Consider the following 55178-nt stretch of genomic DNA (forward strand, 5'->3'; position numbering starts at 1 on the left):
TGCCGAACACAGCAGTTAAGCTCTTCAGCGCCGATGGTAGTTGGGTTCGCCCTGCGAGAGTAGGACGCTGCCAGGCAAGATAAAAGCTCCTGAAAGGTTATTCAATAACCTTTCAGGAGCTTTTTTTGTATGTCTTGCTTTATACCCTTGGCAATTGGGGAATATAAATACTTCATACTATTATGTCGATATTCATATACTGCAAGAGAGAGAAAGAAGGGAAGCATAGATGGAGCATTACTTTAATGATCAATTTCTAACCGTAATGATGAAAATTATAATAGCAGTATTCCTTTCGGGGGCTATCGGGATGGAACGGGGAATGGGCAATCACCATGCGGGTTTGCGCACACATATTCTTGTAGGTGTCGGGTCCTGCCTGATGATGATTCTGTCCCTATATGGCTTTACAGACTTCAGTGAGGAACATGATTATGTCCAATTCGACCCCGCACGTATACCTTCGTATGTGATCAGCGGTATCGGATTCCTCGGAGCAGGAACAATACTGGTTAATGGTACGACTGTACGAGGACTTACGACAGCTGCCTCTGTCTGGACAGTAGCAGGACTTGGACTTGTTATAGGAGCAGGAATGTATATGGAAGCAGTATTCACTACTATCATCATCCTGCTGATTCTAATTTTCCTGAATAATTTTGAGAAGCTGTTTTTATCAAGTAAAAAGCAAAAAGCTTACTGTTTGGATATCGAACTAGATAGAGATGAAAGTGTAGGTCCTATCATGGAAATCCTCGAACGTCATCATATGGCATTAACTAACATGGAGATGAGAAAACATCATCATGACAGCAGAATGCTGCATATTGAGCTGGCAACGCGCCATGCTATTAATGAAATGGAACTCTTTGAGGAAATAACTAACCTGACAAATATCCGATCAGTGAGCACAGTAAAAAGTTAAAACCCTTTTAAGGGTTTTTTTCTGTTATTAGAGGCTATGCTAGGGGAGAAGAGCTTTGCATTCCTCCTGCAAAATGTATATAATAAAGTCAAAGATAGTCAAAGTCAAAGGGAAGGGAGGCGACTTGTGTGAGCAATATATCGGACATCATTGAAGCTTACCTAAAGCAGATTCTTCAATCGACGGATACGCAGGAAGTGGAAATAAAGAGAAGTGAAGTAGCTAATCGTTTTCAGTGCGTGCCATCACAAATAAACTATGTAATAAAGACGAGATTCACTGTTGAGAAAGGGTATCTAGTCGAGAGTAAGCGTGGCGGCGGCGGTTATATTCGTATCATTCGGGTAAAGCACCATACAGAAGCAAGTTTGATAGATGATGTAATCGAGATGGTGCAGCCGCGTGTATCACAGCAGACTGCCAATAGTATTATTGAACGGCTTGCTGAAGAGAAGATACTGACTGAAAGGGAAGCGAAAATCATGCTTAGAGCAACCAGCCGGGAAACACTAGCCTTTCCTCTTCCGCTTCGTGATGAAGTCAGGTCCCGTATTTTAGTTTCAATGCTGACTGCTATCAAGTATTAGTCAGATAAGGAGGGCATCAGGATGGAATGTCAAGAATGTCATATAAGACCAGCAACCTTGCATTTAACAAATGTCGTCAACGGACAGAAGACAGAAATGCATGTTTGCGAGCAATGTGCAAAAGAGAATGGATATGTCTCCTACGGCCAAGAAGGGTATTCCCTGCATAACTTATTATCTGGTCTATTCCATATGAACCCATCGACTGTTCAAGGACATAAACACTTCTCACAAGTTCCATCAGCGCTTGCTTGCCCCAAGTGCGGACTGACATATAATGAGTTCACCAGATTGGGGAAATTCGGCTGTGCTTCCTGCTATGAAACTTTTGAAGACAATCTGAATCCAATCTTCCGCCGTGTACACAGTGGTAATACAAAACACGAAGGGAAGATACCGAAGCGGATGGGAAGCGGTATAGAGAAAAAACGGAAGATCGCAGCATACCGGGAATCCATGCAGCACTACATCCAGGAGGAAGAATTTGAGAAAGCAGCAGAGCTCCGCGATAAAATACGCTCGCTGGAGCAGCAGACAGATGGACAGGAAGAGGGTGAAAGCTAATGTCACTTGAAAAGTTCATGAGTGATGCTATCAGCCCTTGGATGAAAGAAAATGGACCAGACTGTGATATTGTCATGAGCAGCCGAATCCGGCTGGCCAGAAACTTTGAAAATCGCACCTTTCCACTGATAGCTAAAGCAGAGGATTTGGATGATGTACTGAATTTCTTCCAGGAAAGTTATCAAGATACTGATTTTAATGATCGAGGGAAGATGCAATTCTTACGTATAGCTGATTTATCTCCGATTGAGAAGAAGGTATTCGTCGAAAAACACTTGATAAGTCCGCATTTGGCAGAACATGCGGAGGAGGCAGGAGTTTTGCTATCCGAAAGCGAACAAGTCTCTATCATGGTAAATGAAGAAGATCACCTGCGCATCCAGCTGTACCTGCCTGGCTTCCAGCTGAAAAAGGCACTTTCAGAAGCTTTTGAGGTGGACGATTGGCTTGAGCAGAAGATAACTTATGCATTCGATGAGGAAAGAGGATATCTTACTACTTGCCCGACAAATGTAGGAACTGGACTGCGGGCCTCGGTAATGATGCATCTCCCTGCATTGACCATGACACATCAAATGAATCGGCTGACACCTGCAATCAACCAGCTCGGACTTGTCGTACGCGGCATCTACGGCGAAGGAACAGAGGCGCAAGGCAATATTTATCAGATTTCCAACCAAATCACTTTAGGGAAATCAGAACAGGATATTGTAGAGGATCTGGAGAGTGTAGTGAGCCAGTTGATCGAGCAGGAGAGGCAGGCTCGCCAGACTTTGACAGAGGAGCTGAGCATCCAGCTGGAGGATCGGATCTTCCGGTCTTACGGTACATTGCGGTACAGCCGTATTATTGAATCAAAGGAAGCAGCAACCTGTTTATCGGATGTTAGATTAGGCATTGATATTGGGTATATAAAAGATATGCCTCAATCCATACTTAATGAATTAATGGTATTGATACAGCCAGGCTTCCTGCAGCATTACGCAAAACGGAGCTTATCTGGCAGAGAACGAGATGTATTACGTGCTTCCCTCATCAGAGAGCGGATGCATTTAGAAAATAACTGACTGACCAAGGAGGAATTCCTATGATGTTTGGACGCTTTACAGAAAGAGCACAAAAGGTCCTTGCACTTGCACAAGAAGAAGCAGTGCGCCTGGGACATAATAATATCGGTACAGAACATATCCTATTGGGTCTGGTGAGCGAAGGAGAAGGCATAGCCGCTAAAGCTCTGACAACACTAGGATTGGAAACAGAACGTATTCAGGAAGAGGTCGAGCAGCTGATTGGGCGCGGCCAGAAAATCACGGGCACACCTTATTACACACCTCGTGCGAAGAAAGTAATTGAACTTTCCTTGGACGAAGCAAGAAAACTTGGTCATTCCTATGTGGGTACAGAGCATATCCTTCTTGGTTTGATTCGTGAGGGTGAAGGGGTTGCAGCACGTGTGCTGAATAATCTCGGTGTAAGCTTGAATAAGGCTCGTCAGCAAGTGCTGCAGCTTTTGGGAAGCAATGAGTCTTCTGCTGGGAAACAGCGCGGCAGCCAGTCTGCTAGAGCGAATACGCCCACACTGGACAGTTTGGCAAGGGATCTTACGGCTATCGCTAAAGAAGGCAATATCGACCCGGTCATCGGCCGTGAGAAAGAGATCGAGCGTGTCATTCAAGTGCTCAGCCGCCGGACTAAGAACAACCCTGTCTTGATCGGGGAGCCAGGTGTCGGTAAAACGGCAGTAGCGGAAGGACTTGCGCAGCAAATCATCAATAACGAAATACCAGAAATCCTTCGGGATAAGCGTGTCATGACGCTTGATATGGGTACTGTCGTAGCGGGTACGAAATATCGCGGGGAATTCGAGGATCGTTTGAAGAAAGTAATGGAAGAGATTCGCCAAGCAGGCAATATCATCCTCTTCATCGATGAGCTGCATACACTTATCGGCGCAGGAGGAGCAGAAGGAGCGATTGATGCTTCCAATATTCTGAAGCCATCCCTTGCACGTGGTGAACTGCAGTGTATCGGTGCTACCACTTTGGACGAATACCGTAAATACATCGAAAAAGATGCAGCATTGGAGCGTCGTTTCCAGCCAATCCAAGTGGATGAACCATCTGTTGAAGAATCCGTTCAGATCCTTACTGGTCTGCGTGACAGATATGAAGCCCATCACCGTGTTACGATTACAGATGAAGCTATCCGTGCAGCAGCAGAGTTCTCTGATCGCTATATCACAGATCGCTTCCTTCCGGATAAAGCAATCGACTTGATCGACGAAGCTGCTTCCAAAGTGCGCTTGCGCTCTTACACAGCTCCGCCAAACTTGAAAGAGCTTGAGCAGAAGCTAGAGGAAGTACGCAAAGAGAAAGACGCAGCTGTGCAAAGCCAGGAATTCGAAAAAGCGGCTTCCTTGCGCGATACAGAACAGCGATTGCGTGATCAGTTGGATCAGACAAAGGATCAGTGGAAAGAAAAGCAAGGTCAGGAAAGCAGTGAAGTCACTGTAGAAGATATTGCTTCTGTTGTTTCCATCTGGACGGGTGTACCTGTTGCCAAGCTGACCAAGGATGAGTCGGAGCGTTTGCTTAATATGGAGCAGACACTGCATGGACGTGTCATCGGACAAGAGGAAGCTGTTGTGGCTATCTCCAAAGCAATTCGCCGAGCACGTGCTGGCCTTAAAGATCCGAAACGCCCTATTGGTTCATTCATCTTCCTTGGGCCTACTGGTGTCGGTAAAACAGAATTAGCACGAGCATTGGCTGATTCTATGTTTGGTGATGAAGATGCAATGATCCGTATCGACATGTCGGAATACATGGAACGCCATTCCACAGCACGTCTTGTCGGTTCTCCTCCAGGATATGTAGGGTATGAAGAGGGCGGACAGCTTACAGAGAAAGTCCGTCGGAAACCATATTCCGTTGTGTTGCTTGACGAGGTGGAAAAAGCGCACCCAGAAGTATTCAACATCTTGCTTCAAGTATTGGAAGATGGCCGTTTGACGGATTCCAAAGGTCGCTTGGTCGATTTCCGCAACACGATTCTGATCATGACTTCCAATGTCGGTGCCAGTGAGCTGAAACGCAGCAAGTCACTTGGGTTCACAATGGATAGCGAAGATCAGAACTTCAAGGATATGAAAGCGAAAGTAACAGAAGAGCTGAAAAAAGCCTTCCGTCCGGAGTTCTTGAACCGTATTGATGAAACGATCGTATTCCATCCGCTTGAGAAGAAACATATGAAGGATATCGTGACGTTGATGGCAGATCAGCTTAAGAAACGTCTTGCGCAGCAGGATATTGAATTCACGCTGACAGATGCTGTTATCGAGAAGATTGCTAATGATGGCTTCGATGCGGAATATGGCGCTCGTCCATTGCGCCGTGCGATCCAGAAGAATATCGAAGATCTATTATCAGAGGAACTCCTGCGCGAGAATATCAGCAAAGGACAACAAGTGAATATTGATGTAGATAAAGATGGTAAGTATGTCGTTACAGGCAAATAATGAATAGGGAGGTGTTTTTCGCCTCCCTTTTTGCTTTGATTTGTGTAATTTTTTCTATAATAATAATTTTGTTTGATATATTTCTGTAACTTTTATGCCGTAATTATCGTATAAAATGATGAAGAAGGATTTGATAGGTTTGGCAAAAAGAAAGACAAAGTATGTATGTCAGGAATGTGGATATGAATCTGCAAAATGGATGGGCAAATGCCCAAGCTGCAATAACTGGAATACCTTTACGGAAGAAGTTGTTACACCAGCTAGCAGCGGAGCCTTCCGCCATTCAAATACAACAACCACAGCTGCTAAGCCTCAGTCGATTACAGCCATTCACTCTGAAAAGGAACCGAGAGTAACAACAGATCTCCCGGAGTTCAACAGGGTGCTCGGCGGCGGAATCGTAGCAGGATCACTTGTGCTTATCGGGGGAGACCCTGGTATCGGTAAATCCACATTGCTTTTGCAAGTCAGTGCACAGCTGGCAGAAAAGGAATTGCCGGTCCTATATATATCAGGTGAGGAATCTGCCCGTCAGACGAAACTCAGAGCAGATCGCCTCGGTGTAAAGGCAGATCAGCTCTATGTATTATCGGAGACTAATCTGCAGGACATCACACGGCATATTGAAGAAGTGAAGCCGGCGTTTGTGGTAGTCGATTCCATCCAGACCGTGTATCGGGAAGAAGTCACCAGTGCACCGGGAAGTGTTACGCAGGTACGGGAATGTACAAGTGAGTTAATGCGGGTAGCCAAGACGAATGGCATTCCGATTTTCCTCGTTGGTCACGTAACGAAAGAAGGCGCCATCGCTGGTCCTAGAATGCTCGAACATATGGTGGATGCGGTTCTTTATTTCGAAGGGGAACGTCATCATACATTCCGGATCCTGCGCAGTGTAAAGAACCGGTTTGGAAGTACGAATGAAATGGGTATTTTCGAGATGAAGGAAGAAGGATTAAGGGAAGTGACGAACCCGTCTGAAATCTTCTTAGAGGAAAGATCGCAGGGTGCAGCAGGATCAACAGTTGTTGCATCGATGGAAGGGACACGTCCTGTTCTTGTCGAGATCCAGGCACTTATCTCCCCGACCAGCTTCGGAAACCCTCGCCGTATGGCTACCGGTACAGATCATAACCGGGTGCCGCTTTTAATGGCGGTTTTGGAAAAACGAGTCGGGCTTATGCTTCAGAATCAGGATGCATACGTGAAGATTGCCGGCGGTATGCGATTGGATGAACCTGCTATCGATCTTGCGGTAGCTGCGAGCATCGCATCCAGTTTTAAGGACAAGCCGACAAAGCCAGACGACGTCTTAATCGGGGAAGTGGGTCTGACTGGTGAAGTGAGACGTGTATCCCGGATTGAACAGCGTGTCCAAGAAGCGGCCAAGCTTGGCTTCAAGCGGGCTATCGTACCGAAGAAGAATCTGGATGGCTGGACGGTTCCGGCAAGTATTAAAGTAGTCGGAGTGAACTCGGTAAGTGAAGCACTTCATATTGTCTTGGGAGAGGATTAACCTCTCCTGAATTGGTAATATTTTTTGACAACTTCTCTGAAACTATGCTACTATGTAATGTTTCCTAAATTGACTGGGAATCTAAAACGTGCTACGGTTAAACTGCAATTATTTATTTTTACGTCTAATATATTTTATTTCAGGTAATACTTTCTGTTAGGAGGTGACAGTAATGTTAAAGCGAATCGTGCAATTATTTATTATCGTTGCAGGCGGTATGGTCGGGTTTCTCTATATTCCTAGATTGATGGATCTAGTTAACCTGACCAACATTGGTTGGCTTGATTCCCCAATCGTCGGATTGATTGGCGGAGCTATTCTATTATTCTTATTACTGTTTTGGGTGGTCGATTATATTGTCGGCTTCATCCATTGGGTGGAGGACTCACTAGTCAAGACACCTGCTGCTGATTTATTCTTTGGCAGCATCGGGCTCATTATCGGATTGGTCGTAGCTTACTTGATTACGATTCCGATCCGAGGTATCGGTTTTGTGCTTGTTTCGGAGGTATTGCCGCTGTTTGTCACAATTTTCCTTGGCTACATCGGATTCCAGGTTGGTTTCAAGCGCCGTGATGAATTCCTGAATATGATGACGTTGGCGAAAAAGGATAAGAAGAAGACAGCAGATGAGCAAGAAGCTGGAGAAGAGAATGTCCAGGCTGTTCAGCCTAAATCAAAATTGCTTGATACGAGTGTTATCATCGATGGACGTATCGCGGATATTTGCGAAACGAATTTCTTGGAGGGTACGATTGTCATCCCGCAATTCGTATTGAATGAACTTCAGCATATTGCTGATTCTTCCGATGCGTTGAAGCGGAACCGCGGCCGTCGCGGTCTTGATGTCCTGAATCGCATCCAAAAAGAAATGCCAAGTGTCAAAGTGGAATTCTACGAAGGTGATTTCGAGGATATTCCGGAAGTGGATTCCAAGCTTGTCAAATTGGCAAAGGTAATTGATGGTATAGTCGTTACAAATGATTTCAATTTGAATAAGGTATGTGAGTTCCAAAACGTACCGGTGCTGAATATCAATGACTTGGCGAATGCCGTGAAACCCGTTGTCATTCCAGGCGAGGAATTGACCGTCCAGGTGATCAAGGACGGGAAAGAACATAATCAAGGTGTGGCTTACTTGGATGACGGTACGATGATCGTCGTCGAGGAAGGCAAGAATTATATCGGTAAGACAATCGAGGTGCTTATCACGAGTGTATTGCAGACATCTGCAGGCCGAATGATCTTCGCTAAGCCGAAATTACTTGAAAAAGCATTGTAAAAAAGTATAACATGATAGAAGTAAACAAAAGTGATAACATGGGATGTTATCGCTTTTGTTTGGATTCGACTTAAAATAAGGCGGTAAATATAGATGTATTATCAAGCTATCGTGTTAGCTGCCGGGCAAGGTAAACGAATGCAGGCTGGCCAAAACAAACAATTCCTTACAATTGGGCAAAAGCCGCTCATTGTACATACGCTGAATGTTTTCGATCAGGATCCCTGGTGTGCATCGATTACACTTGTTGTGAGCAATTCAGATCGTGAATTGATGCAGCAGCTATTGTCAGCACAGAAATGGACAACCCCAATAAACCTGACAGAAGGCGGAAGCGAGCGGCAGGAGAGTGTCCTGATGGGTCTGGAAGCATTGCCTGATAAGTCCGGTATCGTTTTTATACACGATGGTGCGCGGCCATTTGTCACAGTCGAGAGACTTCATGCCTTGGCTGAGGCTTGTCAGGAGCATCGGGGAGCGATACTTGCGGTGCCTGTCACAGATACAATCAAGCTTCGCCGTGGTAATCGTCTGGAAACGATGGACCGAGGGCTCCTGTGGGCTGCTCAGACACCGCAGGCTTTTGATTACCAGCTTATCTACGATGCCCATGTAACAGCCAAAGTTGACGGGGTGCTGGGAACAGATGATGCCTCATTAGTGGAACGCCTCGATCAGGATGTGTTCATCGTAGAAGGCAGCTATGATAATATGAAGCTCACGACACCAGAGGACTTATACAAAGCGGAAGCATTTTTAAATGGTAAATAAAGCGAGGGTCACATTATGTTTCGAATTGGACAAGGATTTGATGTACATGCATTTGCAGAGAATAGACCGTGTATCATCGGCGGGATTACAATCCCTTACGAACTTGGATTGCTAGGCCACTCGGATGCGGATGTACTATTACATACGATTGCGGATGCGTGTCTTGGCGCATTGGCGCTGGGCGACATCGGCAAGCATTTCCCCGATACTGATCCTGCTTTCAAGGATGCGGATTCGGAAGTATTGCTGCGTCATGTATGGCAGCTTGTAAAAGAAAAAGGCTATACACTAGGGAACTTGGATTGCACAGTTATTGCACAAGCACCTAAAATGGCACCATATATCGATCAGATTCGTGAAAATGTAGCGGGTATGCTCGATGCAGAACCGGGTCAGATCAATGTGAAAGCAACAACGACAGAACAGCTTGGCTTTACTGGCCGTAAAGAAGGAATCGCTGCACAAGCAGTCGTCCTTTTGCAGCAAGCCTAACATAATCGAAAGGGAGTTATTCATATGTCAAAACCTGTACGTGTGCGCTATGCGCCGAGTCCGACTGGACATTTGCATATTGGAAACGCACGAACTGCACTATTCAACTACTTATATGCCCGTCACCATGACGGCAAATTCATCGTCCGCACAGAGGATACGGATCAGAAGCGGAATGTGGAGGGCGGCGAGGAAAGCCAGTTCAGCTATTTGAAATGGCTTGGTATCAAGTGGGACGAAGGCGCCGATATCGGCGGCGAATACGGACCATACCGTCAATTGGAGCGTCTGGATATCTATAAGAAATATGTAGATGAATTGCTGGATCGCGGTCTTGCTTACAAATGCTACGTGACAGAAGAAGAGTTGGAAAAAGAGCGAGAAGAACAAAAAGCGAATGGACAAGTTCCTAAGTATTCGGGTGTGCACCGTGATCTGACACCGGAACAGCAAGAGAAGTTCGAAGCGGAAGGCAGACAGCCAAGTATCCGTTTCCGAGTTCCGGAAAATAAAACATATAAATTCAACGATATTGTTCGTGATGAAATCAGTTTCGAGTCCAGTGATTTCGGCGACTGGGTTATCGTGAAAAAGAACGGTATCCCAACATATAACTTTGCTGTGGCTATCGATGACCATTTGATGGAGATCTCTCATATCCTTCGCGGAGAAGAGCATATCTCTAATACACCGAAGCAGCTTATGATTTACGAAGCATTCGGTTGGGAACCGCCAGAGTTCGGACATATGACATTGATTCTTAACGAAAACCGCAAGAAGCTGTCCAAACGCGATGAGCATATCCTGCAGTTCATCGAGCAATATAAGAACTTAGGTTATCTGCCTGAAGCGATGTTCAACTTCATCAGTTTGCTTGGCTGGTCACCAGTCGGAGAAGAAGAGATCTTCTCCAAAGATGAAATCATCAAGATTTTCGATCCGAATCGTCTATCCACTTCTGCTGCAATCTTTGATCCGCAGAAGCTGAAATGGATGAACAACCAATATATCAAGTCGGAAGATGCGGGGCGTATCGAGAAGTTGACATTGCCTCATTTGATCCAGGCTGGCAAACTTCCTGAAAACATGGAAGATTCCCGTCGTGATTGGGCAGCAGAGCTTATCGCTCTTTACAAAGACCAGTTGAACTATGGTGCGGAGATTGTCGAGTTGACGGAGTTATTCTTCCAGGAAGAAATCGCTTATGATGAAGAAGCAATGGCAGTACTTCAGGATGAGCAAGTACCGGAAGTATTGAAGGCATTCTCCGAACAGCTTTCAGCATTGGAAGCATTCGAACCGGATACAATCAAAGGTGCAATCAAATCGACACAAAAACAGACGGGTCAAAAAGGCAAGAAGCTCTTCATGCCGATCCGTGTTGCTACAACAGGCGCAACACACGGTCCGGAGCTGCCAAACTCCATCCATTTGCTTGGCGAGACAGTTGTCCAAAACCGTCTTCGTGCAGCAATCGAACAGCTGACAAAGTAAAATATTCACTTTTTTGCTGAAATATAATATAGTAGTACTACACATTCGAACGTTGAAGAGGAGAAGTATGCATCTGCCTTTCCATCCAGAGAGAGCCGTATTCGCTGCGAGCGGCTTTGGAGAGCTTTTGCTGAAATGCGCCTCGGAGTCTTTTGCCGAAATGATAGTAGGTAAAAGCGGTTCTCGCCGTTATCTGAGTGAAGCTGGGGAACGCCATAGGCTTTCCCAAATAGAGTGGAACCGCGCAAAAAGCGTCTCTGTCATTGTACAGGGGCGCTTTTTTTCGTGAAACGGTAGAAGCGGAAAGGAAGGGGAAAATGGGATTTTTCAAGATGCTGAAAGAGGATGTTATGGTAGTCTTCGACCAGGATCCAGCTGCTCGTTCTTATCTGGAAGTTATCCTAACGTATTCCGGCTTGCATGCCATTTGGGCACATCGAATTGCACACCAATTCTACAAGCATAAATTCTATTTCCTTGCCCGTGTTGTTTCACAAGTGAGCCGTTTCTTCACCGGCATTGAAATACATCCCGGAGCCACGATAGGCAGACGATTTTTCATCGATCATGGCATGGGTGTCGTCATAGGTGAAACGTGCGAAATCGGAGATAATGTAACGATCTTCCAGGGCGTGACTCTAGGAGGTACGGGGAAAGAAAAAGGCAAACGACATCCGACCGTCAAAGACAATGCGCTTATCGCGACAGGAGCTAAAGTGTTAGGTTCTATTACGATTGGTGCCAACTCGAAGATAGGTGCGGGTTCCGTTGTACTGCATGATGTTCCGGATTGCTCGACGGTAGTCGGCATCCCTGGACGTGTCGTCATCAAAGATGGGGAGCGTATCAGAAGAGATCTGGATCATCAGGATTTGCCAGACCCAGTTGCGGAGAAGCTAAGGAAAATGGATCAGGAAATTAAAGAACTACAGCGGGAATTAGCCGCAGCAAAAGGAGAGAAGCAGCATGTCGGTAAAAATTTATAATACGCTGAGCCGTAAAAAGGAGCCTTTCGTTCCGCTTGAAGAAGGAAAGGTAAGTATGTACGTCTGCGGCCCAACTGTTTACAACTATATTCATATCGGTAACGCAAGACCGCCGATCGTTTTCGATACAGTACGGCGCTATCTTGAATATCGCGGTTATGATGTCAAATATGTCATGAACTTCACAGATGTGGATGACAAAATCATCAATGCGGCAAAAGAGATGGGCGAGGATGTTTACGCGGTTGCAGAGAAATTCATTCAGGCTTATCAGGAAGATACGTCTGCACTTGGTGTCAAAGAAGGCGCGCTTCACCCGCGTGTAACGGAAAGTATGGAAGAAATCATAGACTTTGTGCAAGGCTTGATCAATAAAGGGTATGCGTATGTATCAGAGGGGGATGTCTACTTCCGTACACGTTCCTTTGACGGTTACGGTAAATTGTCACACCAGTCCATTGATGAGTTGCGCTCAGGAGCCCGTATCCGTGTGGGTGAGCAGAAGGACGATCCACTTGATTTTGCTTTATGGAAAAATGCAAAGCCAGGAGAGATTTCATGGGAAACGCCATGGGGCGAGGGGCGCCCGGGCTGGCACATCGAATGCTCCGCTATGGTGAAAAAGCATCTTGGTGACACAATCGATATCCATGCAGGCGGAACCGATCTTACATTCCCGCACCATGAAAATGAGATCGCACAATCAGAGGCCCTTAATGGAAAGTCATTTGCGAACTACTGGATGCATAACGGTCACATCAATATCGATAACGAGAAAATGTCCAAATCACTTGGCAACTTCATTCTTGCCCATGATCTGATCAAAAAACATGATCCGCAAGTATTACGATTCTTTATGCTGAGCGTACATTACCGCAATCCGATCAATTTCACGGATGAATTATTGGAAAGTGCGAAGACTGGTTTGGCGCGAATCAAAAATGCTTATGATAATCTGCAGCATAGAAAAGCTGCCAGCACAAACCAGGATAATAATGCTAATGGTGTTATGGAAACGATCCAAGAGCTAAGGACTCGGTTCGAGGAAGAAATGGATGATGATTTCAACACAGCTAACGCTATATCCGTCTTATTCGATTTAGCAAAAGAAGCAAATGTTTACTTGCAGCAGGAGCAAACATCCGTGCCAGTGATCGAAGCCTTTATCAAGGCATTCGAAGAGCTCGGCAGTGTGCTTGGCATCAAATTTGCTGCTGAGACAGAATTGCTCGACGATGAAATCGAAGGCTTGCTCACGCAGCGTGTGGAGGCCCGTAAGAATCGTGATTTCCAGGAAGCAGACCGGATCCGTGATTTGCTTAAGGAGAAAAATATCATCCTTGAAGATACTTCACAAGGTACACGCTGGAAAAGAGGATAACTCATGGACGTGAAACAAATGAAAAGTCTGGCGCTCGCTTATATGGGGGACGCTGTATATGAGATTTATGTCCGCCAGCACCTCCTGCAAAAAGGAGAAGTAAAACCGAATCATCTGCACCAAGCAGCAGTCACCTTCGTTTCTGCAAAATCACAAGCGAAGGTGATTCGGGATTGGCTTGAGCAGGACATGCTATCGGAAGAAGAACAAGCGGTCTTCCGGAGAGGGCGTAATGCCAAGTCGGGTACGGTACCTAAAAATACGGACGTGCAGACTTACAGATATAGCACAGGCTTTGAAGCGCTGATTGGGTACCACTATCTCCTGGAAGATACAGAGCGTCTTGAAACCCTTATACAAGCAGCTATCAAACATGTAGAAGAAAGGAGTCAGCAGCATGGCAGATGAATGGATAATCGGAAAGAACCCTGTAACGGAAGCATTGCGGTCTGGCCGTTCCATTAATAAAATCATGGTTTCGGAGCATTTACAGCCAAAAACATGGCAGTCGATACAGGAACTTGCAAAAGCAAGCGGTACAATCGTGCAGAAAGTACCGAAAAGAAAATTGGATCAATTGATTGAGGGGGCTCACCAAGGGATTGTTGCTTCGGTCGCAGCCTACGAGTACAGCTCAGTGGATGATCTATTCCGTGTAGCGGAGGAGCGGGGAGAGGAACCATTCTTCATCATCCTTGATGAAATGGAGGATCCGCACAATCTTGGTTCAATTCTGCGTACAGCGGATGCAGTCGGTGCTCATGGCGTCATTATCCCGAAGCGGCGTTCAGTCAGCCTGACAGCTACGGTAGCCAAGACATCTGCAGGAGCCATCGAGTATATTCCCGTCGCGCGCGTAACGAATCTGGCCCAGACGATCGATCATTTGAAGGAACGGAATGTTTGGGTTGCTGGTACAGCAGCAGAAGGCGCGATAGATTATCGCCGTCTGGATGCAGTCGGAGCAATTGCCCTTGTAATCGGAAATGAAGGAAAAGGTATCAGCAGGCTTGTCCGGGAGAAATGTGATTGGACAGTCTCGCTGCCTATGCATGGTAAAGTCACTTCCCTTAATGCGAGTGTCGCGGCAAGTCTTCTCATGTATGAAGTAAACCGTCAGCGTCATCCCCTAGGGGAATAAAGATGGTCATTTTGGTGGTCGATGGCTATAACGTCATCGGGGCATGGGAAGAACTGCATGCACTCCGCGATACGGATTTTGAACAATCCCGCCAGCTGCTGATCGAGAAGCTGGCCGAGTATCAGGCTTACACAGGACATCGGGTAATTGTCGTATTCGATGCCTATCATGTGAGGGGATTAGAGAAAAAATACGAAAATTATAAAGTAGAAGTTCTCTATACAAAAGAAAAAGAGACGGCGGATGACCGTATCGAAAAACTGATTAAAACGTTGAAAAATGTCAAGACACAAGTTTACGTCGCAACTTCTGATTACGCAGAACAGAGTACTATATTTGGGCAAGGAGCTCTTCGTAAATCATCCAGGGAACTATATCTGGAGATAAAGCAGATAGAGCGTGAAATCGACCAGGAAATCAGAGAGTACAATACTCGACAATTTCCGCCAAAAATCCCTCTAAAACCCGAAGTAAGGGATATACTCGAAGCATGGCGCAGAAGGAAGAAATAACCAAAGTAGTATATTGACGGTTATTTGGACCGCCTGTATAATGACCCTATAAATTCGCGGTATATGGTCAGGGGGAATCCTTAAGTGACAATTGTCAAGCAGCGGACGGTAGGCCAGGATTACGCAGTGATGGAAGATAGTGTTCTTGTAGATTTAGTTAAAGCAGGTCATGTTGATGCCCTAGATTTTCTGATTAACAAGTATCGAAATTTTGTCAGAGCGAAAGCTCGCACGTATTTTCTGATTGGAGCCGACCGGGAAGACATTGTCCAGGAAGGGATGATCGGTCTTTATAAGGCCATTCGTGATTTTAATGGAGAGAAGCTTGCTTCATTCAAGGCGTTCGCCGAACTCTGTGTAACCAGGCAGATCATCACAGCAATCAAGACGGCGACCAGACAAAAGCATATTCCGCTCAATTCTTATGTATCGCTGGACAAGCCAATCTATGACGAGGAATCCGACAGGACTTTGCTTGATATCATAGTCAGCTCAAAAGCGGGTGATCCGCAAGACGTTTTGATCAATCAGGAACGGTTCCTCGATATGGAGGAGAAGATGGCACAGCTGCTCAGTGAACTGGAGAGACAGGTATTGGCTCTCTATCTGGACGGCAGATCCTATCAGGAGATTTCTGAGGAGCTGAAGCGGCATGTCAAATCGATTGATAATGCCCTGCAGCGGGTGAAGCGAAAGCTCGAGCGATATCTTGAAATAAGCGAAGTGACATTATAAGCTTCGTTGACAAGCTATTTCATGCGTGCTACAGTAAAATTGTGTCAAAATACCCGAGAGGGTGGAGATTTTTGCGTAAAACAATTACATTAGCGTGCTCGGAATGTTTGAGCCGCAACTATTCCACAGCAAAGAGTGGGAATCAATCACAGCGCTTAGAGACTAGGAAATTCTGCAAACGATGCGACAAGCATACAGTCCATCGGGAGACAAAATAGACAACAATGCCTGTCGGCGAGAGTTTGGGGGTAGTACCATGAATCCTGTTACGTTTTTGAAAAATGTATCTAAAGAGATGAAGAAGGTTAGTTGGCCAACTGGTAAAGAGCTATATCGCTATACGATCGTGACAGTTTTAACAGTAGTGTTCGCTGCTATATTCTTCGGTTTAGTTGATTTAGGGATCTCTGAGATTTTAAATTTATTCTTTTGAATAATGCCCGCTGATATATGCTATAATGATATTAAATATTGCTCGTAGAAAAAAACCCGTTCCGTACGGGTTTTTTAAATTGGTCTTTTTGCCAGCATCGGCAATAACTAAACCAAAGGGAGGGAAGGACAAGCGTTTGTCCTGACAGCATGGAAAAAAGATGGTATGTCGTACACACCTATTCTGGATATGAAAACAAAGTAAAGGCCAACCTGGAGAAAAGACTCGATTCCATGGGAATGGAAGATAAAATCTTCCGCGTCGTCGTTCCTGAGGATGAAGAGACAGAAATCAAGAACGGTAAACGTAAGACAGCGATGAAGAAAGTCTTCCCTGGTTACGTATTGACTGAAATGGTCATGACGGATGATTCCTGGTATGTGGTGCGTAATACACCGGGCGTAACTGGTTTCGTCGGATCCACTGGTTCTGGTTCCAAGCCGACACCGCTTTTGGATGAAGAAGTCGAAACAATCCTCAAACGGATGGGTATGGAAGAGACACTGACAGAGTTCGATTTTGAAGAGAAAGAAAGTGTACGCGTAACGGATGGACCATTCAACGACTTTACTGGAACGATCGAAAATATCGACATGGATAAACAGAAAGTAAAAGTTCACGTAAATATGTTCGGCCGGGAAACACCAGTGGAGCTTGATTTTTCCCAAATCGAAAAATTATAATCCTCCGGAATTTATTTGGAAGCCCCTTGCATTGTTTATAGATAAATGCTAGAATCTTAATGTTAATGACTATAGTCTATAATATATAGCTATACAGACATGTTGAGTGGGAGGGTGACAAACCCTATTACCACATCACGGACTTAAGGAGGTGTGTCTCGTGGCTAAAAAAGTAATCAAAGTTGTAAAATTGCAGATCCCTGCAGCTAAAGCGAATCCAGCTCCACCAGTTGGACCGGCACTAGGTCAAGCAGGTGTGAACATCATGGGATTCTGTAAGGAATTTAACGCCCGCACGCAAGAACAAGCAGGCTTGATCATTCCAGTTGAAATCACGGTATTCGAAGACCGTTCATTTACATTCATCACTAAAACTCCGCCTGCTGCAGTCTTGCTTAAGAAAGCAGCTGGTATCGAATCAGGTTCAGGCGAACCGAACCGTAACAAAGTCGCTACTGTTAAACGCGATAAAGTAAGAGAGATTGCGGAATCTAAAATGCCTGACTTGAATGCTGCAAACGTTGAATCAGCAATGCGTATGGTTGAAGGTACTGCTCGCAGTATGGGAATTGTCATCGAAGACTAATTCTGATTCAATCATAGAAACTGACGAGGTTGCGTGAATGGAGTATACCATTTCGCAGCCTTTTTAAAAGCCGGCATTTCCGGCAATAGCGGACACTCGTCCGCTCCGCTTTAACAAGTGGGAGGTCCTACCGTTAAAACCACAATCCGAGGAGGAAAAGGAAATGGCTGTAAAAAGCAAAAAGAAACAAGAAGCACTTAAGCTTGTTGACCGTACTGCATTGTACGAAGTAAAAGAAGCTGTTGAGCTTGTCAAAAAGACTGCTACTGCTAAATTTGACGAAACAATCGAAGCTGCTTTCCGTTTGGGAGTAGACCCTAAGAAAGCTGACCAGCAAATCCGTGGCGCAATGGTATTGCCGCACGGTACTGGTAAATCTCAACGCGTATTGGTATTCGCTAAAGGCGATAAAGCAAAAGAAGCGGAAGCTGCTGGTGCTGACTTCGTAGGCGAACAAGATCTAATCGCGAAAATCAACGGAGGCTGGTTCGATTTCGACGTTATCGTTGCAACTCCGGACATGATGGCTGAAGTTGGTAAATTGGGCCGTGTACTAGGACCAAAAGGTCTTATGCCTAACCCGAAAACTGGAACTGTTACATTCGACGTAGAAAAAGCTATCCAGGAAATCAAAGCTGGTAAAGTTGAATACCGCGTTGACAAACAGTCCAACGTCCATGTACCAATCGGTAAAGCTTCCTTCTCTGAAGAGAAATTGGAAGAAAACCTTGTTGCATTGATCGAACAACTTATTAAAGTGAAACCACAAGCTTCCAAAGGCCTTTACATGAAGAACGTAGCAATCGCTTCTACTATGGGTCCTGGAATCAAAGTTGACGTAGCACCATTCCGTTAATTGTCTGTTGACATCTAATTGGAAACACTATATAATCAACTGTGGTTAAAACCTAATAAACGTTATACCTAAGACAGCAGGTGCCCTAGGGCTTAATCTCCTGCCGAGGTGTGTGAGATATAAAGGCAGTCTGTTCCGACTGTTCCTTGTGATCATGCCTCCATGTCGAATGGAGGCATTTTTCATGTTAACTCCAGGTATAATTGTGAACAAGCTAACAGGAGGTGGAACATATGTCCAAGATCATCGAACAAAAGCAACAGGTTGTAACAGAAATCGCTGAGAAATTCCAAGCGAGCCAATCTACAATCGTAGTAGACTACCGAGGTCTTACTGTTTCTGAGGTGACTGAACTTCGCAAACAGCTTCGTGAAGCTGGAGTGGATTTCAAAGTCTACAAAAACACGTTGACTCGCCGTGCTACGGAAGTTGCTGGTTTGACAGAACTAGACGAGAACTTGACAGGCCCAACTGCTATTGCCTTCAGTAATGAAGATGTAATTGCTCCTGCTAAGATCTTGAACGACTTCGCGAAAAAGAATGAAGCACTAGAAATCAAAGCTGGTGTCATCCAAGGCAATGTAGCTTCTGTAGAACAAGTTAAAGAACTTGCGGATCTACCGAACTACGAAGGTTTGCTTTCTATGTTGCTTAGCGTGCTACAAGCACCAGTTCGCAACTTCGCTTACGCTGCGAAAGCAATCGCAGAACAAAAAGAAGAGCAAGGCGCTTAAGGCTGCCTGAGGCTTCAAAACAAAATAAAACATTCCCCAAGGAGGAAATATCATGTCTAAAGAGACAATCATTGAAGAGATTAAAGGTATGTCCGTTCTAGAATTGAACGATCTTGTTAAAGCTATCGAAGAAGAATTCGGCGTAACTGCTGCAGCTCCTGTAGCTGTAGCTGGTGGCGGAGCTGCTGAAGCTGCTGAAGAGCAAACTGAATTTGACGTTGTTCTTACAAGCGCTGGCGCTTCTAAAATCAAAGTTGTTAAAGCTGTACGCGAAGCAACTGGCCTAGGTCTTAAAGACGCTAAAGATCTTGTAGATAACGCTCCTGGAAACATCAAAGAAGGCGTTTCTAAAGCTGATGCTGAAGAACTTAAAGCTAAACTTGAAGAAGCTGGAGCTTCTGTAGAAGTTAAGTAATAACAAGAAAGCTCGCCCTCGGGCGAGCTTTCCTTTTATCTATTTCTCCATGGCAATCGTGAATGGATCCTGAATAAAGAAGGTGACCAATATGTCGGATCATTATTATACCAATCAGCCGCAATCTAAAAGTGCTCCTGCTACATGGCGATTCACTTTAAAAGGCAATGAACTTATGTTCACTTCGGATAGCGGAGTATTTTCCAAGAAAGAAGTGGATTTTGGTTCCAGGGTTTTGATTGATGTCTTCAGGGAGCCTGAAATAGAAGGGGATATACTGGATCTTGGCTGTGGATATGGACCGATCGGCATTTCATTTGCGAAAGCATTCGCAAATCGCGAGATTGTGATGAGTGACGTCAATGAACGCGCAGTATCACTTGCGAAACAGAATGCGGAGGCGAATGGAGCGGAAAATACACATTTTTATGTGAGTGATCGCTTAACCGCTTTTTCGGACCGGAAATTCGCGGCAATTGCCACCAACCCTCCAATCCGGGCAGGCAAGAAGGTTGTACATCAGATATTTGAAGAGAGCTACCAGGCACTGCTTCCACAGGGAGAGCTCTGGGTTGTCATTCAAAAGAAACAAGGTGCCCCATCTGCTCAGGAAAAATTGAATCAGTTGTTCGGCTCGTGTGAAATCGTCAAGAAGGAAAAGGGCTATTACATTCTATTAGCCAAAAAAGTTTGACTCGCATAAAAGCTTGTGGTAGTATTGTAAAATGCCAATAGATAACGATACTCGGAGAGGATTATAATTTTCTTAGAGAATCGTGTTTAAACTGTCGGCCGATTGGCAAGACTGCTATCATTATTATGTTTTTGCCTTCGTCGATTTTATCTAAATATGTATGATCAGGGTTATGTCGCCATTCGGAGGAGCTAGCAAGCTGAATTTTTAACGGTTTTTATGTAAAAACCTTTTTCGCTTTTAGCTTGAAGGCGGTGCAGGAAGGACAGTAGGAGTGTTTCGCTGTTGGAACTATACCACTTTCTGATTTTTGTTAAACAGGAAGGGAAGCCCGTTTCATTACAACATTCACATCACATTCGTATTTATGCGAATGCTTTTCTATGTAAACAGAAGATGTGAACAATGCAAATATTGTGGCGATTCATTTATGTTAGCTACAATATATAATTTATTGCTTGGAAAGTCAATCGGCATTCCGGCATATTCAGGCAGACCTTTATCCGAAAAAGGTCGGTCAAGTGAGAGGCTCACAGCAGGAGATTCCTGCTGCAGGATGTTGATTTACTGCAGTCTACGGATTGCAGCTTGAATACATTACTAATGTTTGATTTGAGGGGTGAAGCTGTTGACAGGTCAAGTAGTTCAGTATGGACGACACCGCCAGCGCAGAAGCTATGCACGTATTAGTGAAGTGCTAGAGTTACCGAATCTTATCGAGATTCAAACCGCTTCTTATGAATGGTTCTTAGAAGAAGGATTACGAGAGATGTTCCAGGATATTTCCCCGATCGAGGATTTCGCGGGTAATTTATCGCTGGAATTTGTCGACTATAGCCTTGGCGAACCGAAATATCCAGTAGATGAAGCGAAAGAAAGAGACGTTACCTATAACGCTCCGCTTCGTGTGAAAGTTCGTTTGCTGAATAACGAGACAGGCGAAGTAAAAGAACAGGAAGTATTCATGGGTGACTTCCCATTGATGACAGATACAGGAACGTTCATCATCAACGGTGCTGAACGCGTTATCGTATCACAGCTTGTTCGCTCCCCTAGTGTTTATTTCAGTGAGAAAGTCGACAAGAACGGAAAACGCGGCCATACAGCAACTGTTATTCCAAACCGTGGCGCGTGGCTTGAGTTCGAGACAGATGCGAAGGATGTAGTCCATGTTCGTATCGACCGTACGCGTAAGCTTCCTATCACTGTCTTGCTTCGTGCGCTTGGATTCGGAAGTGATCAAGAAATCATCGATTTGATCGGCGAGAACGAGTACTTGCGAAACACATTGGAGAAAGATAACACGGAAACTACTGAAAAAGCATTGCTTGAAATCTACGAGCGTCTTCGTCCGGGAGAGCCGCCTACTGTAGAGAACGCGAAAAGCTTGCTGGTTTCCCGTTTCTTCGACCCAAAACGCTACGACCTAGCACATGTAGGCCGCTACAAAATGAACAAAAAGCTTCATATTAAGAACCGTTTGTTCAATCAGACATTGGCACAGCCAATCGTCGATGAAGAGACTGGTGAAGTACTTGCACAAAAAGGCGATAAGCTAGACCGTCGTCTGCTTGACAAGATTCTTCCTTATCTTGATGGTTCCAACGGCAAATTCGGTGAGAACATCTTGGAGCCGCATGATGGTGTAGTACAAGATCAAATCATCGTGCAAACAATCAAAATCGTTGATCCAACTGACCCAGAAGGTGAACGTAAACTAAGCGTTACTGGTAATGCTACAGTTGATGACAGTGTGAAGAATCTGGATCCTGCTGATATCGTAGCAGCAGTCAGCTACTTCTTTAACCTATTATATGAAGTTGGCGACACAGATGACATCGATCATCTTGGTAACAGAAGATTGCGTTCAGTAGGTGAATTGCTGCAAAACCAATTCCGTATCGGTCTATCCCGTATGGAACGTGTGGTACGTGAGCGTATGTCCATTCAGGATACGTCAGCTATCACGCCGCAGCAGCTGATCAATATCCGTCCGGTGATTGCATCTATTAAAGAATTCTTCGGAAGCTCCCAGCTTTCCCAGTTCATGGACCAGACGAATCCTTTAGGTGAATTGACGCATAAACGTCGTCTTTCTGCTTTGGGACCTGGTGGTTTGACTCGGGAACGTGCTGGCTTTGAAGTTCGTGACGTACACTACTCCCACTATGGAAGAATGTGTCCGATCGAAACGCCAGAGGGTCCGAACATTGGTTTGATCAACTCCCTTTCCACTTATGCGAAAGTGAACAAATTCGGTTTCATCGAGACACCTTACCGTCGTGTTGATCCGGAGACAAACCGTGTAACTGAACATATAGATTACCTAACTGCCGATGAGCAGGATAACTATGTTATCGCACAGGCAAACTCTCCGTTAACAGAAGATGGCAGCTTCGTAAATGAAGAAGTCGTTGCTCGTTTCCGTGAGGAAAATACAATCGTTGCTCGTGAACGTATCGATTACATGGACGTATCACCGAAACAGGTTGTATCTGCTGCGACAGCATGTATCCCGTTCTTGGAAAATGATGACTCCAACCGTGCACTGATGGGTGCGAACATGCAGCGACAAGCAGTACCGTTGATGCAGCCGGAAGCACCGATCGTAGGTACTGGTATGGAATATGTATCCGGTAAAGACTCCGGTGCAGCTGTTATTTGCCGCGCGGAAGGTATTGTAGAGCGCGTTGAAGCGAAAGAAATCATTGTACGCCGTGTAACAGAAGTCGGCGGCAGTGAAGTGAAAGGCGATACAGATCGTTATCGTCTGCAGAAATTCAATCGTTCCAACCAAGGAACTTGCTATAACCAACGTCCGATCGTCGCAGTAGGTGACCGTGTGACAAAAGGTGAAATCCTAGCTGATGGACCTTCCATGCAGGATGGAGAGCTTGCACTAGGCCGTAACGTACTAGTTGCCTTCATGACATGGGAAGGTTACAACTACGAGGATGCTATCATCATGAGCGAACGTCTTGTGAAGGATGATGTATACACATCTATCCACATCGAGGAGTATGAGTCTGAAGCACGTGATACGAAGCTAGGACCAGAAGAAATCACACGCGATATCCCGAACGTAGGGGAAGACGCACTGAAGAACCTTGACGAACGCGGAATCATCCGTGTTGGTGCTGAAGTTTCCGATGGTGATTTGCTTGTTGGTAAAGTAACGCCTAAAGGTGTAACTGAGCTATCTGCAGAAGAACGTCTATTGCATGCGATCTTCGGTGAGAAGGCTCGCGAAGTCCGTGATACTTCCCTTCGTGTACCTCACGGTGCCGGCGGTATCGTATTGGATGTTAAGATCTTCAACCGTGAAGATGGCGATGAATTACCTCCGGGTGTAAACCAGCTTGTACGTGCTTATATCGTTCAGAAACGTAAGATTTCTGAAGGAGATAAGATGGCTGGACGTCACGGTAACAAAGGGGTTATCTCTAAGATTCTTCCAGAAGAGGATATGCCATTCATGCCGGATGGCACACCAGTCGATATCATGCTTAACCCGCTAGGGGTACCATCTCGTATGAATATCGGGCAGGTGTTTGAGCTTCACTTAGGTATGGCAGCTCGTGCACTAGGCATCCACGTTGCAACACCAGTATTTGATGGTGCGCGTGAGGAAGATGTTTGGGAAACGCTCGAAGAAGCTGGTATGCCGCGTGACGCGAAGACAGTCCTTTATGATGGAAGAACCGGTGAACCATTTGATAACCGTGTTTCCGTTGGTGTATCGTACATGATCAAGCTTGCGCACATGGTTGATGACAAGCTGCATGCACGTTCTACAGGTCCATATTCACTAGTTACGCAGCAGCCGCTTGGTGGTAAAGCGCAGTTCGGTGGACAGCGTTTCGGTGAGATGGAGGTTTGGGCACTTGAAGCATATGGTGCGGCATATACCTTGCAAGAGATTCTTACTGTCAAATCCGATGACGTAGTCGGTCGTGTGAAGACATATGAAGCTATTGTTAAAGGTGATAATGTCCCAGAACCAGGTGTACCAGAATCGTTCAAAGTATTGATTAAAGAGCTTCAGAGTCTTGGTATGGATGTTAAAATCCTCAATGGCGAAGAAGAAGAAGTAGAATTAAGAGAACTCGAAGATGAAGACGAGACGCAAGTACCTGACCGCATCAATCTTGATGTACAGGAAGGGTAAGGCGGCGACACATCGACTGCATAGCAGTAACGGGATACTAAAAGGGAGGTAGGCCCCTTGATAGATGTAAATAATTTTGAGTTTATGAAAATAGGTTTGGCTTCACCTGATAAGATTCGTTCATGGTCTTACGGAGAAGTGAAAAAGCCGGAAACGATCAACTACCGTACGTTGAAGCCTGAAAAAGATGGTTTGTTCTGTGAGCGCATCTTCGGTCCTCAAAAGGACTGGGAATGTCATTGCGGTAAATACAAACGCGTCCGTTATAAAGGCGTTGTATGTGATCGTTGCGGCGTAGAAGTTACCAAAGCCAAAGTACGCCGTGAGCGTATGGGACACATCGAGCTAGCAGCTCCTGTGTCTCACATTTGGTACTTCAAAGGTATTCCGAGCCGTATGGGTCTTGTACTGGATATGTCTCCGCGTGCGTTGGAAGAAGTTATTTACTTCGCAGCGTATATCGTGACAGATGCCGGTGATACAGCACTTGAGAAGAAGCAGCTTCTTTCTGAGAAAGAATATCGCCTCTATCGCGAAAAATACGGTAACACGTTCCAAGCTCAAATGGGTGCGGAAGCAATCCGTAAGCTTCTTCAAGACATCGACTTGGAGAAAGAAGTGGAAGCACTTCGCGAAGAATTGAAAACAGCTCAAGGTCAGCGCAGAACACGTGCGATCAAGCGCTTGGAAGTAATGGAAGCATTCCGTCACTCTGGAAACGAACCTTCCTGGATGGTATTGGATGTACTTCCGATCATTCCTCCTGAGCTTCGTCCAATGGTACAGCTTGATGGCGGACGTTTCGCTACTTCTGACTTGAACGATCTTTATCGTCGAGTGATCAACCGTAACAACCGTCTGAAACGCTTGCTTGACCTTGGTGCACCTAGCATCATCGTACAAAACGAAAAACGTATGCTTCAGGAAGCTGTTGATGCGTTGATCGATAACGGTCGTCGCGGCCGTCCTGTTACAGGTCCTGGTAACCGTCCATTGAAATCTCTTTCTCATATGCTGAAAGGTAAACAAGGACGTTTCCGTCAGAACTTGCTTGGTAAACGTGTAGACTATTCTGGACGTTCCGTAATTGTCGTAGGTCCGCATCTGAAGATGTATCAGTGTGGTCTTCCGAAAGAAATGGCGCTTGAGCTATTCAAACCATTCATCATGAAAGAATTGGTGGAAAAAGGCCTTGCGCATAACATCAAATCTGCAAAACGGAAAATCGAACGTTTGCATCCGGAAATCTGGGATGTACTCGAAGAAGTAATCCGTGAGCATCCAGTATTGCTTAACCGTGCACCTACACTTCACCGTCTAGGTATCCAGGCATTCGAACCAACATTGGTAGAAGGTCGCGCAATCCGTCTTCACCCGTTAGTATGTACAGCTTATAACGCTGACTTCGATGGTGACCAGATGGCTGTCCACGTTCCTTTATCAGCTGAAGCACAGGCTGAGGCTCGTATCCTTATGCTTGCTGCGCAAAACATCTTGAACCCGAAAGACGGTAAACCAGTCGTAACACCATCTCAGGATATGGTACTAGGTAACTACTACCTTACACTTGAGCGTGAAGATGCTATCGGCGAAGGTAAAGTCTTCAAAGATGTAAACGAAGCAATGCTTGCTTATCAGAACGGTTATGTACATTTGCATACTCGTGTGGCAGTAGATGCCGGTTCTTTGAACAACGAAACGTTCACAGAAGAGCAAAACAACCAAATCCTGCTTACAACAGTAGGTAAACTTATCTTCAATACAATCTTGCCGAGCTCGTTCCCTTACATGAACGAACCGACTCGCGAGAATTTGGAAGAAAAAACACCTGCTCACTACTTCGTTGAAAAGGGTGCGAATATCAAGGAGGAGATCGCGAAACGCGACATCATCTCTCCATTCAAGAAAGGTTTCCTGGGCGATATCATCGCGGAAGTGTTCAAACGCTTCAAGATCAGTGAAACGTCCAAAATGCTTGACCGCATGAAGGACCTTGGATTCAGTTATTCCACTAAAGCAGGTATTACGGTTGGTATCTCTGATATCGTCGTATTGAAAGAGAAAACGGAGATCCTTGATGAAGCACAATCCCGCGTGGATAAAGTGCTGAAACAGTTCCGTCGTGGTTTGATCACGGAAGAAGAGCGATATGACCGTGTCATCTCAATCTGGTCTAAAGCGAAAGATGACATCCAGGAACGTCTGATGAAATCCTTGAGCAACCGTAACCCTATCTTCATGATGAGTGATTCCGGTGCCCGTGGTAACGCATCTAACTTCACGCAGCTTGCTGGTATGCGTGGTCTAATGGCCAACCCGGCAGGACGAATCATCGAGTTGCCGATCAAGTCCAGTTTCCGTGAGGGTCTGACAGTACTCGAGTACTTCATCTCTACACACGGTGCGCGTAAAGGTCTTGCCGATACAGCACTGAAAACTGCCGATTCCGGTTACTTGACTCGTCGTCTAGTTGACGTAGCACAGGATGTTATCATCCGTGAAGAAGATTGTGGTACTGACCGCAGCTTGAGAGTCCGTGCACTGACGGAAGGAACTGAAATGATCGAGCCTTTGTATGACCGTCTTGTAGGCCGTACAGCGTTCGAGAATGTCAAACATCCGGAAACAGGCGATGTGATTGTCGCTAAGAACGAATTGATCGACGAAGATACAGCAAGACAAATCGTAGATGCTGGTATCGAAGAAGTGGCTATCCGTACTGTCTTCACATGTAACACGAAACATGGTGCATGTAAGAAATGTTACGGCCGCAACCTTGCAACTGGCAGCGACGTTGAAGTCGGCGAAGCAGTCGGTATCATCGCAGCACAATCCATCGGTGAACCAGGAACACAGCTTACAATGCGTACGTTCCACACAGGCGGGGTAGCCGGTGACGATATCACACAAGGTTTGCCGCGTATCCAGGAGTTGTTCGAGGCTCGTAACCCTAAAGGTCAAGCCGTCATCTCCGAGATCAAAGGTACAGTTATCGAGATTAATGATGTAAAAGAGAAGCAAGAAGTTACAATTCAGGGTACAGTTGAAACGAAGACTTACACAGCTCCTTATGGTGCACGCTTGCGTGTTTCCGAAGGTGACGCAATCGAAGCTGGTCAAGAGCTGACAGAGGGTTCTGTAGATCCGAAAGAACTTCTTCGAGTTCGCGGTGTAGCTGGCGTTCAGCAGTATCTATTGAAAGAAGTACAAAAAGTTTACCGTATGCAAGGGGTAGAAATCGGCGATAAACACGTTGAAGTAATGGTTCGCCAAATGCTTCGTAAAGTACGTGTCATCGATTCTGGTCAAACAGATGTATTGCCGGGCTCACTTCTTGAGATCCATCAATTCCGGGAAGCAAACCGTGAAGTCCTAAGAGAAGGCTTCCAGCCGGCAAGTGGTAAACCAGTATTGCTTGGTATTACAAAAGCTTCTCTAGAAACGGATTCCTTCTTGTCTGCCGCTTCTTTCCAGGAAACAACTCGTGTCCTTACGGATGCAGCTATCAAAGGTAAGCGCGATGAACTTCTCGGCCTTAAAGAGAATGTTATCATCGGTAAGCTTGTTCCGGCTGGTACTGGCATGCCGCAGTACCGAAAGATCAAAGCGAAACTTGATACTCCTGAAGAAGTGACAGAAGGTCAGGAAATCGAATCTGTAACACCGTAACGGTGGCCCTAATACACAAGGAAACAAAATAATTGTCGGAAGCACTGTAAATCTCTCGTTAAGGTGATTGACATCAGCTTACTAGAGTGATACTATAATCAAGGTGCTTCCGATTCTCCTTGTTTACTTTGGAGGATATGCATATGTCTTATGAAAAAGTAGCACAAGCTAATACGGGAATCGTTATCGGAACCAAACAAACACTCAAGGCCATGAAGCAAGGCCAAGTGAACTCAGTTGTCATTGCAAATGACGCTGCCGAGCAAATTACCAGCCAGGTAAGAAAGCTGGCAGAAGAATTAGGCATACCAGCGATCCAAGTCGATTCTATGAAGCGATTAGGTGAAGCTTGTGGCATAGATGTAGGGACAGCTACTGTGGCAATCAAAAGATAGTTTTGGCGAAGCTGATGCTAGCTCAGCTCGTGAAAGCTTTGTTTTTTGCCTAAAAATGAACCACCTGGATGTGTGGTATTACAAAAAGCTTTGAAAGGAGGAAAAAACATGCCTACTATTAATCAATTAGTACGCAAAGGTCGCGTAAGCAAAACAAGAAAATCTGACTCTCCAGCATTGAACAGAGGGTACAACAGTTTCAAGAAATCATTGACTAACCAGTCTTCTCCACAAAAACGTGGTGTTTGTACTCGTGTTGGTACAATGACTCCGAAGAAACCGAACTCCGCATTGCGTAAATATGCACGTGTGCGTTTGACAAACGGAATCGAGGTTACTGCCTACATTCCTGGTATCGGACACAACTTGCAAGAGCACAGTGTTGTTTTGATCCGCGGCGGACGTGTAAAAGACTTACCGGGTGTACGTTACCATATCGTACGTGGTGCGCTTGATACTTCAGGTGTTGACGGCCGCGCACAAGGTCGTTCCAAATATGGTACAAAACGCCCTAAAAAATAAGACTAATATAATATAACCATCATCGGAAAGGAGGAGAACATATGCCAAGAAAAGGTCCTGTAGCTAAACGTGACGTGTTGCCAGATCCGTTGTACAACTCTAAATTGGTAACTCGTTTGATCAACCAAATCATGGTTGACGGACAACGCGGTAAAGCACAAAAGATTCTTTATGCAGCATTTGAACTAGTTAAAGAACGTAGTGGAAACGATCCAATGGAGGTTTTCGAACAGTCCATGAAGAACGTCATGCCTGTACTTGAAGTACGCGCGCGTCGTGTAGGTGGTTCCAACTACCAAGTACCAGTTGAAGTACGCCCAGAGCGTCGTCAAGCACTAGGTCTTCGTTACATTGTTAACTATTCCCGTCTACGCGGCGAAAAAACAATGGAAGAGCGTCTTGCTAACGAAATTCTTGATGCGTCTAACAACACAGGTGCTTCAGTTAAGAAACGTGAAGATATGCATAAAATGGCGGAAGCAAACAAAGCGTTTGCTCACTACCGCTGGTAAGATATATCTGAAATTCACTCTAGGAAGGAGAAAGACCACATGGCTAGAGAGTTCTCCTTAGAAAATACGCGTAATATCGGTATCATGGCCCACATCGATGCCGGTAAAACAACTGCAACTGAGCGTATTCTATTCTATACAGGACGTATCCATAAAATCGGAGAAACTCATGAAGGTGCTTCTCAGATGGACTGGATGGAGCAGGAGCAGGAGCGTGGTATCACAATCACATCTGCTGCAACAACTGCTCAATGGAAAGGCCACCGTATCAACATCATCGATACACCAGGACACGTAGACTTCACAGTTGAAGTTGAACGTTCCCTGCGCGTTCTTGATGGAGCGGTAGCTGTGCTTGATGCACAGTCCGGAGTTGAGCCTCAAACAGAAACTGTTTGGCGTCAGGCTACAACTTACGGTGTACCACGTATCGTGTTCGTTAACAAAATGGATAAAACAGGTGCAGACTTCCTTTATTCCGTTAAAACGATGCACGAACGTCTGGGCGCTAATGCGCACCCAGTACAACTTCCAATTGGTGCGGAAGATGATTTCGAAGGAATCATTGACCTAATCACAATGGAAGCTCATTTCTACCTTGACGATCTTGGACAAAACTCTGAGATTCGTGAAATCCCTGAAGACATGAAGGATCTTGTGGAAGAATACCGCACGAACCTGATTGAAGCAGTAGCTGAACAAGATGAAGATCTTATGGAACGCTACCTTGAAGGGGAAGAGATCTCTAACGAAGAGCTTAAACAAGCTGTTCGTAAAGCGACTCTAACTGTTGAATTCTACCCAGTATTCTGTGGTTCAGCATTCAAAAACAAAGGTGTTCAGCTTCTAATCGACGGTGTTGTTGATTACTTGCCTGCACCAACAGACGTACCAGCTATCGAAGGTATCGTTCCTGGTACTGAAGAGAAAATCGTACGTAAATCAAGCGACAGCGAGCCATTCAGTGCACTTGCTTTCAAAGTTGCAACTGACCCGTTCGTTGGTAAACTTACTTTCTTCCGTGTGTACTCTGGTACATTGGAAGCAGGTTCTTACGTGAAAAACTCCACGAAGGACAAGCGTGAGCGCGTAGGCCGTATCCTACAAATGCACGCAAACACTCGTGAAGAGATTTCCAAAGTTTACGCTGGTGATATTGCCGGAGCTGTAGGTTTGAAAGATACTTCGACTGGAGATACTCTATGTGATGAAAAATCACTAGTTATCCTTGAGTCTATGGTATTCCCAGAGCCAGTTATCTCTGTTGCGATTGAACCAAAAACAAAAGCGGACCAAGACAAAATGTCCGTTGCCCTTGGTAAACTAGCTGAGGAAGATCCTACATTCAGAACTGAAACAAACCCAGAAACTGGTCAGACTATCATCTCCGGTATGGGTGAGCTTCACTTGGATATCATCGTTGACCGTATGCGTCGCGAATTCAAAGTAGAAGCAAACGTAGGTGCTCCACAGGTAGCGTACCGCGAAACATTCCGTGCTGCTGCTGAAGTCGAAGGTAAATTCGTACGTCAGTCCGGTGGTCGCGGTCAGTTCGGACACGTTTGGATCAAATTCGAGCCAAACGAAGAAGGCGCTGGTTTCGAGTTTGAAAATAAAATCGTTGGTGGTGTAGTTCCTCGTGAATACATCCCATCTGTTGAAGCTGGTATCAAAGAAGCAATGCAAAACGGTGTATTGGCTGGTTATCCGCTAATCGACGTTAAAGCATCTCTATTTGATGGAAGCTACCATGATGTCGATTCCAACGAGATGGCCTTTAAGGTTGCTGCTTCTTTAGCGCTTAAAAACGCGAAGAACAAATGTAACCCTGTCATCTTGGAACCACTTGTAAAAGTGGAAGTTGTTATCCCAGAAGAATACATGGGTGACATCATGGGCGATATCACTTCCCGTCGCGGACGTGTTGAAGGTATGGATACACGCGGACCTGCTCAGGTAGTTAATGCATTCGTGCCACTTGCTGAAATGTTCGGTTACGCAACAGCGTTGCGTTCCAACACACAAGGCCGTGGAACTTACACAATGACATTCGACCACTATGAAGAAGTGCCGAAAAGCGTTGGAGAAGAAATTATCAAGAAAAACTCTGGACAATAATTGATTTTTTGCCAGTAATAAAGTATAACTTGTATTGGAAGCGTGCGTGCACGCATGCTTCTGAGTACAAGAAACATACTATCTAATACATGAGATATTTCCATATTTAAGGAGGAATTACTAATGGGTAAAGAAAAATTCGACCGCTCCAAATCCCACGTTAACGTTGGTACAATCGGACACGTTGACCATGGTAAAACAACACTAACTGCAGCTATCACTACTGTACTTCATAAGAAAACTGGTTCAGGTACAGCAATGGCTTACGACCAAATCGATGGTGCTCCAGAAGAAAGAGAACGTGGAATCACAATCTCTACTGCACACGTTGAGTATGAAACTGATTCTCGTCACTATGCACACGTTGACTGCCCAGGACACGCTGACTATGTTAAAAACATGATCACTGGTGCTGCGCAAATGGACGGAGCTATCCTAGTAGTATCTGCTGCTGATGGTCCAATGCCACAGACTCGTGAGCACATCCTTCTTTCTCGTAACGTAGGTGTTCCTGCGATCGTTGTATTCCTAAACAAATGTGACATGGTTGACGACGAAGAGCTTCTTGAACTTGTTGAAATGGAAGTTCGCGATCTTCTAAGCGAATACGACTTCCCTGGTGATGATGTACCAGTTATCAAAGGTTCTGCTCTTAAAGCTCTTGAAGGCGACGCTGACTACGAAGCGAAAATCTTCGAACTTATGGACGCTGTTGATGAGTACATCCCAACTCCAGAACGCGACAAAGAAAAACCATTCATGATGCCAGTTGAGGACGTATTCTCTATCACTGGTCGTGGTACTGTAGCTACAGGCCGTGTTGAGCGTGGTGAAGTAAGAGTCGGTGACGAAGTTGATATCATCGGTCTTAACGAAGCTCCTAAGAAAACAACTGTTACAGGTGTAGAAATGTTCCGTAAGCTTCTTGATTACGCTGAAGCTGGTGACAACATCGGTGCTCTACTTCGTGGTGTATCCCGTGATGACATCAACCGTGGACAAGTACTTGCTAAACCAGGTACAATCACTCCACACACAAAGTTCAAAGCTGAAGTTTATGTTCTTTCTAAAGAAGAAGGTGGACGTCACACTCCATTCTTCACTAACTACCGCCCACAGTTCTACTTCCGTACAACTGACGTAACTGGCGTAGTTCACCTTCCAGAAGGTACTGAAATGGTAATGCCTGGCGATAACACAGAGATGTCTGTTGAGCTTATCTCTCCAATCGCTATCGAAGATGGTACTCGCTTCTCTATCCGTGAGGGTGGACGTACTGTTGGATCAGGCGTTGTATCTGTTATCGAAGCGTAAGCTGATATAACAATATAGAAGAAACAGACAGCAGACGTGCTGTCTGTTTTTTTATTTAACTATAGTAAAAGATTGGCAGCGCCAGTTAATTGTAAAAAATACTGAAATGACTTGAAAACACTAGTAAGCCTATGTATAATACATAAAGTGTCATCTTATGAAGGATTGCAGACTTTTAAGCTGTAAAACTAGATAAGACTTGCATTGACCGCGTTTTTTCTATATAATTATAATGTTGGTCATTTAAAGGCGATGATGCGGGAGGTTGTTGGCACACCAGGCCCCTTTGCCATGGCAGGGTGGTCAAGTTAATTTCCGCTGAGAATGTCCTAAATAATAAGGGCGATAAAGGAGGGAAAATAATGGCAAAAGAGAAAATCAGAATCCGTTTGAAAGCATACGATCACAGAATCCTTGATCAGTCTGCAGAGAAAATCGTAGATACAGCGAAACGTTCTGGTGCGAACGTATCAGGTCCGATTCCGCTTCCTACAGAGAAATCTGTATACACAATTCTACGTGCGGTGCACAAATATAAAGACTCTCGTGAGCAGTTCGAAATGCGCACTCACAAACGTCTTATCGATATCGTTAGTCCTACACCGCAAACAGTTGATTCTTTGATGAGACTTGACTTACCGTCCGGTGTGGACATCGAAATTAAACTATAATTTTACACAAAATAGGAGGTGTAACGGATGACGAAAGGAATCTTGGGACGCAAGATCGGCATGACACAGCTATTCACTGAAACAGGTGAACTTCAAGCTGTAACAGTTATCCAAGCTGAACCAAACGTAATTCTTCAAAAGAAAACTGTCGAATCTGACGGTTACAACGCATTGCAACTAGGATTTGCTGATCAGAAAGCAAACAACGCTAACAAACCTGCAAAAGGCCATGCTGAGAAAGCAAACACAACACCTAAGCGCTACATTCGTGAAATCCGTGACGCTGCTCTTGACGAACACGAAGTTGGACAAGAGGTTAGCGTAGAGATTTTCGCAGCTGGAGAAACAGTAGATGTAACAGGTACTTCTAAAGGTAAAGGATTCCAGGGCGCAATCAAGCGTCACAACCAATCCCGCGGACCTATGTCACACGGTTCACGTTACCACAGAAGACCAGGTTCCATGGGTGTAATTGACCCTATGCGCGTTTTCAAAGGTAAAGCACTACCAGGACAAATGGGCGGAGAGCAAATCACTGTTCAAAACCTTGAAATCGTTAAAGTTGACGCTGAGCGCAACCTTATCCTTGTTAAAGGTAACGTACCTGGTGCGAAAAAATCTTACGTGAAAGTATCAAGTGCCGTAAAAGGTAACTAATTCACAATACGAAGGGAGGATATATCATGCCTAAAGTAGCACTATTCAACCAGAGCGGGTCTCAAGTCGGTGAAATCGAATTGAATGATTCCGTTTTCGGTATCGAGCCACACACACATGTATTACACGAAGCAGTACTAATGCAGCGTGCTTCTATGCGTCAAGGTACGCACAAAGTAAAAGGACGTTCTGAAGTACGAGGCGGCGGAAGAAAACCATGGCGTCAAAAAGGTACTGGCCGCGCGCGTCAAGGATCCATCCGTTCACCACAATGGGTTGGCGGTGGAACAGTTTTCGGACCGACTCCACGCAGCTACAGCTACAAACTACCTAAAAAAGTTCGTCGTCTAGCGCTTAAATCAGCACTATCTTCTAAAGTACAAGAAGAAAACATCGTAGTTCTAGAGAGCCTTGCATTCGATGCTCCTAAAACGAAAGATGTCGTTGCTATGCTTAGCGCACTAAACGTTGATAAAAAGGTATTGATCGTTACTGCAGATAAAGACGAAACTGTTGTACGTTCTGCAAACAACCTTAAAAACGTTAAAGTGTTGACTCAAAGCGAAGTTAACGTTCTTGACTTGCTTACGCATGATAAGCTGATCTTAACGAAAGAGGCAGCTGAAAAAGCAGGGGAGGTGCTTGCATAATGAGAGAACCACGTGATATTATTAAGCGCCCTGTAATTACGGAACATTCTTCTGACCTTATGGTTGATAAGAAGTACACGTTTGAAGTTGACAAACGTGCTAACAAGATCGAAATCAAACAAGCGGTTGAAGTAATCTTTGGTGTAAAAGTGGAACAAGTGAACACTCAAAACCTTAAAGGTAAATTCAAACGTCAAGGTCGTTACGGCGGATACCGCCCAGATCGTAAAAAAGCAGTAGTAACACTATCTGAAGACAGTAAAGAAATCGACTTCTTCGAAGGTGTTTAAGAAATAATAGAGAAGGAGGGAAACAACGATGGCGATTAAAAAGTATAAACCGACCACTAACGGACGTCGTAATATGTCCGTATCGGATTTTGCTGAAATTACAACTGACAAGCCTGAGAAATCATTGCTTGCACCGCTTCACAAACGTGGCGGACGTAACAACCAAGGTAAATTGACTGTACGTCACCAAGGTGGTGGACACAAACGTCAATACCGTATTATCGACTTCAAACGCGACAAAGATGGAATACCAGGACGCGTTGCTACAATCGAGTACGATCCAAACCGTACTGCAAACATCGCTCTAATTCACTATGTAGATGGTGAAAAACGCTACATCCTTGCTCCGAAAGGCTTGGAAGTAGGAATGGAGATCTTATCTGGTGAAGGTGCTGACTTCAAAGTGGGTAACGCTATGGAGCTTGCTACAATCCCAGTTGGTACGATCATCCACAACATCGAATTGAAGCCAGGCCGCGGTGCTCAGCTAGCTCGTTCTGCTGGTGCACAAGCTCAAATCCTTGGCCGTGAAGGTAAATATGTTCTTGTAAGACTAACTTCTGGTGAAGTACGTCTAGTACTAGGTACTTGCCGTGCTACAATCGGTCAGGTTGGTAACTTGGAACACGAACTAATCGTAGTTGGTAAAGCAGGACGCTCTCGCTGGTTAGGCAAACGCCCTACAGTCCGCGGATCTGTAATGAACCCTAATGATCACCCACACGGTGGTGGTGAAGGACGCGCTCCAATCGGACGTAAATCACCAATGTCTCCATGGGGTAAACCGACACTTGGTTACAAAACACGTAAACGTAATAAGCAGTCCGATAAATTTATCGTACGTAAGCGTAAAAAATAATGTGGTAGCAAGGCGGGCGTTCTCACCCGTCTCCATATCGCAAAGGGAGGTTTATGTATGGGTCGCAGCTTGAAAAAAGGACCTTTCGCAGATGACCATTTGCTAAAGAAAGTCGACAAATTGAACGAAGACGACAAGAAACAAGTAATCAGAACTTGGTCCCGTCGTTCCACTATTTTCCCAACATTCGTTGGACACACAATCGCTGTGTACGATGGCCGTAAACACGTACCTGTTTATGTTACTGAAGATATGGTAGGTCATAAACTTGGTGAATTCGCGCCAACTCGCACGTACAGAGGACACGCAGCCGACGATAAGAAAACAAAACGCTAAGAGGGGAGGCAATCCTAAATGCAAGCAAAAGCTATGGCAAAATCAGTTCGCATTGCTCCTCGTAAGGTCCGCTTAGTTGTTGATTTGATTCGAGGAAAAAATGTTGGAGAAGCTATTGCGATTTTGCGTCACACTCAGCGTGGTGCATCATTGGCAGTAGAGAAAGTACTTCGTTCTGCAGTTGCTAACGCAGAACACAACTATGAAATGGATACGGATAACCTTGTTATCTCTGAAGCATTCGTTAACGAAGGTGCTACATTGAAACGTTTCCGTCCACGCGCTCAAGGCCGCGCAAGCCAAATCAACAAACGTACTAGCCACATTACAGTGGTTGTTACAGAAAAGAAGGAGGGTTAAGCAGTGGGTCAAAAAGTACATCCGATAGGTCTTCGCGTCGGCGTCATCCGTGACTGGGAATCCAAGTGGTACGGTGGCAAAGATTACGCTGATTTACTACATGAAGATATCAGAATTCGTGATTATCTAGAACAACGTTTGAAAGATGCTGCACTTTCCAAAGTGGAGATCGAACGTGCTGCTAACCGTGTAAATATCTCTATTCATACTGGTAAACCTGGTATGGTAATCGGTAAAGGCGGTTCTGAAGTAGAAGCACTTCGTAAAGCATTGAACAGCCTGACTGGCAAACGTGTTCACATCAACATCGTAGAAGTGAAACGTGTAGATCTTGATGCTAAATTGGTAGCAGACAACATCGCTCGTCAACTTGAAAACCGTATCTCATTCCGTCGTGCTCAGAAACAAACATTGCAGCGTGCAATGCGTGCTGGTGCTAAAGGTATCCGTACACAAGTTTCCGGTCGTCTAGGCGGAGCAGATATCGCTCGTGCAGAATCTTACAGCGAAGGAACAGTTCCACTTCATACTCTACGTGCTGATATTGACTATGGCACAGCTGAAGCTGATACAACTTATGGTAAGCTTGGCGTTAAAGTATGGATCTATCGTGGCGAAGTCCTTCCAACTAAAAACAACCGATAAGGAAGGGGGAAAAGCATTATGTTAATGCCTAAACGCGTAAAATATCGTAGACAACACCGTGGTAAATTGAATGGCCGTGCTAAAGGCGGTACAGAAGTGGCATTTGGTGAATGGGGTTTACAAGCTCTTGATCCTGCTTGGATCACTAGCCGTCAAATCGAATCTGCCCGTATCGCTATGACTCGTTACATGAAACGTGGCGGTAAAGTATGGATCAAAATCTTCCCAGATAAGCCATACACTAAAAAACCTCTAGAAGTCCGAATGGGTTCCGGTAAAGGTTCTCCTGAAGGCTGGGTAGCTGTAACGAAACCTGGTAAGATCATGTTCGAAATCGCTGGAGTATCTGAAGAGGTGGCTCGCGAAGCATTGCGTCTTGCTTCTCACAAACTGCCAGTAAGAACTAAGATCGTAAAACGTGAAGAAATTGGTGGTGAAATCAATGAAGGCTAATGAAATCAAAGAACTGACCACTGCCGAAATTGAACAAAAAGTTAAGTCTCTTAAAGAAGAACTTTTCAACCTGCGCTTCCAATTAGCTACTGGACAGCTTGAGAATACAGCACGTATTCGCACAGTCCGTAAGACAATTGCTCGCATGAAGACAGTTGTTCGTGAAAGAGAATTAAGCGTAAATAACTAAATTCCGAGAGGAGGTTCGCGACATGAGTGAACGTAACAATCGTAAAGTATACGTTGGACGTGTTGTATCCGATAAAATGGATAAAACAATCACTGTTCTTGTTGAAACCTACAAAACTCACAAGCTGTACGGCAAGCGTGTTAAGTATTCTAAAAAGCTAAAAGCGCATGATGAAAACGGTACAGCAAAAACTGGTGACTTGGTTCGTATCATGGAAACTCGTCCATTATCCGCAACGAAACGTTTCCGTTTGGTTGAAGTGGTAGAAGAAGCAGTAATTATCTAATTAAAGATCGCTCGGAAGGATTCCGAAGGGAGGTAACACTCGTATGATTCAACAAGAGACTCGTTTGAAAGTCGCTGATAACTCTGGTGCTCGTGAAGTCCTAACAATTAAAGTGCTAGGCGGATCTGGTCGTAAAACAGCTAACATTGGTGACGTAATCGTTTGTACGGTGAAACAAGCAACACCTGGTGGCGTTGTCAAAAAAGGTGAAGTTGTTAAAGCTGTAATCGTACGTACGAAAAGCGGTGTTCGTCGTAAAGATGGTTCTTACATCAAATTCGACGAGAACGCAGCTGTTATCGTAAGAGATGACAAGAGCCCAAGAGGAACTCGTATCTTCGGACCGGTTGCACGTGAATTGCGTGACGCTAAGTTCATGAAGATCGTTTCCCTTGCTCCTGAAGTATTGTAAAACACTTAATGCCTTGTTAAGGAGGTGCAGTACACATGCATGTTAAAAAAGGTGACAAAGTTAAAGTAATCACTGGTAAAGATCGTGGTAAAGAAGGTACCATCCTTGAAGCTTATCCGAAGAAAGACCGTGTTCTTGTCGAAGGCGTAAACATCGTCAAAAAACACGCGAAACCTTCCCAGGATAACCCGCAGGGCGGAATCCTCGAAATCGAAGCAGCGATTCACGTTTCTAACGTAATGCTGATCGATCCTAAAACTGGAGAGCCAACTCGCGTAGGCTACGAAGTGAAAGACGGCAAAAAAGTCCGTATCGCTAAGAAATCCGGTCAAGCTATCGATAAATAATTTCTTCTGAAAGGAGGGCTACTCGATGAATGAATTGAAACAAAGATATCAAGGCGAAATTTCTCCATCTCTAATGGAAAAATTCAGCTATAAATCCGTAATGCAAGTACCAAAGATCGAAAAGATCGTTATTAACATGGGTGTCGGTGACGCCGTTCAAAACTCTAAAGCACTTGATTCTGCAGTAGAGGAATTGGCATTGCTTGCTGGTCAGCAGCCAATCATCACGAAAGCTAAGAAATCTATCGCAGGTTTCCGTCTTCGTGAAGGTATGCCAATTGGAGCGAAAGTTACATTGCGCGGTGAGCGTATGTACGAATTCCTTCAAAAACTAGTCGCAGTTTCCCTTCCACGTGTACGTGACTTCCGTGGTATCTCAAACAAAGCGTTTGATGGTCGTGGTAACTATACTCTAGGTGTTAAAGAACAGCTAATCTTCCCAGAAATTAATTACGATAAAGTAAGCAAAGTACGTGGAATGGACATCGTTATCGTAACTACAGCCAACACTGACGAAGAAGCTCGTGAGCTACTTACTCAGCTAGGCATGCCTTTCCAAAAATAAAGGTAAAAAGGAGGGAATATTGTGGCTAAAAAATCTATGATCGTGAAACAACAGCGCCCACAGAAATTCAAAGTACAAGAGTACACACGCTGCGAACGTTGCGGACGTCCACACTCTGTACTACGTAAATTCAAGCTATGCCGTATTTGTTTCCGCGAACTAGCCTATAAAGGTCAAATTCCTGGCGTTAAAAAAGCAAGCTGGTAATCCCCTAAATCAGGGAAGGAGGTAATGATTAATGGTTATGACAGATCCTATCGCAGATATGCTAACTCGTATTCGTAATGCAAACACTGTTCGTCATGAAAAACTGGAGCTTCCTGCTTCTAAGTTGAAAAAGGATGTTGCTGATATCCTTAAACGTGAAGGCTTTATTCGCGATTACGAATTCGTAGAAGATGACAAACAAGGTGTTCTACGCATCTTTTTGAAATATGGTAAAAACGACGAGCGTGTTATCACTGGTATCAAACGTATCAGTAAACCTGGTCTTCGTGTTTACGCGAAATCTACTGAAATCCCACGTGTCCTTAACGGACTTGGTATCGCAGTTGTTTCAACATCTAAAGGCGTATTGTCTGATAAAGAAGCACGTGAGCAAGCTGTCGGCGGCGAAGTGCTAGCATACGTTTGGTAATTCCCAACAATTAGTAAGGAGGTGCACATATGTCCCGCGTAGGTAAAAAGATTCTTGAAATCCCTGCAGGCGTTGAATTCAAAAATGAAAACAACACTGTGACTGTAAAAGGTCCTAAAGGTGAATTGACTCGTACATTCCACCAAGATATGGTGATCAAAGTTGAAGAGAACGTTCTTACTGTTGAACGCCCAACTGACAGCAAGGAACACCGTGCTCTTCACGGAACTACTCGTTCTATCCTTGGAAACATGGTACAAGGCGTACACGCTGGTTATGAGAAAGCTCTTGAAATCATCGGTGTAGGTTATCGTGCTACTAAACAAGGCAACAAAGTCGTGATCAACGCTGGTTACTCTCATCCAGTAGAAGTTGAGCACCGTGATGGTATTGAAATCGAAGTTCCTTCCAACACTCGTGTAGTTGTTAAAGGTATCGATAAGGAAGCTGTTGGTGCAGTAGCTGCTAACATCCGTGCAATCCGTCCTCCAGAGCCTTACAAAGGTAAAGGAATCCGTTACGAAGGCGAATTCGTACGTCGTAAAGAAGGTAAAACAGCGAAATAAGGTTTTTCGTTAAACCAGAAAGGAGTGACCTGAATGATTACAAAAGTTGCAAAAAACGAATCGCGTAAGAGAAGACATAACCGTGTTCGTAAAAGCATTTCAGGAACATCTGAGCGTCCACGTTTGAACGTATACCGTTCTAACAAACACATTTACGCACAGTTGATCGATGATACAACTGGTAAAACACTTGCAAGTGCTTCTACTAAGGATGCTAGCCTTAGCCTAGAATCTACAAGCAATGTTGAAGCAGCTCAAAAGGTCGGAGAAGCAGTTGCTAACCGTGCGAAAGAAGCTGGCGTAACAACTATCGTATTTGACCGTGGAGGCTACCTTTACCACGGACGTGTTAAAGCATTGGCTGAAGCAGCTCGTGAAGCTGGTCTTAAATTCTAATCTAAAAAGGAGGGACACAACTTGCGTACAACAATTGACCCGAACAAACTTGATCTTGAAGAACGCGTAGTAACGGTTAACCGTGTTGCTAAAGTAGTAAAAGGTGGTCGTCGTTTCCGTTTCGCTGCTCTTGTAGTAGTAGGCGACAAAAACGGCCATGTAGGTTTCGGTACTGGTAAAGCACAAGAAGTACCAGAAGCGATCCGTAAAGCTATCGAAGACGCGAAGAAAAATCTAATTACTATACCTATCGTTGGTACAACTATTCCACATGAAATCATCGGTGAATTCGGCGCCGGCAACATCTTGATGAAGCCTGCTGCAGAAGGTACTGGAGTTATCGCCGGTGGACCTGTACGTGCGGTACTTGAGCTTGGTGGTATCGGAGACATCCTTTCTAAATCACTTGGTTCTAACACTCCAATCAACATGGTTCGTGCTACACTTAACGGACTTGGCAGATTGAAACGTGCAGAAGAAGTTGCGAAACTTCGTGGAAAGTCTGTAGAAGAACTGTTAGGATAAGGAGGGAAAGCACATGGCTAACAAATTAGAAATCACCCTCACGCGCAGTACGATCGGAAGACTGGAAAAACAGCGCAAAACTGTTGCTGCTCTAGGTCTTAGAAAGATCCGTCAGTCAGTTGTTTTGGAAGACAATCCAACTGTTCGCGGTATGATCAACAGAGTTTCTCATCTAGTATCAGTTAAAGAAGTATAATGATTTAAATGTAAAAGAGGAGGTGCCATTATGAAACTTCATGAATTGAAGTCAGCAGAAGGAACACGTAAAACTCGCAATCGTGTAGGTCGCGGTATGTCTTCAGGTAACGGTAAAACATCCGGCCGTGGACATAAAGGACAAAACGCACGTTCTGGCGGCGGTGTACGTCTAGGTTTCGAAGGTGGCCAAATGCCACTATTCCAACGTCTTCCTAAACGTGGATTCACAAACATCCACCGTACTGAGTACTCAATTGTAAACCTTGAAACCCTTAACCGTTTTGAAGAGGGCACAGAGGTAACTCCAGAGCTTCTACTTGAAAGCGGAGTTGTAAGCAAATTGAGAGCCGGTATTAAAGTTCTAGGAAACGGGAACATCGAAAAGAAACTTACTGTTAAAGCTCACAAGTTCTCTGCTTCTGCTAAAGAAGCTATTGAGGCAGCGGGCGGTCAAACAGAGGTGATCTAATGTTTCGTACAATCTCCAATTTTATGCGTGTAAAAGATATACGAAATAAAATCATCTTTACATTGCTTATGTTGATCATCTTCAGAATCGGTACGTTCATTCCTGTTCCATTTACCGATCGTTCCGCGATCGATTTTATGAACCAGCAGAACGTATTCGGGTTCTTGAATACATTTGGCGGCGGTGCATTGCAGAACTTCTCCATCCTTGCGATGGGTATCATGCCGTACATCACTGCCTCGATCATCATGCAGCTTCTGCAAATGGATGTCGTACCGACATTCAGTGAGTGGAAAAAGCAAGGAGAGATGGGACGTCGTAAGTTGGCACAAGTGACGCGTTACGCCACTATCGTGCTAGCGTTAATACAGGCGGTAGGTATGTCCATCGGATTCAACCAGTTATCCGGCGGTATGCTCATTTCCGATCCAAGTTTTTATAAGTTCGCTGTCATTACAATCGTATTGACTGCAGGAACAGCATTCTTGATGTGGTTAGGAGAACAGATCACAGCTCATGGTGTAGGTAATGGTATTTCCATTATTATCTTCGCCGGTATCGCTGCTGCAATTCCGAATGGTTTAAACCAGCTTTGGGAACAGTACTTCAGCAATCCTGGTGATGATCTATTCCTTAATGTCGTGATCGTTGCAATTATCGCTATCGTGATCATTGCCGTAATTGTTGGTGTGATTTATATCACGCAGGCACTTCGTAAAATTCCAATCCAGTATTCGAAGCGTACTACAAGTCGTTCCCAAGTAGGCGGCCAGTCCACCCACTTACCGATTAAAGTAAACGCTGCTGGAGTAATCCCTGTTATTTTCGCAGTTTCCTTTATCTATGCTCCGCGTACAATCGCGAGTTTCTTTGAAGGAAATGTAGCAACTACGATCGAGAACGTATTCGATTATACGCAACCAATTGGGATGGTAATCTATGTAGTCCTGATTCTTGCATTTAGTTATTTCTATACATTCGTTCAGGTTAACCCGGAACAAATGGCAGAGAACTTAAACAAGCAAGGTGGCTACATCCCGGGTATTCGCCCAGGGAAAAGCACGGAAACGTACCTCACCAGTGTGATGTATCGTTTAACCTTCGTTGGGTCTCTCTTCTTGGCTGCTGTAGCTGTATTGCCTATAATCCTAGGCTCTATTGCCAACTTGCCGACTTCTGTCCAAATCGGAGGAACGAGCCTGCTGATCGTGGTAGGGGTAGCGTTGCAGACGATGAAACAGCTAGAAAGCCAGTTAGTGAAGCGTCATTACCGAGGCTTCATGAAATAGAGAACAGTCTACAAACAGACGAGAGCGAGGGGAATTTCGTTGAATTTAATTCTTATGGGTCTGCCGGGTGCCGGTAAAGGTACGCAGGCAGAGAAGATTGTAGATAAATATAGCATCCCTCATATCTCAACAGGAGATATGTTCCGAGCTGCAATAAAAGAAGGAACGGAGCTTGGCCGTGAAGCGAAAGCTTTCATGGACCAGGGGAAACTAGTTCCGGATGAAGTAACAATTGGTATAGTCCGTGACCGTTTAGGCAAGGATGACACCAACAACGGATTTTTACTTGACGGTTTTCCTCGTACGCTTGCTCAGGCAGAAGCGCTTGACGCATTGCTGGACGATTTGAATGCTAATGTAGATTACGTCTTACATGTAGAGGTTCCGCAGGAGAATTTGGTGGAGCGTTTATCTGGCAGATGGGTTTGTCCGACATGCGGCACTACGTATCATACAGTCTATAACCCTCCGAAAGAAGAAGGGGTATGTGACAAGGATGGCACTGGGCTGATCCAGCGAGACGACGATAAGCCGGAAACGGTGAAAAAACGTTTGGAAGTCAATATCGAGCAGCAAAAACCGATATTGGACTTCTACAACGATAAGGGCTATCTTGTAACAGTGAACGGTGACCAAGCAATCGATCAGGTCTTCCACGACATCGATCAGCGCTTGAAAAATCTTCGCTGATACAGGTGTGCAAACTATACTCTCTTAGTACGGGTGGAATTGCACTTTGGGCTCCTAATAGCGTAAGGATGCATTCTATCCCTTGATAGAGTATAATAGACCTCGTGGTAGAGTTGAAACGATTTGCGGTTTTGCAATTCGTTCAAGCTTCCATCATCGGAACCGTGCCTTACTGATATCCTGACGCTAATTGACAAGGCTGAATATGAACAATCATGAAACAAATTGTGACTCAATTTGTGGACTTAATATAGATTCCCTAACATGCAGCTTTTCTAACCTGGACATTCAGGCAGAAAAGTGGTAGAATATGCTCCTTGTTTGCAGCATATAATGCTAACTTACGCACAGCTTCGATATAAGCTATGATGAAGGTGATCATGTTTGAGCGAAACGGATGCAAGTCCACTAATCGGTCAGGTTGTTCGTATCGTATATGGGCGAGAAGCAGGCCAGCTTGCGATTGTCATTCGAAAAATTGACAGTCGTTTTGTGTTGCTTGCCGACGGAGACAAACGAAAGTTCGATTCACCGAAGCGCAAAGCTTTGCGTCATGTGGATCCACTGCCGTATGTATCACCGGAAGTCCGACGTAGCCTTCTAGAAGCTGGTCGCGTAACCAATGGTAAACTGCGATTTGCGATATCTACTTATGTCAATCATACCGTGAAGAGATTTGAAGAAGGGAGATAGACCGATGGCGAAAGATGATGCAATTGAAGTAGAAGGAACTGTCACCGATACATTGCCTAATGCGCAATTTAAGGTAGAGTTAGAGAATGGCCACACCGTTTTAGCACATGTTTCCGGTAAAATTCGTATGCACTTCATTCGAATTCTTCCTGGAGATAAAGTAACGGTAGAGCTTTCCCCTTATGACTTAACTAAAGGACGTATTACGTACCGTTATAAATAATTTGACTAGCTCCGATACTAAAGGAGGAATAGATGATGAAGGTAAGACCATCTGTAAAGCCTATTTGCGAAAAATGTAAAGTCATTCGTCGTAAAGGCAAAGTAATGGTAATCTGTGAAAATCCTAAGCATAAGCAAAAACAAGGATAATACAAGGAGGTGCACGTAGCTAATGGCACGTATAGCAGGTATTGATATTCCGCGTGACAAACGCGTTGTTATTTCCCTAACATACATCTATGGAATTGGAAAAACTACAGCGCAAAAGGTACTAAAAGAAGCTGGTGTTTCTGAAGATACACGTGTTCGTGATCTTACAGAAGACGAACTATCCAGAATCCGTCAGGCAATTGACAGCTACACTACTGAAGGGGATCTTCGTCGTGAAGTATCTCTTAACATCAAGCGTCTGATTGAGATCGGTTCTTATCGTGGTCTTCGCCACCGTCGTGGATTGCCGGTTCGTGGTCAGAAAACGAAGAACAACTCTCGTACTCGTAAAGGCCCACGCCGTACAATCGCTAACAAGAAAAAATAAGTAAGGAGGTAAACAAACATGGCTCGTAAACAACAAACTCGTAAACGTCGTGTGAAAAAGAATATCGAAACTGGTATTGCTCACATCCGTTCTACTTTCAACAACACAATCGTTACGATTACTGATGTTCAAGGTAACGTAATCAGCTGGAGCAGCTCAGGTTCCCTTGGTTTCAAAGGTTCCCGTAAATCTACTCCATTCGCTTCTCAAATGGCTGCAGAAGCTGCTGCTAAAGGTGCTGTCGAAAACGGCATGAAGACTTTGGAAGTAACTGTTAAAGGCCCTGGTGCTGGCCGTGAAGCTGCGATCCGTTCCCTTCAGACTGCTGGTCTTGAAGTAACTGCGATCCGTGACGTCACTCCAGTTCCGCATAACGGCTGCCGTCCGCCAAAACGTCGTCGCGTATAAGTTTTTCCTGCTTGCTGTATAGAATTTGTATCCCTGTCTATAATGGGTTATGATAGCTTAAAAGCGATCAGGTCATACAGTAAGAAACGTATCGTCAAGATGCAGAAACGGGAACCGCAATATGGGGAATTTCGGTTAGGAGTAATTCTAACCGGGGTTTCGACGTTTTAAAGGAGGGCTTTATAATGATCGAAATTGAAAAACCAAAGATTGAAACGGTTGAGATCAGCGATGATGCTACATTTGGAAAGTTCGTTGTAGAACCGCTTGAGCGTGGATATGGTACTACACTAGGAAACTCCTTGCGTCGTATCCTATTATCCTCACTTCCTGGCGCTGCTGTAACTTCCATTCAAATTGATGGAGTGCTCCATGAATTCTCTACGATTGAAGGCGTAGTAGAAGACGTGACAACCATCATTTTGAACTTGAAGAAACTGGCTCTCAAAATCTACTCTGATGAAGAAAAAACATTAGAGATCGATGTACAAGGTGAAGGGAAAGTAACTGCTGCTGACATCACTTTCGATAGCGATGTAGAAGTACTGAATCCGGACCTTCATATCGCAACACTGGGCAAGAATGCTCACTTGCATATGAAGCTTACGGCAGAACGCGGCCGCGGCTACCGTCCAGCTGATCAGAATAACCATGAAGATCAGCCGATTGGTGTCATTCCAATTGACTCCATCTTTACGCCAGTTTCAAAAGTGACGTATCAAGTGGAAAACACGCGTGTTGGCCAGTTGGCTAACTTCGACAAACTGACGTTGGATGTATTCACTGACGGCAGTATCCGACCTGAAGAGGCAGTTTCTCTTGGTGCAAAGATCTATACGGAGCATTTGAATATCTTCGTAGGTCTTACTGATGAAGCGCAAAATGCCGAAATCATGGTTGAAAAAGAAGAAGACCAAAAAGAGAAAGTTCTTGAGATGACTATTGAAGAATTGGACTTGTCTGTTCGTTCATACAACTGTCTGAAACGTGCTGGAATCAACACGGTACAAGAACTTGCTAATAAATCTGAAGAAGACATGATGAAAGTGCGTAACCTAGGACGTAAATCATTAGAAGAAGTTAAAAAGAAACTAATCGATTTAGGACTTGGTCTTCGTAAAGAAGACTGATCCCGCTTAGCGGAGCATTTGACACCAGGAAAGGGAGGGATAACCTATGGCTAGAAAGTTAGGACGTACTACGGATGCTCGTATGGCGCTTTTGCGTAACCTTGCAACTGATCTTATCGTTCACGAAAGATTGGAAACAACGGAGGCGAAAGCTAAGGAGCTTCGTTCTGTAGTAGAAAAAATGATCACTCTTGGCAAACGTGGAGATCTTCACGCTCGTCGTCAAGCTGCTTCTTTCTTGTACGGAACTAAAGCGGACGAGAACCAAGATGCAGTACAAAAACTATTCAGCGATATCGCCGGACGTTATGAAGAACGTCAAGGAGGTTACACACGCGTGTTGAAACTTGGACAGCGTCGTGGTGACGGTGCCGCTATGGCAATCATTGAACTAGTATAAGGTAATAAACAAGGGCAGGAAAATCTCTACCACGAGGTGTATTCCGGCCCTTTTTCTTTAGCAGATAAAGCAAGCGCCGACATTAGCGCTTGCTTTTCTTTTTTGTCGGGATTCTTTATACTAGCTATAGAAATGACAGGAACGGACAAACACGTTTAGTATTTCCCCGGAAATAGTCGGGTAATGACGAAGGAGCACGAAAGCATGCACGCGATTGAATTCAAGAATGTTTCTTTCCGCTACGAGGAAGAGCAGCCCTATGTACTTCGCAATGTCAGTTTTCAAGTGGAGGCTGGGGAATGGCTGGCAATCATCGGTCATAATGGTTCAGGCAAGTCAACGATTGCCAAGCTGATGAACGGGCTGCTGTTTCCGACGGAGGGGGAGATCATTATCAATGGTATACCGCTTAATGAGGAGAATATATGGGAGATACGACGCCAGGTCGGTATGGTTTTCCAAAACCCAGATAATCAATTCGTCGGTACGACTGTTCGTGATGATGTAGCATTCGGTTTGGAGAACCGCGGGGTGCCCCGTTCTGAAATGATGAATCGGATCACTTCTTCTTTGGAACAAGTGCGTATGCAGGATTACCTGCTGCACGAACCCTACCGTCTGTCAGGCGGACAGAAGCAGCGGGTGGCTATAGCAGGTGTCCTGGCTATCTCTCCAAGCGTCATTATCCTGGATGAGGCAACAGCGATGCTGGACCCACTCGGCAGGAAGGAAATCCTTGATACTGTTCATCGTGTTCAAGCAGAACAGCAGCTTGGTCTGATTACTATCACCCATGATTTGAATGAAGTGATGCAGGCGCATCGGGTGTTGGTCATGAATGACGGAGAAATATGGACGACTACTGTACCAAGGGAATTAGTGAAAAGAGAGACGGAACTGCAGCAAATCGGTTTGGACGTGCCTTTTGTTACGCAGCTTGCTCATGCTTTGGAAAGACAAGGTATTATCGTAAGCGAGCAGCCGATTGATCACGAGGAGTTGTTAGATGCATTATGGACATTACATTCAGACAAGTAGACTACACGTATCAGGCAAACTCCCCGTTTGAGCATAAAGCGCTAAAGGATTTATCCTTCCATTTGCCAGGAGGGAGCTTCACGGCTATTGTCGGACATACCGGCAGCGGTAAATCCACTCTGTTACAGCATTTGAACGGACTAGTGAGACCTACCAGCGGAAGCGTACAGATTGGTGAGCATACACTGGAGCCAAAGAAAAAACCTAAGCAAGCAAAAGAACTTCGTAAACAAGTAGGCATTGTGTTCCAATACCCAGAGCACCAGCTATTTGAAGAAACAGTAGAGAAGGATATCGCCTTCGGCCCGAGGAACTTCGGAGTAGCTGAGAATGAGATCTCAAAGCGTGTAAAGGAAAGTGCAGCAGCTGTAGGGTTGGATCTATCCTTACTAAGCCGATCTCCATTTGAGCTAAGCGGCGGGCAGATGCGTCGTGTTGCGATTGCAGGTGTGCTTGCTGTGCGGCCTCGTGTGTTGGTTCTGGATGAGCCTACAGCAGGATTGGATCCACGCGGGCAGCGGGAGATCATGGATATGTTTTACCGGCTGCATAAAGAACAGCAGCTTACAACGATATTGGTAACACATAGTATGGAGGATGCGCTGACGTATGCTGATCATATGCTTGTACTCGATAAAGGGGAAAAGTATATGGAAGGGTCTCCTGTAGAAGTATTTCAAAATCGGCAAGCTCTCCAGCAGGTGCAGCTTGATGTACCGGAGATATTCCAGTTTCTTCAGAAGGCATCCGAACGTTTCGGCAAACCGCTCGCCTTTGAGGGAGAGAATATGGACAGGCTCGCTGAGCGGCTGGCGGATTTGGCAGGTGATAAGAAATGAACAATCTGCTGATTGTCGGTCAGTATGTTCCGACCAATAGTATTGTCCACCGGATGGATCCGAGGATAAAGATGCTGATCATCTTCTTTTATGTGATTTTCATTTTCTTTGCCAATAATGTCGTCAGTTATGCACTGTTCACAGTATTTGCAGTCGGAGGTACACTTCTGACGAAGGTTCCATGGCGTTTTATCGCCAAAGGGCTGACACCGGTATGGTTTTTGATTATCTTTACGTTTATCCTGCACTTATTCGTTACAAAGGAAGGCACAGTATTGGTGAACGTATTCGGATTGCCGATTTATAGCGGAGCACTGGAACAAGGAGCCATTATCTCACTGCGTTTCTTTTTGCTCATCCTTTTGACATCTCTGCTGACGTTGACGACAACGCCGATCGAGATTACTGACGGTGTCGAGTCCTTGCTTGGTCCTCTGCGCCGATTCAAGTTCCCAGTTCATGAACTAGCACTGATGATGTCCATCTCCTTGCGTTTTATCCCTACTTTGCTTCAGGAGACCGAGAAGATTTCCAACGCTCAAGCTTCCAGGGGCGTGGATTTCCGTACAGGGCCATTCAGGGAGCGTGTGCGGGCTGTAATTCCATTGCTGGTGCCTTTGTTTGTCAGTGCCTTTAAACGGGCAGAGGAGCTTGCTATGGCCATGGAAGCAAGAGGCTATCGCGGCGGGGAAGGACGTACGAAGCTTCGGGAGCTGCGCGTGATGAAGCGGGATGTTGCAGCACTCGTCATCTTCATTGTAGTGGTGGCTGCTGCCTTGATAACGAGAGACTATAGTTAGGAGTTACAAAGATGACGCAACGTATGAAGGCGACTGTCAGCTATGACGGCACGCATTTTTCCGGCTTCCAGGTGCAGGAGAAAAACCGCACGGTCCAAGGTGAGCTGGAGAAGGCACTTACGAAGATCCATAAGGGACAGCAGATCAGGATCCAAGCATCTGGCCGTACAGACGCAGGTGTGCATGCCAGAGGGCAGGTGATCCATTTCGATACCGAGCTTCGCATGGGAGATTACAATTGGCGCAAGGCGCTCAATACCTTGCTGCCGGATGATGTGCGGATAACAGATATAACACAAGCAGAAGAGGATTTCCATGCACGCTACAGTGTGAAACGGAAGCAGTATAAGTACTTTGTCCATAATGCGCCGGAACAGGACGTGTTCAAGCGTCATTACGTGCAACATGTTCCTTATCAGCTAGAGTTGGATAGAATGCAGCAAGCTATCACAGCAATCGTGGGAACCCATGACTTCAGCGCTTTTTGTTCTGCGAGGACAGGAGTCAAAGGAGACAAGATCCGTACCGTCTATGAAGCTGTATGTGAAAAGCAGGACGATATGCTTGTGTTTACCTTCACGGGAAGCGGCTTCCTGTATAATATGGTGCGTATACTTGCTGGCACACTTATCGACATCGGGAATGGCCGCAAAGAGCCGGAAGACATGGCTAGAATACTAGAGTCGAAGGACCGGCAGCTGGCGAGTAAAACCGCTGCTGCGAGCGGACTTTGCCTCTGGAAAGTGGACTACTGAAAACTTTTTTGCAAAACAACGCATTCGGGTGTTACATGCCCTTGACATGAGGGTCTATGATGATATACTATGGTTTATGGCATTTTATTTCTATACCACGATTAGCCCCGGAAGACTAATTGTGTAGAATAATAAATGAACGATTCAATCGAAAAAATGGAGGAAATGACATGCGTACAACATTCATGGCGAACGAAAGCAATATCGAACGCAAATGGCTTGTTGTGGATGCAGAAGGCCAAACTCTTGGTCGTCTTGCAAGTGAAGTTGCTGCTATCCTACGCGGTAAGCACAAACCAACTTACACTCCACATGCCGACACTGGTGATAACGTAATCATCATCAACGCTGAGAAAATCGAACTTACTGGTAACAAACTTGCTGACAAGATCTACTACCGTCACTCTAACCACCCAGGTGGTTTGAAACAGCGTACAGCTGACGAAATGCGTACAAAATACCCTGAGCAAATGCTTGAGCTTGCTATCAAAGGCATGCTTCCTAAGGGACCACTTGCACGTAAAATGATTAAAAAGCTTCACGTATATCGTGGCGCTGAGCACAAACACCAAGCACAACAACCAGAAGCTTATACACTTCGCGGTTAATTAAAAAGGAGGTAAACGATAGTGGCACAAGTACAATACTACGGCACCGGTCGCCGTAAAAGCTCTACTGCCCGCGTACGTCTAGTACCAGGCACAGGTCAAGTAACAGTAAACAACCGTAGTGCGGAAGATTACTTCCCATACGAAACACTTCGTACAATCATCAACCAACCTCTAGTTGCAACAGAAACTGCTGGCAACTACGACGTTCTTGTAACTGTACAGGGTGGTGGATTCACAGGACAAGCAGGTGCTATCCGTCACGGTATCTCTCGTGCGCTTCTTGAAGCAGACCCAGAATACCGCGGTACACTTAAAAAAGCTGGCTTCCTAACTCGTGACGCACGTATGAAAGAACGTAAAAAATACGGTCTTAAAGGTGCACGTCGCGCTCCACAGTTCTCAAAACGTTAATTTTGAGGCACTCACTAAAGACTCTCAACCGATTGGTTGGGGGTCTTTTTTGTGTTCATAAATCTTCTGCTGGACGGATATGTAAGAAAAGTACTGAATTATTGAACCTGCTGTTCTATTTGTCCGTAGTATTCGTATCATAGTACGGATATCACGAAGCAGAGGTGGGAAATGAAAGCGATTGTTTACACAAGGTACGGATCTGCAGACGTTCTTCAATTAAAAGAAACAGCAAAGCCGGTACCAAAAGATCATGAAATATTAGTAAAGGTAAAAGCGACAACTGTAACAGCAGCAGATATTCGGGCACGAAGTTTTACTGTTCCACCGGTCTTTTGGCTGCCTGCCCGTATAACTCTTGGTCTTAGACAACCCAAAAAAGAGGTGCTGGGAGCTGAGTTAGCTGGCGAGATTGTTTCAGTAGGGAAAGATGTTAAAAGGTTTAAGAAAGGTGACCAAGTATTTGCGGAATCTCTGGAAGATTTCGGTGCCTATGCCGAGTATAAGTGTTTATCAGAAACTGGTCCTGTATCTATCAAACCTTCGAATATCTCTTATGAAGAAGCGGCTGCCATTCCAATAGGAGCACGAACAGCATTGTACTTTTTAAGAAAAGCAGCTATTCAGAGCGGCCAAAAAATACTGGTGTATGGAGCTTCAGGGAGTGTGGGGAGTTATGCAGTCCAGATTGCCAAGTATTTCGGAGCAAATGTAACAGGAGTTTGCAGCACGTCAAATGTGGAAGGGATAAAATCATTAGGAGCTGATAAGGTAATAGATTATACCAGCGAAGACTTTTCTAAGAAAGATGAGTTGTATGATGTTATCTTTGAAGCAGTTAACAAAAGCTCATTTACAGATTGCATGAAAGTGTTAAAGAAGGATGGCACTTATATAAATATCACAGAGCCGCTGCCGAGTGTTCGGATGTTATGGACTATATTAACAACAGGTAAAAAATTAATACTAAGTCGAAACGCACCTGAAACACCAGAAGCGCTAAATTTTCTCGGCGAACTCATAGAGATAGGGAAATTGAAAGTGGTAATTGATAGGTCTTATGAATTTGAAGAAATAGTGGAAGCACATCGTTATGTCGAGAAGGGACATAAAAAAGGGAATGTCATTATTAATGTAGAATAACTTAATAAAGCTTTGTAACTATGAATTGGATAGGGCACTAAGTAATCTTTAAAAGACTCTCACTTGATTGGAGTCTTTTTATTTGTGCTATTAGTGTATGGTGTACATATAAAAGCTCCTCTCTTACAGGAAGATATATTATCTGAAAGGAGAAATTCAAATGCAAAAACGTAATCTCATACTATTTATTGCTGCAAGTCTGGATGGGTATATCGCAACCAAGGAAGATTCATTGGATTGGCTCTTTGCTGTAGAAGGTGAGGGGGATAATGGTTATTCGGAATTCTACGAGACAGTTGATACGGTTATTATGGGAAAGAAGACGTATGATTGGGTGATAGATAATATAGAAGAATTTCCCTACCAAAATAAAGCGTGTTATGTCTTTACGCGTTCAGATATCAAAGATACTGAGCACGTACAATTTGTCCAGGGAGATATTGCGCATTTCACGAATAAGTTAAAACAACAAGATGGCAGGAATATCTGGATAGTCGGCGGCGGAGAGCTGTTGTCTTCGTTCATTGAAGAGCAACTGATAGATGAAATGATACTTACTATTGCACCTGTGGTTATTGGCAATGGTATACCTTTATTCAAGGAGGGTCATATTCAAACAGAATTTACTTTAAAAAGAACAAGAACATTCAATCAGTTTGTGGAACTGCATTATGAAGTAAAGGCTTGAGTAATCCATTCTGTTATGAAGATAGGTAATGATTACTCCTTAATTCTGATGGCATAGTGCGATATCATCCAAATATAAAGACAATGTAAAGTGCAATCCGCGTTTGCTTTCATTCTTAACACTAGCTGCATGGTATTCTATACCATGCTCTTTTAGATTAACAGTATGAGACAATCTATTGTTTTTTTATTGGTATGTGTGCTGTTGCTATCAGGCTGTTCATTGACCCACACAGAAGCTGCCTATGATTCCGAATATAGCCCATTGGTTATTGCCCATCGCGGAGCGTCTGCTGTTGAACCTGAGCATACGTTCTCTTCATATGATCAGGCAATGGAGGATGGAGCGGATTATATCGAAATTGATTTGCGCAAAACGGCGGATGGCGAATTGGTTGCGATGCATGATGACACGGTTGATCGAACAACAAACGGAAAGGGATTGGTCGAGGAGCTAACTTTGAAAGAGATAAAAGTACTTGATACCGGAGAAGGACAGACGGTACCGACACTAGAAGAGATTCTTATACGGTATGGCAGTGAGGTGCAATATTATATTGAAACACGCGAAGATGATAAGGGAAAGCTCGTCATGGAGGAGCAAGTCCTGCAATTGCTAAAGCAGTATGCTGTCCCGAAGGATCAAGTCATCCTGCAGTCGTTCAGCAAAGACAGCATTCGTACATTACATGAACTCGATGCGGAGCTTACGCTTATTCAGCTGCTGAATAAGCAAGACGTGGAGCAGCTGGATGGGAAAGATCTTCAGGAAATAAGAGGGACAGCAATTGGCGTTGGTATATATGCCGGCATATTAGAAGAATCAATAGTAAATCTGATTCAGCATCATGATCTCGAAATCCATGCTTATTACCGGGGAGACGAAAGAGAGTGGACAGAGGAGATGCTTCATTACGAAGTGGATGGCATTTTTTCGGATGATCCGGCCTTTTTGGCGAATATGATGGAGAAGAAGGAGTAATCACAACTAGTGATATATTCCTTTTTTG

69 protein-coding genes, 1 rRNA gene, 1 pseudogene and 2 other annotated features are annotated in these 55178 nt (G+C 44.8%); all 71 genes and pseudogenes read left to right on the forward strand.

The features are described from left to right. Positions 1-76: ribosomal RNA gene (gene rrf / locus ACH6C1_RS19585) — 5S ribosomal RNA — on the forward strand; the annotation flags it as partial. 153 nt (positions 77-229) lie between these two features. Continuing rightward, a complete protein-coding gene (locus tag ACH6C1_RS18335) occupies positions 230-925 on the forward strand; it encodes an MgtC/SapB family protein (RefSeq protein ID WP_095224615.1) in 696 nt (231 codons plus the stop codon). Between the two features lie 128 nt (positions 926-1053). Beyond that, on the forward strand, positions 1054-1512 hold the full coding sequence (locus tag ACH6C1_RS18340; RefSeq protein ID WP_095224616.1) for a CtsR family transcriptional regulator: 459 nt from the start codon (positions 1054-1056) through the stop codon (positions 1510-1512). Positions 1513-1533: 21 nt separating this feature from the next. Then, a complete protein-coding gene (mcsA, locus tag ACH6C1_RS18345) occupies positions 1534-2076 on the forward strand; it encodes a protein-arginine kinase activator protein McsA (RefSeq protein WP_374079702.1) in 543 nt (180 codons plus the stop codon). Then, on the forward strand, positions 2076-3143 hold the full coding sequence (gene mcsB, locus ACH6C1_RS18350; protein ID WP_374079704.1) for a protein-arginine kinase McsB: 1068 nt from the start codon (positions 2076-2078) through the stop codon (positions 3141-3143). The genes mcsA and mcsB overlap by 1 nt, the downstream gene beginning before the upstream one ends. Positions 3144-3163: 20 nt before the next feature. After that, on the forward strand, positions 3164-5593 hold the full coding sequence (clpC, locus tag ACH6C1_RS18355) for an ATP-dependent protease ATP-binding subunit ClpC (protein WP_374079706.1): 2430 nt from the start codon (positions 3164-3166) through the stop codon (positions 5591-5593). Between the two features lie 139 nt (positions 5594-5732). Continuing rightward, positions 5733-7109, forward strand: a complete 1377-nt coding sequence (gene radA, locus ACH6C1_RS18360) for a DNA repair protein RadA (RefSeq protein WP_095220634.1) — start codon at positions 5733-5735, stop codon at positions 7107-7109. Between the two features lie 172 nt (positions 7110-7281). Beyond that, on the forward strand, positions 7282-8391 hold the full coding sequence (locus tag ACH6C1_RS18365) for a PIN/TRAM domain-containing protein (RefSeq protein WP_095224620.1): 1110 nt from the start codon (positions 7282-7284) through the stop codon (positions 8389-8391). Between the two features lie 93 nt (positions 8392-8484). Continuing rightward, on the forward strand, positions 8485-9162 hold the full coding sequence (ispD, locus tag ACH6C1_RS18370) for a 2-C-methyl-D-erythritol 4-phosphate cytidylyltransferase (protein WP_095224621.1): 678 nt from the start codon (positions 8485-8487) through the stop codon (positions 9160-9162). 15 nt (positions 9163-9177) lie between these two features. Next, on the forward strand, positions 9178-9654 hold the full coding sequence (ispF, locus tag ACH6C1_RS18375) for a 2-C-methyl-D-erythritol 2,4-cyclodiphosphate synthase (protein WP_374079711.1): 477 nt from the start codon (positions 9178-9180) through the stop codon (positions 9652-9654). Positions 9655-9678: 24 nt separating this feature from the next. Then, positions 9679-11148, forward strand: a complete 1470-nt coding sequence (gene gltX, locus ACH6C1_RS18380) for a glutamate--tRNA ligase (protein ID WP_095224623.1) — start codon at positions 9679-9681, stop codon at positions 11146-11148. A 43-nt stretch (positions 11149-11191) separates the two neighbouring features. Further along, positions 11192-11410, forward strand: a binding site (T-box leader). A gap of 55 nt (positions 11411-11465) precedes the next feature. Then, positions 11466-12134 carry a serine O-acetyltransferase gene (cysE, locus tag ACH6C1_RS18385; RefSeq protein WP_374079714.1) on the forward strand — a complete coding sequence of 223 codons (669 nt, stop codon included), beginning with the start codon at positions 11466-11468 and terminating at the stop codon, positions 12132-12134. After that, positions 12115-13515: a cysteine--tRNA ligase gene (gene cysS / locus ACH6C1_RS18390; protein ID WP_374079717.1), complete on the forward strand. Its 1401-nt coding sequence runs from the start codon at positions 12115-12117 to the stop codon at positions 13513-13515. The genes cysE and cysS overlap by 20 nt, the downstream gene beginning before the upstream one ends. A 3-nt stretch (positions 13516-13518) precedes the next feature. Continuing rightward, on the forward strand, positions 13519-13923 hold the full coding sequence (locus ACH6C1_RS18395) for a Mini-ribonuclease 3 (RefSeq protein ID WP_374079720.1): 405 nt from the start codon (positions 13519-13521) through the stop codon (positions 13921-13923). Further along, a complete protein-coding gene (gene rlmB, locus ACH6C1_RS18400) occupies positions 13913-14656 on the forward strand; it encodes a 23S rRNA (guanosine(2251)-2'-O)-methyltransferase RlmB (RefSeq protein ID WP_095224627.1) in 744 nt (247 codons plus the stop codon). The genes ACH6C1_RS18395 and rlmB overlap by 11 nt, the downstream gene beginning before the upstream one ends. 2 nt (positions 14657-14658) lie before the next feature. Continuing rightward, positions 14659-15168 carry an NYN domain-containing protein gene (locus ACH6C1_RS18405; RefSeq protein WP_095224628.1) on the forward strand — a complete coding sequence of 170 codons (510 nt, stop codon included), beginning with the start codon at positions 14659-14661 and terminating at the stop codon, positions 15166-15168. 84 nt (positions 15169-15252) lie between these two features. Further along, positions 15253-15903: an RNA polymerase sporulation sigma factor SigH gene (sigH, locus tag ACH6C1_RS18410; protein WP_038565132.1), complete on the forward strand. Its 651-nt coding sequence runs from the start codon at positions 15253-15255 to the stop codon at positions 15901-15903. 71 nt (positions 15904-15974) lie between these two features. Then, a complete protein-coding gene (gene rpmG, locus ACH6C1_RS18415) occupies positions 15975-16121 on the forward strand; it encodes a 50S ribosomal protein L33 (RefSeq protein ID WP_095224630.1) in 147 nt (48 codons plus the stop codon). 38 nt (positions 16122-16159) lie between these two features. Beyond that, the gene (gene secE, locus ACH6C1_RS18420; RefSeq protein WP_038565135.1) at positions 16160-16336 is read left to right on the forward strand and encodes a preprotein translocase subunit SecE; all 177 of its coding nucleotides are present in this window, start codon (positions 16160-16162) and stop codon (positions 16334-16336) included. Positions 16337-16485: 149 nt separating this feature from the next. After that, positions 16486-17019 (forward strand): transcription termination/antitermination protein NusG, encoded by a 534-nt coding sequence (gene nusG, locus ACH6C1_RS18425; protein WP_095224631.1) that lies wholly within the window; start codon positions 16486-16488, stop codon positions 17017-17019. A 160-nt stretch (positions 17020-17179) separates the two neighbouring features. Next, positions 17180-17605, forward strand: a complete 426-nt coding sequence (gene rplK, locus ACH6C1_RS18430) for a 50S ribosomal protein L11 (RefSeq protein WP_141234182.1) — start codon at positions 17180-17182, stop codon at positions 17603-17605. Positions 17606-17768: 163 nt separating this feature from the next. Beyond that, positions 17769-18461 carry a 50S ribosomal protein L1 gene (gene rplA, locus ACH6C1_RS18435; protein ID WP_095224633.1) on the forward strand — a complete coding sequence of 231 codons (693 nt, stop codon included), beginning with the start codon at positions 17769-17771 and terminating at the stop codon, positions 18459-18461. Positions 18462-18510: 49 nt separating this feature from the next. Then, positions 18511-18655: a sequence feature (ribosomal protein L10 leader region), on the forward strand. Between the two features lie 39 nt (positions 18656-18694). Next, the gene (gene rplJ / locus ACH6C1_RS18440; protein ID WP_038565146.1) at positions 18695-19195 is read left to right on the forward strand and encodes a 50S ribosomal protein L10; all 501 of its coding nucleotides are present in this window, start codon (positions 18695-18697) and stop codon (positions 19193-19195) included. A 52-nt stretch (positions 19196-19247) separates the two neighbouring features. Beyond that, complete coding sequence (gene rplL, locus ACH6C1_RS18445; RefSeq protein WP_095224634.1) at positions 19248-19610, forward strand: 50S ribosomal protein L7/L12; 363 nt, start codon at positions 19248-19250, stop codon at positions 19608-19610. A gap of 91 nt (positions 19611-19701) precedes the next feature. Beyond that, on the forward strand, positions 19702-20304 hold the full coding sequence (locus tag ACH6C1_RS18450; protein ID WP_366248441.1) for a class I SAM-dependent methyltransferase: 603 nt from the start codon (positions 19702-19704) through the stop codon (positions 20302-20304). A gap of 628 nt (positions 20305-20932) precedes the next feature. Beyond that, the gene (gene rpoB, locus ACH6C1_RS18455) at positions 20933-24472 is read left to right on the forward strand and encodes a DNA-directed RNA polymerase subunit beta (protein ID WP_374079728.1); all 3540 of its coding nucleotides are present in this window, start codon (positions 20933-20935) and stop codon (positions 24470-24472) included. 57 nt (positions 24473-24529) lie between these two features. Next, a complete protein-coding gene (gene rpoC, locus ACH6C1_RS18460) occupies positions 24530-28141 on the forward strand; it encodes a DNA-directed RNA polymerase subunit beta' (RefSeq protein WP_374079731.1) in 3612 nt (1203 codons plus the stop codon). Positions 28142-28284: 143 nt separating this feature from the next. Continuing rightward, complete coding sequence (locus tag ACH6C1_RS18465) at positions 28285-28536, forward strand: 50S ribosomal protein L7ae-like protein (RefSeq protein ID WP_095224638.1); 252 nt, start codon at positions 28285-28287, stop codon at positions 28534-28536. A gap of 108 nt (positions 28537-28644) precedes the next feature. Then, the gene (gene rpsL / locus ACH6C1_RS18470) at positions 28645-29058 is read left to right on the forward strand and encodes a 30S ribosomal protein S12 (protein WP_095224639.1); all 414 of its coding nucleotides are present in this window, start codon (positions 28645-28647) and stop codon (positions 29056-29058) included. Between the two features lie 41 nt (positions 29059-29099). After that, positions 29100-29570: a 30S ribosomal protein S7 gene (gene rpsG, locus ACH6C1_RS18475; RefSeq protein ID WP_093728583.1), complete on the forward strand. Its 471-nt coding sequence runs from the start codon at positions 29100-29102 to the stop codon at positions 29568-29570. 39 nt (positions 29571-29609) lie between these two features. Continuing rightward, the gene (gene fusA / locus ACH6C1_RS18480) at positions 29610-31688 is read left to right on the forward strand and encodes an elongation factor G (RefSeq protein ID WP_366248444.1); all 2079 of its coding nucleotides are present in this window, start codon (positions 29610-29612) and stop codon (positions 31686-31688) included. Positions 31689-31811: 123 nt separating this feature from the next. Beyond that, on the forward strand, positions 31812-33002 hold the full coding sequence (tuf, locus tag ACH6C1_RS18485) for an elongation factor Tu (protein WP_095224641.1): 1191 nt from the start codon (positions 31812-31814) through the stop codon (positions 33000-33002). Positions 33003-33364: 362 nt separating this feature from the next. Continuing rightward, entirely contained in the window at positions 33365-33673 is a 309-nt protein-coding gene (gene rpsJ / locus ACH6C1_RS18490) for a 30S ribosomal protein S10 (protein WP_038565171.1), read from the forward strand. Between the two features lie 27 nt (positions 33674-33700). Further along, positions 33701-34330: a 50S ribosomal protein L3 gene (gene rplC / locus ACH6C1_RS18495; RefSeq protein WP_095224642.1), complete on the forward strand. Its 630-nt coding sequence runs from the start codon at positions 33701-33703 to the stop codon at positions 34328-34330. A gap of 26 nt (positions 34331-34356) precedes the next feature. Then, the gene (gene rplD / locus ACH6C1_RS18500) at positions 34357-34980 is read left to right on the forward strand and encodes a 50S ribosomal protein L4 (protein ID WP_095224643.1); all 624 of its coding nucleotides are present in this window, start codon (positions 34357-34359) and stop codon (positions 34978-34980) included. Further along, positions 34980-35270, forward strand: a complete 291-nt coding sequence (gene rplW, locus ACH6C1_RS18505; RefSeq protein ID WP_038565180.1) for a 50S ribosomal protein L23 — start codon at positions 34980-34982, stop codon at positions 35268-35270. The genes rplD and rplW overlap by 1 nt, the downstream gene beginning before the upstream one ends. A gap of 28 nt (positions 35271-35298) precedes the next feature. Continuing rightward, positions 35299-36129: a 50S ribosomal protein L2 gene (rplB, locus tag ACH6C1_RS18510; RefSeq protein WP_095224644.1), complete on the forward strand. Its 831-nt coding sequence runs from the start codon at positions 35299-35301 to the stop codon at positions 36127-36129. Between the two features lie 57 nt (positions 36130-36186). Beyond that, positions 36187-36465 carry a 30S ribosomal protein S19 gene (gene rpsS, locus ACH6C1_RS18515; protein ID WP_038565186.1) on the forward strand — a complete coding sequence of 93 codons (279 nt, stop codon included), beginning with the start codon at positions 36187-36189 and terminating at the stop codon, positions 36463-36465. Positions 36466-36483: 18 nt separating this feature from the next. Further along, entirely contained in the window at positions 36484-36825 is a 342-nt protein-coding gene (rplV, locus tag ACH6C1_RS18520; protein ID WP_093728576.1) for a 50S ribosomal protein L22, read from the forward strand. 3 nt (positions 36826-36828) lie between these two features. After that, positions 36829-37495: pseudogene (gene rpsC, locus ACH6C1_RS18525) on the forward strand (30S ribosomal protein S3). Further along, complete coding sequence (gene rplP, locus ACH6C1_RS18530; protein ID WP_093728574.1) at positions 37489-37923, forward strand: 50S ribosomal protein L16; 435 nt, start codon at positions 37489-37491, stop codon at positions 37921-37923. Before rpsC ends, rplP begins: the two are co-directional and overlap by 7 nt. Then, positions 37913-38113 (forward strand): 50S ribosomal protein L29, encoded by a 201-nt coding sequence (gene rpmC / locus ACH6C1_RS18535; protein ID WP_038565198.1) that lies wholly within the window; start codon positions 37913-37915, stop codon positions 38111-38113. Before rplP ends, rpmC begins: the two co-directional genes overlap by 11 nt. 22 nt (positions 38114-38135) lie before the next feature. Next, positions 38136-38399, forward strand: coding sequence for a 30S ribosomal protein S17 (gene rpsQ / locus ACH6C1_RS18540; protein WP_038565201.1), 264 nt, complete (start codon positions 38136-38138; stop codon positions 38397-38399). 43 nt (positions 38400-38442) lie between these two features. Continuing rightward, on the forward strand, positions 38443-38811 hold the full coding sequence (gene rplN, locus ACH6C1_RS18545) for a 50S ribosomal protein L14 (protein ID WP_038565204.1): 369 nt from the start codon (positions 38443-38445) through the stop codon (positions 38809-38811). A 35-nt stretch (positions 38812-38846) separates the two neighbouring features. After that, complete coding sequence (rplX, locus tag ACH6C1_RS18550; RefSeq protein WP_093728571.1) at positions 38847-39158, forward strand: 50S ribosomal protein L24; 312 nt, start codon at positions 38847-38849, stop codon at positions 39156-39158. A 25-nt stretch (positions 39159-39183) separates the two neighbouring features. Continuing rightward, on the forward strand, positions 39184-39723 hold the full coding sequence (gene rplE / locus ACH6C1_RS18555) for a 50S ribosomal protein L5 (protein ID WP_095224645.1): 540 nt from the start codon (positions 39184-39186) through the stop codon (positions 39721-39723). 21 nt (positions 39724-39744) lie between these two features. Beyond that, positions 39745-39930: a type Z 30S ribosomal protein S14 gene (locus ACH6C1_RS18560; RefSeq protein WP_038565213.1), complete on the forward strand. Its 186-nt coding sequence runs from the start codon at positions 39745-39747 to the stop codon at positions 39928-39930. 31 nt (positions 39931-39961) lie between these two features. After that, entirely contained in the window at positions 39962-40360 is a 399-nt protein-coding gene (gene rpsH, locus ACH6C1_RS18565) for a 30S ribosomal protein S8 (RefSeq protein WP_038565217.1), read from the forward strand. A gap of 29 nt (positions 40361-40389) precedes the next feature. Further along, entirely contained in the window at positions 40390-40926 is a 537-nt protein-coding gene (gene rplF, locus ACH6C1_RS18570; protein ID WP_038565220.1) for a 50S ribosomal protein L6, read from the forward strand. 33 nt (positions 40927-40959) lie between these two features. Continuing rightward, positions 40960-41322: a 50S ribosomal protein L18 gene (gene rplR, locus ACH6C1_RS18575; protein ID WP_095224646.1), complete on the forward strand. Its 363-nt coding sequence runs from the start codon at positions 40960-40962 to the stop codon at positions 41320-41322. 21 nt (positions 41323-41343) lie between these two features. Further along, entirely contained in the window at positions 41344-41847 is a 504-nt protein-coding gene (gene rpsE, locus ACH6C1_RS18580) for a 30S ribosomal protein S5 (protein ID WP_095224647.1), read from the forward strand. A gap of 13 nt (positions 41848-41860) precedes the next feature. Continuing rightward, positions 41861-42043 carry a 50S ribosomal protein L30 gene (gene rpmD / locus ACH6C1_RS18585; protein WP_095220654.1) on the forward strand — a complete coding sequence of 61 codons (183 nt, stop codon included), beginning with the start codon at positions 41861-41863 and terminating at the stop codon, positions 42041-42043. Between the two features lie 30 nt (positions 42044-42073). Further along, positions 42074-42514 carry a 50S ribosomal protein L15 gene (gene rplO, locus ACH6C1_RS18590; RefSeq protein ID WP_038565232.1) on the forward strand — a complete coding sequence of 147 codons (441 nt, stop codon included), beginning with the start codon at positions 42074-42076 and terminating at the stop codon, positions 42512-42514. Continuing rightward, positions 42514-43803 (forward strand): preprotein translocase subunit SecY, encoded by a 1290-nt coding sequence (secY, locus tag ACH6C1_RS18595; RefSeq protein WP_095224648.1) that lies wholly within the window; start codon positions 42514-42516, stop codon positions 43801-43803. The genes rplO and secY overlap by 1 nt, the downstream gene beginning before the upstream one ends. Before the next feature lie 39 nt (positions 43804-43842). Further along, on the forward strand, positions 43843-44493 hold the full coding sequence (locus ACH6C1_RS18600) for an adenylate kinase (RefSeq protein WP_095224649.1): 651 nt from the start codon (positions 43843-43845) through the stop codon (positions 44491-44493). A 384-nt stretch (positions 44494-44877) separates the two neighbouring features. Beyond that, a complete protein-coding gene (locus ACH6C1_RS18605) occupies positions 44878-45186 on the forward strand; it encodes a KOW domain-containing RNA-binding protein (RefSeq protein ID WP_095224650.1) in 309 nt (102 codons plus the stop codon). 4 nt (positions 45187-45190) lie between these two features. Continuing rightward, positions 45191-45409 (forward strand): translation initiation factor IF-1, encoded by a 219-nt coding sequence (gene infA / locus ACH6C1_RS18610; RefSeq protein ID WP_038565240.1) that lies wholly within the window; start codon positions 45191-45193, stop codon positions 45407-45409. Between the two features lie 35 nt (positions 45410-45444). Beyond that, entirely contained in the window at positions 45445-45558 is a 114-nt protein-coding gene (gene rpmJ, locus ACH6C1_RS18615) for a 50S ribosomal protein L36 (protein WP_003156543.1), read from the forward strand. A gap of 22 nt (positions 45559-45580) precedes the next feature. Continuing rightward, on the forward strand, positions 45581-45946 hold the full coding sequence (rpsM, locus tag ACH6C1_RS18620) for a 30S ribosomal protein S13 (RefSeq protein ID WP_095224651.1): 366 nt from the start codon (positions 45581-45583) through the stop codon (positions 45944-45946). 18 nt (positions 45947-45964) lie between these two features. Then, entirely contained in the window at positions 45965-46354 is a 390-nt protein-coding gene (gene rpsK, locus ACH6C1_RS18625) for a 30S ribosomal protein S11 (protein ID WP_095224652.1), read from the forward strand. 185 nt (positions 46355-46539) lie between these two features. After that, the gene (locus ACH6C1_RS18630; protein WP_038565251.1) at positions 46540-47484 is read left to right on the forward strand and encodes a DNA-directed RNA polymerase subunit alpha; all 945 of its coding nucleotides are present in this window, start codon (positions 46540-46542) and stop codon (positions 47482-47484) included. A 46-nt stretch (positions 47485-47530) separates the two neighbouring features. Then, entirely contained in the window at positions 47531-47884 is a 354-nt protein-coding gene (rplQ, locus tag ACH6C1_RS18635) for a 50S ribosomal protein L17 (RefSeq protein WP_077304172.1), read from the forward strand. A 204-nt stretch (positions 47885-48088) separates the two neighbouring features. Beyond that, on the forward strand, positions 48089-48922 hold the full coding sequence (locus ACH6C1_RS18640) for an energy-coupling factor ABC transporter ATP-binding protein (RefSeq protein ID WP_374079754.1): 834 nt from the start codon (positions 48089-48091) through the stop codon (positions 48920-48922). Further along, positions 48898-49761 (forward strand): energy-coupling factor ABC transporter ATP-binding protein, encoded by an 864-nt coding sequence (locus ACH6C1_RS18645; protein ID WP_095224654.1) that lies wholly within the window; start codon positions 48898-48900, stop codon positions 49759-49761. Before ACH6C1_RS18640 ends, ACH6C1_RS18645 begins: the two co-directional genes overlap by 25 nt. Continuing rightward, positions 49758-50561, forward strand: coding sequence for an energy-coupling factor transporter transmembrane component T family protein (locus ACH6C1_RS18650; protein WP_374079757.1), 804 nt, complete (start codon positions 49758-49760; stop codon positions 50559-50561). Before ACH6C1_RS18645 ends, ACH6C1_RS18650 begins: the two co-directional genes overlap by 4 nt. 11 nt (positions 50562-50572) lie before the next feature. Next, positions 50573-51316 carry a tRNA pseudouridine(38-40) synthase TruA gene (truA, locus tag ACH6C1_RS18655; protein WP_374079759.1) on the forward strand — a complete coding sequence of 248 codons (744 nt, stop codon included), beginning with the start codon at positions 50573-50575 and terminating at the stop codon, positions 51314-51316. 170 nt (positions 51317-51486) lie between these two features. Then, complete coding sequence (gene rplM / locus ACH6C1_RS18660) at positions 51487-51924, forward strand: 50S ribosomal protein L13 (protein WP_095220661.1); 438 nt, start codon at positions 51487-51489, stop codon at positions 51922-51924. Positions 51925-51945: 21 nt separating this feature from the next. Next, positions 51946-52338 (forward strand): 30S ribosomal protein S9, encoded by a 393-nt coding sequence (rpsI, locus tag ACH6C1_RS18665; protein WP_038565267.1) that lies wholly within the window; start codon positions 51946-51948, stop codon positions 52336-52338. Between the two features lie 171 nt (positions 52339-52509). After that, on the forward strand, positions 52510-53481 hold the full coding sequence (locus ACH6C1_RS18670; RefSeq protein ID WP_374079762.1) for an NAD(P)-dependent alcohol dehydrogenase: 972 nt from the start codon (positions 52510-52512) through the stop codon (positions 53479-53481). A gap of 160 nt (positions 53482-53641) precedes the next feature. Continuing rightward, entirely contained in the window at positions 53642-54169 is a 528-nt protein-coding gene (locus tag ACH6C1_RS18675; RefSeq protein ID WP_374079763.1) for a dihydrofolate reductase family protein, read from the forward strand. Between the two features lie 222 nt (positions 54170-54391). Beyond that, the gene (locus ACH6C1_RS18680; RefSeq protein ID WP_374079765.1) at positions 54392-55150 is read left to right on the forward strand and encodes a glycerophosphodiester phosphodiesterase family protein; all 759 of its coding nucleotides are present in this window, start codon (positions 54392-54394) and stop codon (positions 55148-55150) included. Positions 55151-55178: the final 28 nt, after the last annotated feature.

The organism is Terribacillus sp. JSM ZJ617 (assembly GCF_044383785.1).
Taxonomy (GTDB): Bacteria; Bacillota; Bacilli; order Bacillales; family Amphibacillaceae; genus Terribacillus.

Coding starts and splice junctions, on each gene's coding strand:
- ACH6C1_RS18335 (WP_095224615.1), top strand. CDS start 230: ATGGAGCATTACTTTAATGATCAATTTCTAACCGTAATGATGAAAATT.
- mcsA (WP_374079702.1), top strand. CDS start 1,534: ATGGAATGTCAAGAATGTCATATAAGACCAGCAACCTTGCATTTAACA.
- mcsB (WP_374079704.1), top strand. CDS start 2,076: ATGTCACTTGAAAAGTTCATGAGTGATGCTATCAGCCCTTGGATGAAA.
- clpC (WP_374079706.1), top strand. CDS start 3,164: ATGATGTTTGGACGCTTTACAGAAAGAGCACAAAAGGTCCTTGCACTT.
- ACH6C1_RS18365 (WP_095224620.1), top strand. CDS start 7,282: ATGTTAAAGCGAATCGTGCAATTATTTATTATCGTTGCAGGCGGTATG.
- ispD (WP_095224621.1), top strand. CDS start 8,485: ATGTATTATCAAGCTATCGTGTTAGCTGCCGGGCAAGGTAAACGAATG.
- ispF (WP_374079711.1), top strand. CDS start 9,178: ATGTTTCGAATTGGACAAGGATTTGATGTACATGCATTTGCAGAGAAT.
- gltX (WP_095224623.1), top strand. CDS start 9,679: ATGTCAAAACCTGTACGTGTGCGCTATGCGCCGAGTCCGACTGGACAT.
- cysE (WP_374079714.1), top strand. CDS start 11,466: ATGGGATTTTTCAAGATGCTGAAAGAGGATGTTATGGTAGTCTTCGAC.
- cysS (WP_374079717.1), top strand. CDS start 12,115: ATGTCGGTAAAAATTTATAATACGCTGAGCCGTAAAAAGGAGCCTTTC.
- ACH6C1_RS18395 (WP_374079720.1), top strand. CDS start 13,519: ATGGACGTGAAACAAATGAAAAGTCTGGCGCTCGCTTATATGGGGGAC.
- rlmB (WP_095224627.1), top strand. CDS start 13,913: ATGGCAGATGAATGGATAATCGGAAAGAACCCTGTAACGGAAGCATTG.
- ACH6C1_RS18405 (WP_095224628.1), top strand. CDS start 14,659: ATGGTCATTTTGGTGGTCGATGGCTATAACGTCATCGGGGCATGGGAA.
- secE (WP_038565135.1), top strand. CDS start 16,160: ATGAATCCTGTTACGTTTTTGAAAAATGTATCTAAAGAGATGAAGAAG.
- nusG (WP_095224631.1), top strand. CDS start 16,486: ATGGAAAAAAGATGGTATGTCGTACACACCTATTCTGGATATGAAAAC.
- rplA (WP_095224633.1), top strand. CDS start 17,769: ATGGCTGTAAAAAGCAAAAAGAAACAAGAAGCACTTAAGCTTGTTGAC.
- rplJ (WP_038565146.1), top strand. CDS start 18,695: ATGTCCAAGATCATCGAACAAAAGCAACAGGTTGTAACAGAAATCGCT.
- rplL (WP_095224634.1), top strand. CDS start 19,248: ATGTCTAAAGAGACAATCATTGAAGAGATTAAAGGTATGTCCGTTCTA.
- ACH6C1_RS18450 (WP_366248441.1), top strand. CDS start 19,702: ATGTCGGATCATTATTATACCAATCAGCCGCAATCTAAAAGTGCTCCT.
- ACH6C1_RS18465 (WP_095224638.1), top strand. CDS start 28,285: ATGTCTTATGAAAAAGTAGCACAAGCTAATACGGGAATCGTTATCGGA.
- rpsL (WP_095224639.1), top strand. CDS start 28,645: ATGCCTACTATTAATCAATTAGTACGCAAAGGTCGCGTAAGCAAAACA.
- rpsG (WP_093728583.1), top strand. CDS start 29,100: ATGCCAAGAAAAGGTCCTGTAGCTAAACGTGACGTGTTGCCAGATCCG.
- fusA (WP_366248444.1), top strand. CDS start 29,610: ATGGCTAGAGAGTTCTCCTTAGAAAATACGCGTAATATCGGTATCATG.
- tuf (WP_095224641.1), top strand. CDS start 31,812: ATGGGTAAAGAAAAATTCGACCGCTCCAAATCCCACGTTAACGTTGGT.
- rpsJ (WP_038565171.1), top strand. CDS start 33,365: ATGGCAAAAGAGAAAATCAGAATCCGTTTGAAAGCATACGATCACAGA.
- rplC (WP_095224642.1), top strand. CDS start 33,701: ATGACGAAAGGAATCTTGGGACGCAAGATCGGCATGACACAGCTATTC.
- rplD (WP_095224643.1), top strand. CDS start 34,357: ATGCCTAAAGTAGCACTATTCAACCAGAGCGGGTCTCAAGTCGGTGAA.
- rplW (WP_038565180.1), top strand. CDS start 34,980: ATGAGAGAACCACGTGATATTATTAAGCGCCCTGTAATTACGGAACAT.
- rplB (WP_095224644.1), top strand. CDS start 35,299: ATGGCGATTAAAAAGTATAAACCGACCACTAACGGACGTCGTAATATG.
- rpsS (WP_038565186.1), top strand. CDS start 36,187: ATGGGTCGCAGCTTGAAAAAAGGACCTTTCGCAGATGACCATTTGCTA.
- rplV (WP_093728576.1), top strand. CDS start 36,484: ATGCAAGCAAAAGCTATGGCAAAATCAGTTCGCATTGCTCCTCGTAAG.
- rplP (WP_093728574.1), top strand. CDS start 37,489: ATGTTAATGCCTAAACGCGTAAAATATCGTAGACAACACCGTGGTAAA.
- rpmC (WP_038565198.1), top strand. CDS start 37,913: ATGAAGGCTAATGAAATCAAAGAACTGACCACTGCCGAAATTGAACAA.
- rpsQ (WP_038565201.1), top strand. CDS start 38,136: ATGAGTGAACGTAACAATCGTAAAGTATACGTTGGACGTGTTGTATCC.
- rplN (WP_038565204.1), top strand. CDS start 38,443: ATGATTCAACAAGAGACTCGTTTGAAAGTCGCTGATAACTCTGGTGCT.
- rplX (WP_093728571.1), top strand. CDS start 38,847: ATGCATGTTAAAAAAGGTGACAAAGTTAAAGTAATCACTGGTAAAGAT.
- rplE (WP_095224645.1), top strand. CDS start 39,184: ATGAATGAATTGAAACAAAGATATCAAGGCGAAATTTCTCCATCTCTA.
- rpsH (WP_038565217.1), top strand. CDS start 39,962: ATGGTTATGACAGATCCTATCGCAGATATGCTAACTCGTATTCGTAAT.
- rplF (WP_038565220.1), top strand. CDS start 40,390: ATGTCCCGCGTAGGTAAAAAGATTCTTGAAATCCCTGCAGGCGTTGAA.
- rplR (WP_095224646.1), top strand. CDS start 40,960: ATGATTACAAAAGTTGCAAAAAACGAATCGCGTAAGAGAAGACATAAC.
- rpmD (WP_095220654.1), top strand. CDS start 41,861: ATGGCTAACAAATTAGAAATCACCCTCACGCGCAGTACGATCGGAAGA.
- rplO (WP_038565232.1), top strand. CDS start 42,074: ATGAAACTTCATGAATTGAAGTCAGCAGAAGGAACACGTAAAACTCGC.
- secY (WP_095224648.1), top strand. CDS start 42,514: ATGTTTCGTACAATCTCCAATTTTATGCGTGTAAAAGATATACGAAAT.
- infA (WP_038565240.1), top strand. CDS start 45,191: ATGGCGAAAGATGATGCAATTGAAGTAGAAGGAACTGTCACCGATACA.
- rpmJ (WP_003156543.1), top strand. CDS start 45,445: ATGAAGGTAAGACCATCTGTAAAGCCTATTTGCGAAAAATGTAAAGTC.
- rpsM (WP_095224651.1), top strand. CDS start 45,581: ATGGCACGTATAGCAGGTATTGATATTCCGCGTGACAAACGCGTTGTT.
- rpsK (WP_095224652.1), top strand. CDS start 45,965: ATGGCTCGTAAACAACAAACTCGTAAACGTCGTGTGAAAAAGAATATC.
- ACH6C1_RS18630 (WP_038565251.1), top strand. CDS start 46,540: ATGATCGAAATTGAAAAACCAAAGATTGAAACGGTTGAGATCAGCGAT.
- rplQ (WP_077304172.1), top strand. CDS start 47,531: ATGGCTAGAAAGTTAGGACGTACTACGGATGCTCGTATGGCGCTTTTG.
- ACH6C1_RS18640 (WP_374079754.1), top strand. CDS start 48,089: ATGCACGCGATTGAATTCAAGAATGTTTCTTTCCGCTACGAGGAAGAG.
- ACH6C1_RS18645 (WP_095224654.1), top strand. CDS start 48,898: ATGGACATTACATTCAGACAAGTAGACTACACGTATCAGGCAAACTCC.
- ACH6C1_RS18650 (WP_374079757.1), top strand. CDS start 49,758: ATGAACAATCTGCTGATTGTCGGTCAGTATGTTCCGACCAATAGTATT.
- truA (WP_374079759.1), top strand. CDS start 50,573: ATGACGCAACGTATGAAGGCGACTGTCAGCTATGACGGCACGCATTTT.
- rplM (WP_095220661.1), top strand. CDS start 51,487: ATGCGTACAACATTCATGGCGAACGAAAGCAATATCGAACGCAAATGG.
- ACH6C1_RS18670 (WP_374079762.1), top strand. CDS start 52,510: ATGAAAGCGATTGTTTACACAAGGTACGGATCTGCAGACGTTCTTCAA.
- ACH6C1_RS18675 (WP_374079763.1), top strand. CDS start 53,642: ATGCAAAAACGTAATCTCATACTATTTATTGCTGCAAGTCTGGATGGG.